42 protein-coding genes, 1 other RNA gene and 1 pseudogene (1 of these 44 running past the window's edge) are annotated in these 57,671 nt (G+C 59.7%); 23 read left to right on the forward strand and 21 right to left on the reverse strand.

The features are described 5' to 3' along the window. Positions 1-687: 687 nt before the first annotated feature. The 3 genes and pseudogenes from ACKVY0_RS20125 to ACKVY0_RS20135 form a co-directional block, all read left to right on the forward strand. Positions 688-840 (forward strand): annotated as a pseudogene (locus ACKVY0_RS20125) (filamentous hemagglutinin N-terminal domain-containing protein); the annotation flags it as partial. A 279-nt stretch (positions 841-1,119) separates the two neighbouring features. Continuing rightward, on the forward strand, positions 1,120-11,706 hold the full coding sequence (locus tag ACKVY0_RS20130) for a filamentous haemagglutinin family protein (protein WP_409216688.1): 10,587 nt from the start codon (positions 1,120-1,122) through the stop codon (positions 11,704-11,706). 18 nt (positions 11,707-11,724) lie between these two features. Next, complete coding sequence (locus tag ACKVY0_RS20135; protein WP_409216637.1) at positions 11,725-13,503, forward strand: tetratricopeptide repeat protein; 1,779 nt, start codon at positions 11,725-11,727, stop codon at positions 13,501-13,503. 3 nt (positions 13,504-13,506) lie between these two features. Here ACKVY0_RS20135 and ACKVY0_RS20140 read toward each other — a convergent pair whose 3' ends face one another. Next, positions 13,507-14,646, reverse strand: coding sequence for an ATP-binding protein (locus ACKVY0_RS20140; protein WP_409216638.1), 1,140 nt, complete (start codon positions 14,644-14,646; stop codon positions 13,507-13,509). Continuing rightward, positions 14,643-15,341 (reverse strand): response regulator transcription factor, encoded by a 699-nt coding sequence (locus ACKVY0_RS20145; RefSeq protein ID WP_409216639.1) that lies wholly within the window; start codon positions 15,339-15,341, stop codon positions 14,643-14,645. Before ACKVY0_RS20145 ends, ACKVY0_RS20140 begins: the two co-directional genes overlap by 4 nt. A 145-nt stretch (positions 15,342-15,486) precedes the next feature. Here ACKVY0_RS20145 and ACKVY0_RS20150 point away from each other — a divergent pair, with 145 nt between their 5' ends. The 4 genes from ACKVY0_RS20150 to cphA (ACKVY0_RS20165) all read left to right on the forward strand — a co-directional run bounded on the left by ACKVY0_RS20150 (position 15,487) and on the right by cphA (ACKVY0_RS20165) (position 20,840). Continuing rightward, complete coding sequence (locus tag ACKVY0_RS20150) at positions 15,487-17,205, forward strand: hypothetical protein (protein ID WP_409216640.1); 1,719 nt, start codon at positions 15,487-15,489, stop codon at positions 17,203-17,205. Positions 17,206-17,277: 72 nt separating this feature from the next. Continuing rightward, positions 17,278-17,496: a hypothetical protein gene (locus tag ACKVY0_RS20155; protein WP_409216641.1), complete on the forward strand. Its 219-nt coding sequence runs from the start codon at positions 17,278-17,280 to the stop codon at positions 17,494-17,496. 133 nt (positions 17,497-17,629) lie between these two features. Beyond that, the gene (locus tag ACKVY0_RS20160; protein ID WP_409216642.1) at positions 17,630-18,481 is read left to right on the forward strand and encodes a UDP-2,3-diacylglucosamine diphosphatase; all 852 of its coding nucleotides are present in this window, start codon (positions 17,630-17,632) and stop codon (positions 18,479-18,481) included. 205 nt (positions 18,482-18,686) lie between these two features. Further along, positions 18,687-20,840: a cyanophycin synthetase gene (gene cphA, locus ACKVY0_RS20165; RefSeq protein WP_409216643.1), complete on the forward strand. Its 2,154-nt coding sequence runs from the start codon at positions 18,687-18,689 to the stop codon at positions 20,838-20,840. A gap of 2 nt (positions 20,841-20,842) precedes the next feature. Here cphA (ACKVY0_RS20165) and ACKVY0_RS20170 read toward each other — a convergent pair whose 3' ends face one another. From ACKVY0_RS20170 to ACKVY0_RS20190, 5 genes are all read right to left on the reverse strand, one after another. Further along, positions 20,843-21,958: an acyltransferase family protein gene (locus ACKVY0_RS20170; RefSeq protein ID WP_409216644.1), complete on the reverse strand. Its 1,116-nt coding sequence runs from the start codon at positions 21,956-21,958 to the stop codon at positions 20,843-20,845. Further along, positions 21,958-22,452: a DUF1854 domain-containing protein gene (locus ACKVY0_RS20175; protein ID WP_409216645.1), complete on the reverse strand. Its 495-nt coding sequence runs from the start codon at positions 22,450-22,452 to the stop codon at positions 21,958-21,960. The genes ACKVY0_RS20170 and ACKVY0_RS20175 overlap by 1 nt, the downstream gene beginning before the upstream one ends. After that, entirely contained in the window at positions 22,449-22,985 is a 537-nt protein-coding gene (locus tag ACKVY0_RS20180; RefSeq protein ID WP_409216646.1) for a DUF4411 family protein, read from the reverse strand. The genes ACKVY0_RS20175 and ACKVY0_RS20180 overlap by 4 nt, the downstream gene beginning before the upstream one ends. Further along, entirely contained in the window at positions 22,985-24,142 is a 1,158-nt protein-coding gene (locus ACKVY0_RS20185) for an ImmA/IrrE family metallo-endopeptidase (protein WP_409216647.1), read from the reverse strand. The genes ACKVY0_RS20180 and ACKVY0_RS20185 overlap by 1 nt, the downstream gene beginning before the upstream one ends. An 85-nt stretch (positions 24,143-24,227) precedes the next feature. Continuing rightward, complete coding sequence (locus ACKVY0_RS20190; RefSeq protein WP_409216648.1) at positions 24,228-26,408, reverse strand: ABC transporter ATP-binding protein; 2,181 nt, start codon at positions 26,406-26,408, stop codon at positions 24,228-24,230. A 148-nt stretch (positions 26,409-26,556) separates the two neighbouring features. Here ACKVY0_RS20190 and cphA (ACKVY0_RS20195) point away from each other — a divergent pair, with 148 nt between their 5' ends. Beyond that, positions 26,557-29,163: a cyanophycin synthetase gene (gene cphA, locus ACKVY0_RS20195; RefSeq protein WP_409216649.1), complete on the forward strand. Its 2,607-nt coding sequence runs from the start codon at positions 26,557-26,559 to the stop codon at positions 29,161-29,163. 104 nt (positions 29,164-29,267) lie between these two features. Here cphA (ACKVY0_RS20195) and ACKVY0_RS20200 read toward each other — a convergent pair whose 3' ends face one another. From ACKVY0_RS20200 to ACKVY0_RS20220, 5 genes are all read right to left on the reverse strand, one after another. Beyond that, a complete protein-coding gene (locus ACKVY0_RS20200) occupies positions 29,268-30,359 on the reverse strand; it encodes a prenyltransferase/squalene oxidase repeat-containing protein (protein WP_409216650.1) in 1,092 nt (363 codons plus the stop codon). A gap of 712 nt (positions 30,360-31,071) precedes the next feature. After that, a complete protein-coding gene (locus ACKVY0_RS20205; RefSeq protein ID WP_409216651.1) occupies positions 31,072-32,481 on the reverse strand; it encodes a M81 family metallopeptidase in 1,410 nt (469 codons plus the stop codon). A gap of 66 nt (positions 32,482-32,547) precedes the next feature. After that, positions 32,548-32,883 (reverse strand): HigA family addiction module antitoxin, encoded by a 336-nt coding sequence (locus ACKVY0_RS20210; protein ID WP_409216652.1) that lies wholly within the window; start codon positions 32,881-32,883, stop codon positions 32,548-32,550. Positions 32,884-32,923: 40 nt separating this feature from the next. After that, entirely contained in the window at positions 32,924-33,220 is a 297-nt protein-coding gene (locus ACKVY0_RS20215) for a type II toxin-antitoxin system RelE/ParE family toxin (RefSeq protein WP_409216653.1), read from the reverse strand. A 69-nt stretch (positions 33,221-33,289) separates the two neighbouring features. Further along, a complete protein-coding gene (locus ACKVY0_RS20220; protein WP_409216654.1) occupies positions 33,290-34,261 on the reverse strand; it encodes a L,D-transpeptidase in 972 nt (323 codons plus the stop codon). A 246-nt stretch (positions 34,262-34,507) separates the two neighbouring features. Here ACKVY0_RS20220 and ACKVY0_RS20225 point away from each other — a divergent pair, with 246 nt between their 5' ends. After that, the gene (locus tag ACKVY0_RS20225) at positions 34,508-35,350 is read left to right on the forward strand and encodes a class I SAM-dependent methyltransferase (protein WP_409216655.1); all 843 of its coding nucleotides are present in this window, start codon (positions 34,508-34,510) and stop codon (positions 35,348-35,350) included. Positions 35,351-35,352: 2 nt separating this feature from the next. Here the strand turns inward: ACKVY0_RS20225 and ACKVY0_RS20230 are convergent, their stop codons facing one another. Genes ACKVY0_RS20230 through ACKVY0_RS20240 form a run of 3 tightly spaced genes read right to left on the reverse strand, consistent with a single transcriptional unit; the run spans position 35,353 to position 38,212 of the window. Then, positions 35,353-37,563, reverse strand: a complete 2,211-nt coding sequence (locus ACKVY0_RS20230) for a trypsin-like peptidase domain-containing protein (RefSeq protein ID WP_409216656.1) — start codon at positions 37,561-37,563, stop codon at positions 35,353-35,355. 22 nt (positions 37,564-37,585) lie between these two features. Continuing rightward, positions 37,586-37,999, reverse strand: a complete 414-nt coding sequence (locus ACKVY0_RS20235; RefSeq protein ID WP_409216657.1) for a type II toxin-antitoxin system VapC family toxin — start codon at positions 37,997-37,999, stop codon at positions 37,586-37,588. 6 nt (positions 38,000-38,005) lie between these two features. Then, the gene (locus ACKVY0_RS20240) at positions 38,006-38,212 is read right to left on the reverse strand and encodes a hypothetical protein (RefSeq protein ID WP_409216658.1); all 207 of its coding nucleotides are present in this window, start codon (positions 38,210-38,212) and stop codon (positions 38,006-38,008) included. A 160-nt stretch (positions 38,213-38,372) separates the two neighbouring features. Here ACKVY0_RS20240 and ACKVY0_RS20245 point away from each other — a divergent pair, with 160 nt between their 5' ends. Beyond that, entirely contained in the window at positions 38,373-41,195 is a 2,823-nt protein-coding gene (locus ACKVY0_RS20245) for a PVC-type heme-binding CxxCH protein (RefSeq protein WP_409216659.1), read from the forward strand. Between the two features lie 93 nt (positions 41,196-41,288). Beyond that, on the forward strand, positions 41,289-42,185 hold the full coding sequence (gene menA / locus ACKVY0_RS20250) for a 1,4-dihydroxy-2-naphthoate octaprenyltransferase (protein ID WP_409216660.1): 897 nt from the start codon (positions 41,289-41,291) through the stop codon (positions 42,183-42,185). A 93-nt stretch (positions 42,186-42,278) separates the two neighbouring features. Here the strand turns inward: menA and ACKVY0_RS20255 are convergent, their stop codons facing one another. Continuing rightward, a complete protein-coding gene (locus tag ACKVY0_RS20255; protein WP_409216661.1) occupies positions 42,279-42,437 on the reverse strand; it encodes a hypothetical protein in 159 nt (52 codons plus the stop codon). On the opposite strand from ACKVY0_RS20255, the gene ACKVY0_RS20260 reads away from it, so the two are divergent. Further along, positions 42,424-43,389 (forward strand): hypothetical protein, encoded by a 966-nt coding sequence (locus ACKVY0_RS20260; protein ID WP_409216662.1) that lies wholly within the window; start codon positions 42,424-42,426, stop codon positions 43,387-43,389. The two genes, ACKVY0_RS20255 and ACKVY0_RS20260, sit on opposite strands and share 14 nt — an antisense overlap. Then, positions 43,371-44,504: an AMP-binding protein gene (locus tag ACKVY0_RS20265; RefSeq protein ID WP_409216663.1), complete on the forward strand. Its 1,134-nt coding sequence runs from the start codon at positions 43,371-43,373 to the stop codon at positions 44,502-44,504. The genes ACKVY0_RS20260 and ACKVY0_RS20265 overlap by 19 nt, the downstream gene beginning before the upstream one ends. A gap of 2 nt (positions 44,505-44,506) precedes the next feature. Here the strand turns inward: ACKVY0_RS20265 and ACKVY0_RS20270 are convergent, their stop codons facing one another. Further along, on the reverse strand, positions 44,507-45,124 hold the full coding sequence (locus ACKVY0_RS20270) for a hypothetical protein (protein WP_409216664.1): 618 nt from the start codon (positions 45,122-45,124) through the stop codon (positions 44,507-44,509). Positions 45,125-45,339: 215 nt separating this feature from the next. On the opposite strand from ACKVY0_RS20270, the gene ACKVY0_RS20275 reads away from it, so the two are divergent. From ACKVY0_RS20275 to ACKVY0_RS20300, 6 genes are all read left to right on the forward strand, one after another. Beyond that, entirely contained in the window at positions 45,340-45,573 is a 234-nt protein-coding gene (locus ACKVY0_RS20275) for a glycine zipper domain-containing protein (RefSeq protein WP_409216665.1), read from the forward strand. A gap of 21 nt (positions 45,574-45,594) precedes the next feature. Continuing rightward, entirely contained in the window at positions 45,595-45,939 is a 345-nt protein-coding gene (locus ACKVY0_RS20280; protein ID WP_409216666.1) for a glycine zipper domain-containing protein, read from the forward strand. 83 nt (positions 45,940-46,022) lie between these two features. Further along, the gene (locus ACKVY0_RS20285; protein WP_409216667.1) at positions 46,023-46,526 is read left to right on the forward strand and encodes a GtrA family protein; all 504 of its coding nucleotides are present in this window, start codon (positions 46,023-46,025) and stop codon (positions 46,524-46,526) included. Between the two features lie 6 nt (positions 46,527-46,532). Beyond that, positions 46,533-46,988 carry a tRNA (cytidine(34)-2'-O)-methyltransferase gene (locus tag ACKVY0_RS20290; RefSeq protein WP_409216668.1) on the forward strand — a complete coding sequence of 152 codons (456 nt, stop codon included), beginning with the start codon at positions 46,533-46,535 and terminating at the stop codon, positions 46,986-46,988. Between the two features lie 41 nt (positions 46,989-47,029). Next, positions 47,030-47,707: an ABC transporter ATP-binding protein gene (locus ACKVY0_RS20295; RefSeq protein ID WP_409216669.1), complete on the forward strand. Its 678-nt coding sequence runs from the start codon at positions 47,030-47,032 to the stop codon at positions 47,705-47,707. Between the two features lie 45 nt (positions 47,708-47,752). Beyond that, on the forward strand, positions 47,753-49,387 hold the full coding sequence (locus ACKVY0_RS20300; protein WP_409216670.1) for a glycoside hydrolase family 75 protein: 1,635 nt from the start codon (positions 47,753-47,755) through the stop codon (positions 49,385-49,387). Positions 49,388-49,404: 17 nt separating this feature from the next. Here the strand turns inward: ACKVY0_RS20300 and hemB are convergent, their stop codons facing one another. The 4 genes from hemB to cysS all read right to left on the reverse strand — a co-directional run bounded on the left by hemB (position 49,405) and on the right by cysS (position 54,294). After that, complete coding sequence (hemB, locus tag ACKVY0_RS20305; protein WP_409216671.1) at positions 49,405-50,382, reverse strand: porphobilinogen synthase; 978 nt, start codon at positions 50,380-50,382, stop codon at positions 49,405-49,407. 107 nt (positions 50,383-50,489) lie between these two features. Further along, on the reverse strand, positions 50,490-51,092 hold the full coding sequence (locus ACKVY0_RS20310; RefSeq protein ID WP_409216672.1) for a DUF1080 domain-containing protein: 603 nt from the start codon (positions 51,090-51,092) through the stop codon (positions 50,490-50,492). Between the two features lie 39 nt (positions 51,093-51,131). Beyond that, the gene (locus ACKVY0_RS20315) at positions 51,132-52,838 is read right to left on the reverse strand and encodes a serine/threonine-protein kinase (protein ID WP_409216673.1); all 1,707 of its coding nucleotides are present in this window, start codon (positions 52,836-52,838) and stop codon (positions 51,132-51,134) included. 52 nt (positions 52,839-52,890) lie between these two features. Continuing rightward, positions 52,891-54,294: a cysteine--tRNA ligase gene (gene cysS, locus ACKVY0_RS20320; RefSeq protein ID WP_409216674.1), complete on the reverse strand. Its 1,404-nt coding sequence runs from the start codon at positions 54,292-54,294 to the stop codon at positions 52,891-52,893. Positions 54,295-54,396: 102 nt separating this feature from the next. On the opposite strand from cysS, the gene ssrA reads away from it, so the two are divergent. From ssrA to ACKVY0_RS20340, 4 genes are all read left to right on the forward strand, one after another. Further along, positions 54,397-54,748, forward strand: a transfer-messenger RNA (tmRNA) gene (gene ssrA, locus ACKVY0_RS20325). 194 nt (positions 54,749-54,942) lie between these two features. Beyond that, the gene (locus tag ACKVY0_RS20330) at positions 54,943-56,217 is read left to right on the forward strand and encodes a glycosyltransferase family 4 protein (protein ID WP_409216675.1); all 1,275 of its coding nucleotides are present in this window, start codon (positions 54,943-54,945) and stop codon (positions 56,215-56,217) included. Between the two features lie 25 nt (positions 56,218-56,242). Then, positions 56,243-56,998, forward strand: coding sequence for a sugar transferase (locus ACKVY0_RS20335; protein WP_409216676.1), 756 nt, complete (start codon positions 56,243-56,245; stop codon positions 56,996-56,998). A gap of 4 nt (positions 56,999-57,002) precedes the next feature. Continuing rightward, positions 57,003-57,671: the 5' portion of a sugar transferase gene (locus ACKVY0_RS20340; RefSeq protein ID WP_409216677.1), read on the forward strand. The gene runs 648 nt beyond the window's last position; only the first 669 of its 1,317 coding nucleotides appear in the window; the start codon lies at positions 57,003-57,005; its stop codon lies beyond the right edge, outside the window.

A 57,671-nucleotide genomic window follows, 5' to 3' on the forward strand; every position in this document is an offset into this window, starting at 1 on the left:
GTGCAACTGGCCCAGCGACTGCGGGCGGAGAAGACTCGCGCGAACATGCAGGCTTACGTGTCGGAAACGTTGCTAAAGCACCCTGTGGCTATCAACGAGGTCGCGCTGTCTAAACTGCTCCTTGGCACGTCATCCCCGAACGCGGCCACGAACCCCTGATTGCTCTCCATGAAGTCTTTTGCACGCCCTGCCAAATCCCGTCGGCTCTCCCCCGCCCATGTGCTGCTGGTGCATGTACTGGTGATTCTCACCGGACTGATGCCCACGCCGCTCGTCGCGGACATGTTAAGCTCAAACCTCGGTCAAGCGGCGGCCGGAGGCGGCACCCCGGCAGACACAGCGGCGGCAAACGCCAACGCGATCAACACCGCCGCCGCCACGGCCGATGCGCGCAATCATGCGCAGGACATGCTGACCCGCAACACACTCGCCCTGCAGGCGGTCACAGCGATGCAGGATGCCGCGCGTGCTGCCGCTGCCGCAGCGAACAATCTCGGCGCGAACCCGAACTTTGCCGGAACCTTGCCCAACGTCCCAAACGGTCTCACCACCGGCGGACTCGAGATCATCGGCGCACCCGTAGGTGCCACCGCTCCAATCCAAGCTGTCAGCGGCGGGCATACCACCGTCACCGTCACGCAGACGCAGCAGCAGGCCATACTGGAGTGGAAAAGCTTCAACATCGGCATGAACACCACGCTGTCGTTTGATCAAAGCGCCGGCGGCACCGATGTGGGAACGTGGATCGCCTTCAACCGCATCACCGATCCTTCGGGCAATCCCACACAGATTCTTGGCTCCATCCAGGCGCAAGGCCAGGTGTATGTGATCAATCAAAACGGCATCATCTTTGGCGGCACCAGCCAGGTGAACACCCACGCGCTGGTGGCCTCCGCCCTGCCGATCAATGACAACCTGATCGCCCGCGGCCTGCTCAACAACCCCGACACGCAGTTCCTCTTCTCCGCCAACTTCCAGCCCTCCGGCAACAAGGGGCCCACACCTTCCTACACGCCACCCTCCCTGCCCAACACCACCGGCAACCGCATTGGCAACGTCACCGTCCAAGCCGGCGCGAGGATCACCGCGCCAACCTCCTCCGCCAACGTGGGCGGACGCGTGGCCCTGATCGGCCCGAACGTCACCAATGAAGGCACCATCAGCACCCCCGACGGCCAGACCATCCTGGCCGCAGGCATGCAGGTGGGGTTTGACGCCCACAGCGCTGATGATCCTTCGCTGCGTGGATTGGACGTGTATGTTGGTGATGTCGGCACCTATGGCGGTACCGCAACGAATAACGGGTTGATTGAATCGCCACGCGGCAGCGTGGTCATCACGGGCAAAGCCGTAAACCAGAACGGATTCATCAACAGTTCGACCTCGGTGTCGCTGAACGGACGTATCGACTTGCTGGCAAATTATGGAGCTGTTCGCAACACGAACTACAATGCAGCCAATGCAGCGTTTGGCGCTCCGTTCCAATATCCCTCAAACACCTCCACCGGCATCGTGCGCACCAAGGAGGGATCCGTGATGCAGATTTTGCCGGAGTGGGCCAGCAGCAGCAAGATCAACGGCACGGAACTCGCCTTGAAATCCGAGGTCAACATCCAGGGGCTGGGAATCTATCTGGGGGAAGACTCAGTGATACTGGCGCCGAATGCCAATGTGGCCATCAGCGCGGGCATCTGGGATTTGGTGGCCGGGAATCCCGCCGTGCAGAATTTTGTGCAATCTTCGGGCCAGGTGTATCTGGACCATGGGGCGGTGATTGACGTGGCAGGTTCGACCGCGATTGATGCAGCCATATCTGAATACATTTTCACCGTGACTTTGCGTGGTGCTGAGCTGGCGGATTCCGCTCTCCAACGCAATGGCAGCCTGCGGGGTGCCACCATCACCGTCGATCTGCGCAAGCAGGGAGTTCGCAGCGACGGCACCGCCTGGGTGGGAACCCCGCTGGCAAACCTGACCGGCTATCTGGGTGTCATTGAGCGCACCGTGGGGCAACTTACCACCGCAGGTGGTGCGGTCTCACTCACCGCCGGAGATTCGGTGGTGATCCAGGATGGAGCGTCTGTGAACGTGTCGGGCGGCTATCAGGACTTTGCTGGCGGCGATGTGGCAACCACCCGATTGGTGGATGATGGCAACCTGATTGACATCGCCGATGCCGACCCGAGCGTGGTTTACGATGGCATCTACACTGGAGCCACCACCGTCGCCGACTCGCGCTGGGGAACGTCCACCACGACCACCGGTCTCTTTGCATCCACCAGCCACTACGAACCAGCGCACAGCTTCGGCGGCAAAGGCGGCAGCCTTGCGATCACTGCCGCATCCATGGCACTTGATGGAGCTTTGAAGGGGAACACCGTTATTGGCCCTCAGCAGCTCGGTGCAGCTCCTCAAATGAGCACTCTTTCCTTAAAATTCCAGGCACAGCAACTTATCCGCACTCCTTTGCTGTTTCCATTATATTCTCCTACACCACCGGTTGTTGAGTTCCAAAACGGAAGCATAGCTCAGGCTGCCGTGGGCTCATTCCCAAGCAACGGCAGCTTGGCTAACCTGCCCACAGCTCGTCGCAGCAATGTATTTCTGTCTCCTGAATTGTTCACCACACAAGGATTTGGTTCATTGCTCATGGACAACAGCGATGGCGATATCCTGGTTCCCGCAAATGTCTCGCTCACCGTCTCCGCTGGTGGCACCATATTGCTGCATGGTGCCAATGTGAACATTCAGGGATCACTGTCTGCGCCAGGCGGTCACCTGGAGCTCATCGCCTACAACGTTTCACCCTACGTAACTGCGAACCTAGAGGCTCGGAAATCACAACTTCAGCGGACAGACGTTCCAGCCGCGAACCCGGCACGCGGGAAAGTGACAGTGGGATCATCCGCGCTTCTGAGCACAGCGGGACTAATCATCAATGATCTGTTGGACGCGCCAGCCCCCCTCTCAGTTCCTCGTTCGGTCACCATCAGCAGCGAAACAGGAGAAGTGGAATACCTCAGCACCACTCAAGGCGGTAGCATCAGCATCCAGGCTTACACAGCAGAACTGGCGGCCGGGAGTCTGGTCGATGTTTCAGGCGGTCTCACCGCAAACAAGAGCATCACCTACGGGAATGGTGGCTCTTTGTCGATTCACACTGGAAACGATCCATTGATCAAATCTTTGCTTGGCGGGCATCTTTCTCTGGGTGCCACGTTGAAGGGGTTCTCCGGGGCAGTTGGCGGGACATTGACACTTCAAGCACCCACAATCCAAGTCGGCGGCTCGACGGTCTACCCCAACACCCTGTTGCTACAGCCTGATTTTTTCGGCAACGGCGGCTTCAGCAAATTCACCCTGACAGGCCTCGGATCAGACATCACTCCACCAGCAGGTGTAACGACTTTTGCTCCTGGCATTCTGATTACATCTGGAACTGTGATCAGACCTCTGGTCAGCAGCCTGCAGGCGAGCAGCCATCTGCAAAATGGGACAAGTTCAATTGCCATCAGCACATTGCTACAGCCGGAAGGATACCGCAGCCCCGCAAGCCTCGATTTTGAAGCTCCCGGCGTGAATAATTTTATCGACAGCCTTCTGCAAGTGCGCGGTGCCATTCTCATGGAATCAGGAACACAAATTGAAACCGATGCTCTCGGCAGCGTTGTCCTGCATGGACAAACAGTGGAGATGCTGGGGAGCATTGATGCGCCGGGTGGTTCGGTCACATTGGCAGGAGCCAGTCATTACCCTGTGGAACTTGACAATCTCACGACAGCGATCGCCACCGTGCATCTCGGCAGCGTCGGTCGCGTCTCGACCGCAGGCAAAACCGTTTTGCTGATGGATGCCTTCAATCGTCGGGTGGGTTCTGTCCATGCCGGCGGCAGCATTCATGTCGAAGGCAACATCGTCGCTGATGCAGGAGCCTTGCTGGACGTTTCTGGGACGAGCAGCATCATGGATTTGCTGCCTGCGGAGGCTGGAGTAGAATTGGCATCGCAAAACTCCATCACCCAACTGACTCAAGCGGCAAGCTCAGTTCCCGTCCGCATCGACAGCAACGGGGGGCTCATATCGCTGAAGGGTGGCGAGTTTCTGTTCAGTAATGCCACCTTGCTGGGCACGGCGGGAGGCAGCACGGCCCAAGGCGGAAATCTTTATATAGGTTCCGGGCGTTTCATCGCACCAGGAGCTGCCAGTGATGACAAGTTTATCAAACTCGTCGTTTCTCAAGACATGTCCTCCTTTCTACAGCCCGTGTTTGTCGTAGGGCAGAGCGTGGTGGGGCAGTCAATCGGCGGCACTATTGTTGGCCAGGGTTATTTCGGTGCCAATTCATTCCAGAATGGAGGCTTCGATTCTCTAACCCTGGCAAACAACGTAGAGTTTCGCGGGGCCGTGGACATCGTCGCAAAAGGCTACCTCAAAGTGGCGGATGGCGGCGTCCTCAGCGCCGATTCCCTGGTGCGTCTTGCAGCCCCTTATGTAGCGCTGGGCAGAACAGTGAGCGCCCCCATGCGCGATGAAGAGCTGATCAATCCTTATCTTATCAACACACCTGGTGTCGGGGTGAGTCCCAGCCTGTTCAGTCCCACTTATGGCACCGGCAGGCTCGAAGTTGTGGCTGATTTGATTGAAACAGGCTTCCTTTCGTTACAAAAAATCGGACAAGCCAGCCTCACCGCCCGGCAGGAATTGCGTGCCAGCGACTATTTCGACATCGCTGGTCATCTAACCATCACAGCGGGCCAGATTGTTCCCATGACGGCTTCCACCTTCACCATCACCGCCTACAACGATAGTGCGGCACCCACGAATGGTTCCGTCACTATCGCATCCACTGGCACCTCGCCTGAGTTTCCACTCTCAGGCGGTGGCAGACTGAGCATTTATGCATCATCTATCACCCAGGGCGGCATACTACGCGCGGCATTGGGATCGATCCGCCTGGGTTGGGATGGCGTCGGCACCGCGCCAAAGGGTCTAGTCACGAATGCCAACGCACCTGTGACACAACAAATCACCCTGACAGGCAGCAGCGTCACATCCGTGTCTGCGATTGATCCACAAACCGGCGCAGGCGTGCGGATTCCCTACGGCCTGATCAAAGACGGCACCAACTGGATTGACCCCACTGGTTTCGACATTACCAGCACTGGCATTGCAGACAAAACCATCCGCTTATCAGCTCTTAACGTCACCACTGAAGCTGGCTCAAACTTGGATATCCGTGGCGGCGGCGAACTCTACGGCTACCGCTGGGTTCAGGGCAATGGCGGCAGCACTGACCTGCTCGACACTGACGAAAAATTTGCCATTGTTCCCGGCTTTTCATCCTTATTCGCGCCATACGCACCCTTTGCCACGGGTGGCATCTTTGTCAGCAATCTTGGGGGTGATACAGGCTACACCACCAGCGGCTTGAAAATAGGGGATCAAATCTACCTCAAGGGCAGTTCACTGACAGCAGCAGGTAACTACACTTTAATGCCAGCACGCTACGCTCTTCAGCCGGGTGCCCTGCTCATCACACCCAGTTCAGGATTGCCGGTGGACTCCCTGGTCAAACCCGGTGGGGCGGTGTTCGTCAGTGGATACCGGTTCAATGGTTTAAACCCCGGCGCAGCGGGTTCCATCCATCAGTTGTTCGAAATCGCCCCCCAGCAGGTCGTCAAAGTTCGCGCCGAATACACGGATTATCTCGCACATGAGTTTATCCCCGCAGCCCAGAATCGCCTGAGCTTACCAGTCACACGAACTTCGTCAGATGCGGGCTACTCACTCCTGAGTGCGCTCCAGAGCATGCAGTTGAGCGGAAATGTGAGCGCTGCTGGAACACCCGCTGGGCGCGGTGGGCGCGTGGACATCAGCAGTCCTCTGGAAATCGTGATTACTGCCCCTGGAGCACCGGCTCAACTCAACAAGCTGGTGCTAAACTCCACACTACTGAGTGGCTGGAATGCCGAGAGTCTGCACATCGGCGGTGAACGCACCACCGGGACCACCAGCACTGTCGTTACTGTGCGCACGGACAAACTGACGGTGGACAATGCCGGAGCGCCTTTGACCGGCACAGAAATCATCCTGGCAGCAAAGCAGACCATAACACTGGCCGCCAATGCAGTCATCACGCAGACCGGAACACAGACCTCTGCTGATTCTCTTGCCCTCAGTGGCAATGGATCGCTGGTTCGTGTGAGTGGCGTGACCTCTGCACAGACATCGCGCACCGGAGTGACCACCTCCGCCCTGCCGCAACTGAATGTCGCCGCCGGAGTGTCTATCAGAGGTGCCAGCATCACCCTGGACTCCAGCAATACCACGTCGCTGGACAACAGCACCAGCCTGACCGGCACGGCCATCAATCTGAACAGCGGCCGTGTCTCACTGCTGCTCACGCCACCTCCGGGATCGCCCAACATACTTCAGACTACAGGCAGTCTGGTGCTCGGCGGCACCGCCTTGGCCAGCCTGCAAAACACCGCCGCGCTGTCGTTGCTGAGCTACACCTCCATCGACCTCTATGGCTCTGGCACCTTCTCCAACACGGGCACACTGGCGCTGCATGCCGCTGAAATTCGCGGCTTCAACAATGCCGGCGGCACAGTCAACCTCACTGCACAGTCCATCCTGCTCGACAACAGTGCCAACGGCACGGCAGGAACCGCGGGCACGTTGTCCAGCAGCACACTCAATGTGACCGCCGACACGATCAGCATCGGGCAGAACGCCTTGGTGGTGAATCAGTTTGCCACGGTGGTGCTGAATGCCGCCAGTGGCATCTTGATGCAGGGCACTGGCTCGTTTGCAGCGCAGGGAGACATCAACGCCGTCACTCCCTTCTTCACCGCTGCCAGCAGTGCGACTCAAAGCCTCATGGCGGGAGGCGCGCTGAATCTGACGAAGCCGTCTGGGACTCAACCACTTCCCGCAGGCCTCGGCCTCGGCGCCCAGGTTTCCTTTGAGGGCAGCAGTATCACCGCCAACACCGACGTCCTGCTACCCAGCGGCCAGATTTCCATGCGAGCACGCACTGGCTCACTCAGCATTGGCGGCAGACTTGACGTCGGGGGCACGGCCAAAAGCTTCTTCGATCAGGTCCGCTACACCGACGCCGGACAGGTCACCCTGACCTCTGACAACGGCAATGTGACTCTCGGCACAACAGGCACGATCAACGTTGCCGCCGCCGCAGCGGGAGGCAACGCAGGCAACTTCATTGTTAATGCGGGGGCGGGTCTGCTGACTCTTGACGGCTCCTTGCTCGGGCAAGGCGGCATTGGTGGCACCAACGCCTCCGCCAAGATCGACATCGTCAGCCTCGCCTCATTCAACACGTTGAATGCCAAACTCAACGCCGGCTCGTTCACCCAGGAACGAAACCTCCGTCTCCGCAGCGGCAGCGTGACCATTGACAGCACCATCTATGCCCATCGTTTCTTCCTCGGCGTGGATCAGGGTTCGATCACGGTTAACGTCGCCGCCAATCCCGCGCTGCCAACCATCGACGCTTCCGGCTCAACCGGAGGGCGCATCGACCTGATCGCCAATGGCGATGTCACACTGAACTCGGGGGCATGGCTCACGGTCAAGGGAACCGACTTCGATAACGCCGGCAAAGGCGGAGAAATCAACCTGGAGTCAGGCGCCCAGCGCAATGGCACGGTAGGGGCTGGCAGCGTGATGATCCAAACCGGCTCCGTCCTGGATCTGTCCGTCACGAACAACGACAAAGTGACTGTCAGCGGCGTCACCACCACGGTTGCAGGATCGAGTGCCTATCAGGGCAAATTCACCGGGAAGCTGCATATCCGCGCGCCACAGACGACAGCAATTAATAACTACATCCAGGTCAGCCCGATCAATGGCACGATCATCAATCCTTCCAGCATCGTGATCGAGGGTTACAAACTTTATGACTTCAACCAGTCCAATGTGGTCATTCAAGGCGGGGTCTCGACTCTGCCCAATCTCACCGGAGTGACCCTCAAGACTGAGGCTGCGAGCGGCCAGAATTTAAAAAGTGACGCCACCAGTTTCATGGCAAACTACTCCGCGATGTTGAGTCGTCTGGTGGGCGGCAACACAGGCATCCAAGCACTGGAAAGCCAGGGGCCTGGCGTGGTTGTCATCGCACCAGGCATCGAGATCAGCAACCGCGGCGGCAACATCACCCTCGGCATCGCCAACGTCGGTTCCGGGCAAGGCTCGGGTGCTGCTTATGACTGGGATCTGGCCGGTTTCCGTTTTGGACCCAAAAATGCCGCCGGCGTATTGACGATGCGGGCTTCCGGCAATCTCGAATTTTACAATACTTTGAGCGATGGTTTTAATACTGCTGCTGCAACCTCCACCAACGCGCTCGAAAAGCAATGGACGGCACCATTGATGAGCCTGCAGACCACACTGCCAACAAACACACAGTCGTGGTCTTATCGTATGGCATCCGGTGCTGATTTTAGGGCGGCAAGCTTCAAGGAAGTCGTCTCACTCAACAGCCTTTCCGCAAACTCAGGCTCAGTTCTCCTGGGGAAAGATGCTGTGCAAGCACGGCCTGTCGGCACAACCTCAGGAGCCAATGCTCAGACATCAACAGCCATCCGCCAGTCCAGCACCGCCACGAATGCCACCACACAGTCCAATCGTTTCCAAGTCATCCGAACTGGGACTGGCAACATAGAAATAGCCGCCGCTCGCGATGTACAGTTGCTCAACCAGTTTGCAACCATCTATAGCGCGGGAGCACAGGTGGCCGATCCTTACAAAGTGGTGACCTCTGGAGATTTTGTCCTGCCTGTCGTGGATGTGCTTGCCGGAGACACTCCCAATCAGGGCACCTTACTCGGCGCTGTTCAGCAGCTCTACCCTGCGCTTTACAGCATGGCAGGCGGCAACATCATGATTTCAGCCCAAGCCTCGATCAAACACTCGACTAGAAACAGCGGCGTGGCAGTCGCAGACTCTTCACGTGAACTGCCAAACAACTGGCTCATGCGGCGCGGCTACATTGATCCACTGACTGGCGAATACGGGGATGTCTCTGTCTTCCAGGATCCTATTGTTCAAGTCAATGCACTGTCTTCTTCAACATCATGGTGGGTGAACTTTAGCAACTTCTTCGACGGCGTTGGCGCTTTGGGCGGTGGCAATGTCCTGCTACAGTCAGGACAAAACATCGAAAACGTCAGCGCTCATGCCCCCACCAATGCCCGTGCTGCCAGCGGAACCCCTGACGCCTCACGATTTATCGAGCTGGGTGGAGGGGACGTCACCGTCCGTGCTGGTGTCAATATCGATGGAGGCATCTACTACGTTGAACGTGGAGTCGGTGTGCTCAATGCCGGATCTCAAATCACCACCAATTTAACTCGTTCCCCCAGCCTGGGACGACTGGGAGCGAACCTTGTGTTAGATGATGAAAGCACATGGCTTCCAACCACACTTTTTGCTGGTAAAACTAGCTTCGATATCAAGGCACGCGGAGATCTCCTGCTAGGCCCCGTTGCAAACACATTCCTGCTCCCTCAAGGCATCAACAACAAGGTATGGAATAAAACCTATTTCAGCACGTTCAGCGCTGAAAGTTCCGTCAAGGTTTCTTCCATCGCTGGCAGTGTGACTCTCCGTGAAGCAGCCACCTTGATCGACGGCTCTGCCCCCCTGCCCATCTTGTCCGCCTGGATGAGAAAAGAGTTGCTGCTGAACAATGCCTCGGCCGCCAATATTCATCCTTGGCTGCGTCTGTTGGAAGTGGACATCACCCCTTTCAATACTTATGCCACCGTCATGCCCGCATCAGTTTCCGCCATTTCTTTTTCAGGCGATGTGAATGTCGTCGGCACGATCAACCTTTTCCCCTCTCCGAAAGGCAGCCTCGAACTCCTTGCCGCAGGAGCTGTTCAAGGTCTGCATAAAACGGGTGCCTCCACAGTCATTTTGTCCGGCTCTAAGAACAATGTATGGGCTTCATCTTCAATCAATGTATCGGACGCGAGCCCCGGTTCGATTCCTGGAATCTACACACCTTACGCATACTATGATTTCCTGAACCGTAACAGCGACTACACTCTTGCAAGGACTACCAACGCCACCTTCCTAAATCAAAAAAACGCTACATTCACAGAAACAGGCTCCACGGCAGGGCGATTTGGGGTTTCTCAGGTCAAGCAGAGCCTTCATGACTCAGAATTACTGCATTTAAACGACGCCAACCCGGCCCGCATCTATGCAGTTGGTGGCGATCTTTCTGGAGTGACCCTCTTTTCGAGCAAATTCGCCACGATCCTCGCGCAACGAGACATTACCGATGTCGGTCTCTACATTCAGAATGTGCGTGAATCTGATGTGACCACCGTTTCAAGCGGGCGCGACATCGTGGCATATAATGCCAACACTAGCCGGCGCACTCAGGCGGCCGCGACAGGAAACCGCACCGCAAACGGCGAAACACCCAAATCTGGCGACATCCAAATCAGCGGCCCTGGAAGCCTGCAAGTGCTCTCCGGTCGGAATCTCAACCTCGGCACCGGCTCCAACAATTCCGACGGCACCGGCGTCGGTATCACCAGCATCGGCAATGGTCGCAATCCTTATCTGCCTTTCGCCGGAGCTGACGTTGTAGTGGCGGCAGGCATGGGGAAGGCCTCCACCGGTCTCAGTGGCAGCAATGCCGACTTTGCCAGTTTCATCACCCAGTTCACCACCAGCCCCGCTGGTGATCGTTATTTGACAGAGCTGGCGGAAATCCTCGGTGTGCCTTCGGTGAATCTGCACGACCCGCTGCTCACCCCGGAACAGCAGAAACAGCTCGCCCTGGCCGTGTACTACCTCGTCTTGCGTGACGCCGGACGCGATCACAATGATCCTGACAGTCCGAATGCCGGCACCTACACTGAAGGCTACGCCGCCATCGCCAGCCTGTTCCCCACCACCAGCACGGGCAGCATCGAAACCCAGGCGCGCGACATCCGCACCAAGAGCGGTGGTGACATCAGCATCCTAGCTCCAGCTGGCGGGCTGCAACTGGCCGCCACCCTCATTGGCGACACCCTGGCACCGCCGGGCGTCATCACGGAGTCAGGCGGCAACGTTTCCATCTTCACCAAAAACGACGTGGACATCGGCATCTCGCGTATCTTCACCCTGCGTGGCGGTGACATCATGATCTGGTCGTCGGAAGGCGACATCGCCGCTGGTTCCTCCTCCAAGACGGTGCAGTCCGCACCGCCCACCCGTGTGTTGATCGACCCGCAAAGCGCCGACATCGCCACCGACCTTGCCGGTCTTGCCACCGGTGGTGGCATCGGCGTTCTCGCGACTGTGGCAGGCGTTCGCCCAGGCAATGTGGACCTCATCGCGCCCATCGGTGCAGTGGATGCGGGTGATGCTGGCATTCGTGCCACCGGCAACTTGAACATCGCCGCGTCGATTGTGTTGAACTCGGCCAACATCTCCGTCGGCGGCACCAGTGCCGGTACGCCGGCGGCACCTTCGGTCGCCTCGCCAAGCCTTGGTGGTCTAGCCAGCGCTGCCTCCAGCGCCGGAGCGGCTTCTACCTCCGCTGCCAGCCAGCCTGGCCAGAACCCGACGCAGCAGCCCACCACCCAGGAGCTGCCCTCGATCATCGACGTGCAAGTCATCGGCTATGGTGGTGGCGACGGCAGCAGTGATGAACGCAAACGGGACCAGCCCGGCGAATAACCCCAACCAACGACAGCCATGGCCTTTGAGTTCAACACCGATTCGCAGCAGGAAATTCCTGACATGGCACCGCCGAAAGAGCGGATCAGCCGGTTCCACATCCTTGTCCTGCTCGCCTTTGGCATACTCGTGATCATCCTGCTCTCCTGGGGATCGATTTCCACTGCGGTGCGAACGGCGCTCGCACGGCGCAATGCCAAGGAGGCGCGTGAAGCGATTGCCACCCAGGACTGGAGCCGCGCCTATCAGTCTCTCGCCCTCGCACGTCAGCGAGCCCCTGAAGACACCGAAGTCATCCGTGCGATGGTGGCGTTTTACCAAGTCACCGGCTCTGATCCCTCTGGACTTGCGCAACAGCTCCGCCTGCTGGCGGCACAGCAGCCGCTGACCGAGGAGGAGGATCTGCTGCTCGGACGTTCGCTCATTGCCAGTGGAAAGACGGCGGAAGCTCGTGGGGTGTATGAAAAGCTGCCCCTCGGCAACAGCACTCACAAACCAGGGCTGGAACTGCTCTCCAGCATCTTGACAGCGGAAGGACACACCAAGGAAGCGGCGGAGATCACACGACGCGCCTCGTCTCAAACCACGGACTCTCCCGAAACCCATCTCGAGGCAGCTTTGGAAGACCGCAAAAGCACCTTCGTCGAAGTGCGCCAACACGCCCGCAAACAGCTTTGGCAGCTCGCCGATCTTAACACCAAAGTTGCCTTGGAAGCCATTGCCAAACTGGCTTCAGACCCTGCGTTAACTCTCGCCGAAGCCAAACGCCTGCTGGATCAGGTCGGTCGGCATCCGCTGGAAAACTTGCCAGCACGTCTCGGCGTCATTTCAGCCCTCCTGCGTTTGCAGCCGGAGCTTCGAACTCAGATCGTCGCGGAGGAAATCGCACGCTTTCAAGCCCGCAACAAGGGAGGGCTGGAGGAGATGACGTACTGGCTGATGACCGAAAAGCAGAATGAAGCGATCTTCAAACTCATCCCCAGACATCTGGCCATGAATTCGCGTGAGCTGTATCCCATTCTCATGCAGGCGCTCGCCCAGGAAAAACGCTGGGAGGAACTCAAGGAGCTGCTGATGACGCCCCGGCCGCCAGTGCCAAAAAGCCTGGTCAACCTCGCCTTGGCGGAGGTACAGAGCCAGCTTCAGCCCGATATGCGGGAAACGCGCCTGCTGCTTCAGGGCACCCTTGAATCAGCCAGGCTCGAAAACAACGACGCCACCCTTTATACGGTGGCGTCACTGGCAGAAAAACTCAATCTCACCGACATCGCGGTCATCGCCTACAAGGATGCCGGCGACAAAGCCGCCGCCGCTGGAAAACTGGAAGCCGCCGTTCTGCATCTGCAAAAAGCCGTTGAAATGGCACAGCGGGCCAAAGACAGCACAGCGCTGCTCGCGGTTTCCCGTACGCTGCATGAATTGCGTCCCAGCAGCGCCGTTTTTTCCGACCGGCTCATTTATTTGCGCCTCATTCTCGGCGTGGAGATGGAGACCATCGATTTGTCGAAGCTGCGGAATGCCAGCAGCCTCCACGAGGCATTCACGATCACTTTGGAACGCATTCCACCGCCCTTGTTGCTCGCACTTGCCGCCTACCGCCTTGGCGACCCGGGCTCCGTGCCAAAACATCTGACCGACCTCACGGATGCAGCGGGTCTCCCCGCAGGACAGCGTGCCGTTGCTGCCGGACTTCTCTCTCTCGCCGGCAGGCAAGACCGCGCCTACCAGATCGCCGAAAAAGTTCCCGCAACGCTGCTCCTGAACGAAGAGCGGGTCTTTTTACAGCGTGCGCGCTGAGTTTCAGCCGGGCAATGGCACGCGTATGGTGAACACCGTGCGCACACCCGGACGGCTCTCCAGTTCGATGCTGCCGCCATGCGCTTCGACGGCATGCCTGACGATGCAGAGTCCGAGACCAGTGCCTTTGATCTCCTGCGAATGATCTTTCGCGCAGCGATAGAAGCGCTTGAACACAAACGGCACGTCCTCCGCGCTGATGCCAACACCGTCATCCTCCACGTTGAAGATGCATTCGTTGCGCGTCCAGTGACCGCTGATCTTCAGCCGCAGGCCGTTGCGCGGGTTTTCCTTCAGCGCGTTCTCGATGAGATTGGTGAAAATTTGATCCCAGTAAAAGCGGTCGCCATGCAGCAGGCCGCCATCATCAGGAAAATCCAGCGTGACGACCGGCTGGCGTGCTTCCACCAGCGGCATGAGATGCTCCAGCACATCCTCCACACAGCCGCGCACGAGAAAGGGGGCGATCTTCAACTGCGCGGCGTCGCCCTCCAGGCGTGAGATGGTGAGCATGTCGTCAATGATGCGCATCATGCGCCGGCTGTGCTTGTCCATCACCTCCAAACAGCGCTGCAATGAGGCGGGGTTCTTGATCATGCCGTTGCGCAGCGTTTCGATGTAGCCGTGAATGAGGGACAGCGGCGTGCGCAGCTCATGGCCCGCGTTGGTGACGAAGTCCTTGCGGATTTGCTCGGTCATCACGCGCCCGGTGGCATCCTCCACCATCACCCACACGCCATGTCTGCCAGCCTCTTGCCAGGGTGATGCTGACGCATGATAGAAGCGCTCGCCATGCAGTACCGCGCCCGCTGGGGCCGGAAAAACCAGATCCGTCTCCACGCGGCAGCGCTTACCTGCCGCATCGTTCACCAGCTGCGCGATGAACTCCAGCCCTCCCAGTCCAGCAAGTGTTTCACCCACGATCACTTGGAACGGCAAGAACAATACGCTCATCGCCAGATTGGCATGGGTGATGATGCCATCCTCATCCACGACGAGGATGCCCTGCGGCGTCTCATCCAGCAGCGCGGCAAAGAGCCGGCACTCGTCCAGCATGCACATCGGCGGTGACAAGTTCAGTCGTGAACCAACTTCAGCCTCCCGCAGTGAACGCACGGGTTCTTTCAATGCCGCCGCTGTCATGCCTTCACCTTCTGATCAACCTGACTTTGGAAAAAATAACCCTGACGGCGCAGCGTGCCGACGTGTGCTCCATGTGTACCCAACTTGTCACGCAGACGTTTGATATGCGTGTCCAGTGTGCGCGATTGCGTGTCATCAGCGTAGCCCCATACGGCGTTGAGCAGCTCTGCACGCGAGTGTATCACGTCGGGGTTCGCCATCAGCGTGGTGATGAGTTTCAACTCCGTGATGGTCAGCTCAATCTGCTGACCATTGATTGAGAGGGACATGTTCTTGCGGTCCAGCATGAAGTCCCCGATGCACTGCTCCGCCAGCATCACCACCTTTTGCGAGCGCCGCAGCACCGCACCGATGCGCAACATCAGCTCACGCGGGCTGAACGGCTTCGTCAGATAATCATCCGCGCCGCTCTCCAGCCCCGCGATGCGATCATTTGTCTGCGATCGCGCCGTGAGCATGATCACTGGAATATGGCGTGTCCGCGAATCCGCACGCAGCCGCCGATGCACCTGCACGCCGTCGATGCCTGGCAGCATAATGTCGAGCACGATCAGGTCGGGCGACGATTTGGTCGCTTCCGGCAGCACCGCCAGACCGTTGCCCACGGACACCACCTCGTGGCCTTCGCGTTGCAGGTGAAGGCTCACAAGATCGACAATATCTTTTTCGTCATCGACTACCAAGATTCTGCTCATGATTCGGGAGAAGCTGATTGTGACGGCATAACGGCATGACTGCCAAAGACTCCGATGTTACGATCTCGTCGCACAACAGCGGGTTGTGATGCCATGTGACGATTTCGTTGCTCATGATCTGCCAAAAAGCTCGCTAGTCTCCGCCGTGCCCACGCCTCTTCACCTCATCGACGCCATCGGTCCGTTTTTTCGTGGCCTGCAACGCCGCACCATCAACTGGTCGAAGATTCCCTTCGATCATCTCCAGCTCCACGAGCCGGAACGCACGCCGCAATGGACGCAAATTCGCGCCGATCTCGCCACCTTCGCCAGCAGGGTCAAAGACATCGGCTTCAACGCCGTTTCTCTCGATGATGTCACCCATCTGGCCGACCACGAGTGGTATGAGCCAGAAATCCGCGCCAAGATCACCGCTTATCGTGAAGAATTCTCCCGCTGTTTCGAAACCCTGCAGCAGCACGGCCTCGCCATCTATCTCACGATGGATTTCTTCTCGTCCACACCGGCCATCCGTGCCCGTGGCGTGCAGCCCGATGTCTTTGTGCGTGATCTACTGGACCGATTTCTCGCCGAGCTCCCGCAGGTTGCCGGAGTCATCATCCGCATCGGCGAATCCGACGGCCGTGATGTGAAGGATGATTTCCACAGTGAACTTCTCATCAAACAGCCATCTCAGGCAAATGCCTTTCTCAAACTGCTGCTGCCCGTCTTTGAGAAACATCACCGCGTGCTGGTCTTCCGCACCTGGACCGTCGGCGCCTATGCCATCGGCGATCTGATGTGGCATCGCGACACGTTCACGCAAGTGCTCGACGGCCTGACGAGCGATGCGCTGATCGTCTCGATGAAATACGGCGAGAGCGATTTCTTCCGCTACCTGCCGCTCAACCGGAACTTTTTCCGCACCAAGGTCGCCAAGATCATCGAGCTGCAAACACGGCGCGAGTATGAAGGCTGCGGCGAGTATCCATCCTTCGTCGGCTGGGAATATGAGCGCTATGCGCAGGAACTGCGGCACGCGGAAAACGTGGTGGGCTGCATGGTGTGGTGCCAGACCGGCGGCTGGGTGCCCTTTCGCCGATTGGCCTTCATCAACGACAGCGCCGTGTGGACGGAGTTGAACACCTTCGTCACGCTGCGGCTGTTCAAGGATGAAGCGCACGTCGAGGATGCCGTGCGCGAGTTTGCACAACGTCGCCACTGTCCTGATGATCGTGCCTTACTGGAACTGCTCCGCCTGTCTGATGAAGTCATTCGTGAGCTGCTTTACGTCGAGGACTTCGCCCGGCAGAAGCTGTTTTTCCGGCGCGTGCGCATCCCGCCGCTGCTCCAGGTGTACTGGCACAACATCTTCATCAGCCACAGCGTGCGCCGGGTGCTGCGCTTCTTCGTGCAAGACCCCGAAGGCTGCCTGCGGGCCGCCACCCGCTCACTCGAACGCATCACGCAGATGCAAACGCTCGCAGCGCAAGCTGGCATGCCGGTCGCAGACATCGAGTTCATGTATGACACCTTTTATCTCCTCGCCATGGCACGCGAGTACTGCTTTGGCAGCGATGATGAATCCCTGATCGAGCGTATTCGCACTGCCAAGAAGGCCTACAAAGCCAAGTATCCCAAAAACGGCCCGCGCTACCGCTACCGTGTGAAGCTGGACTTCAAACCACTGCTGCTACAGCCACGTTATCTTGCCTGGGGCATCAAACTGCTGTTCCGTCGCCAACGCGGCTACCGCATCGTGGACCGCCTCATCACGCTGCACCTCCTCTCGATGATCTACCGTGTGATCGCCAAGCGCCGACCGCGCTGGATTCCCGAGTTCGCCCGCGACAGCGCCATGGGAGTGGATGCGGTGTTTCGCTGAGCAAGTGCAGCAGTCACATACTTGTCACCCGATCCTGTTTGAAGCGCGCGCCGCTGCACTCAAGCAATGCGCATGTTCAACCCCCAGCAAGACGATCTTTACCAATTCCTCTCATGGCGCAAAAAAACGCGCTTTCTACGCCGCTATGGCGGCCCATTGCTGGCACTGCTGGTCTTCATCGCCTGCATCCATCTTATCTGGCAGGCGTATGGCCATCGCACCCAGAAGGGTAAAGACAACAAGCCAGAATCCAGGCAGGCCTGGCAGGTAAAAATCCCTGCGAAACGCTAAACGTCCACCCATGACGGAATCGAGGCTGGGATTCACCTTCACCAGCCACATGTGTGACGAAAAGGTTTCACTGGCACCCTTTGGTTCCAGCAAATGTCGGTGATTTTGAAGTTATTCACAATCCTGCCCGCCCATGAAAACCAAGCTCCGCATCAAGACGCTCTTCATGTCCGACGTCCACCTCGGCATGGCTGATTCCAAAGCCGTGCAAGCGGCGCATCTCATTCGCCACTGCAAGTGTGAAAAACTCGTGCTCAATGGCGACATCGTGGACGTTTGGGCGCTGAAAAGCTCGGGCCGTTGGACTCAGGAACACACGCACTTCGTGCGCACCGTGCTCAAGAAAATGGAAAAGGAAGGCACCGAGGTCATCTACCTGCGCGGGAATCACGACGACATCCTGGAGCAGTTCCTGCCCTTCAAAATCGGCGGCCTCTCGCTTGTTGATGAACACATTCATGCATCACCCCACGGCAATTACCTCGTGGTTCATGGCGATGGCTTCGATCATCTGACGACGAATCATGTCTGGCTCGCGAAAGTAGGGGCCGTCGGCTATGATCTGCTGGTGCGCCTCAACCGCGCCTACAACACCTGGCGGCGCTGGCGCGGCAAGGAATGCTTCTCCCTCAGCCGCTGGGTGAAATTGAAGGTCAAGCAGGCCGTCAGCTTCGTCGGTCGCTATGAGGAACAGCTTCAGAACCTCGCCCGCTGGAAAAAATGCCATGGCATCATCTGCGGCCACATCCACACCCCCGCCAACAAGCTGATCGACGACATTCATTACCTGAACTCAGGCGACTGGGTCGAAAGCATGACCGTCGTCGTTGAACATCTGGACCGCACTTTTGAAGTGCTCAGCTATCACGACTTCTGCCGCCTCACCGGCCGCCAGCCCAAAGGCACCACTCCGAGCATGGATGTCAGCAGCATCAGCGAAAAGCCGCTGGCGCTTCCGGCTCCGCAGGAACTGATGGCGGCATAGAACCACCACGTCCGCCTGGGGGTGTTGCATGGCGTTTTTTGCGCAGAGCGCCCTCTTCCGTGGCAGCAATTTCATACCGCTTGCCTGCGAGTGAGCGTTGTGGCGGGCCAGACCTCCCTGGTGTCGAAATCTGCCGGCAGTTTCCCCTGCATTTGCAAACCACGAATCCTTGCCTGTCACACGCGGACGCGTAATCTCGCCGCGCATGCCTGACCTCGACATCCGCGAAATCCACCTGCTCCGTGGCCCGAACATCTGGGCGAATTATCCTGTGCTGGAGGCGTGGGTGGATCTCGGCAGCCTGAAGGATGCTTCGTCGGAGGAGATTCCCGGTTTCAACGAACGATTGAAGTCCTGGCTGCCCGGCATGATCGAGCACCGGTGTAGTGTGGGCGAACGCGGCGGTTTTTTTCAGCGGCTGGATCGCGGCACCTATCCCGCACACATCCTGGAGCATGTCACGCTGGAGTTGCAGACGCTTGCCGGGCATCCGCTGGGCTTTGGCAAAGCGCGTGAGACCTGCATCGAGGGTTTGTACAAAGTCATCGCCCGTTATCTTGATGAAGTCGTGGTGCAGGAGTGCCTGCGCACGGCGCGTGAGCTGCTGCTGGCGGCCTACACCGGCGGCACATTCGATGTGGCGGCGGCAGTGACGCGCTTGCAGGACGTGGTGGATCGCAACGCACTCGGTCCGAGCACGAAGGCCATCGTGGATGCAGCAAAGGAGCGCGGCATCCCATGGCGCAGACTCCAGGAAGGCCGCAGCCTCATTCAACTCGGTCAAGGCGCGAAGCAGCGCCGCATCTGGACGGCGGAAACTGATCGCACCGGAGCGATTGCCGAATACATCGCGCAGGACAAAGACCTGACGCGCACTTTCCTGCGCCAGTCCGGCGTGCCGGTGCCGGAAGGCCGCATCGTGAGCAGCCCGGAAGATGCGTGGGAAGCTGCTGAGGACATCGGCATTCCTGTCGTGGTGAAACCAACGGATGCGAATCATGGCCGTGGCGTGTTCATTGACCTCAACACCCGCGAACAAGTCATCGAAGCCTATCCGCAGGCGCTCAAAGAAGGCACCGGCGTGATGGTCGAGCGCTTTATTCCCGGCGTGGATCATCGGTTGCTCGTCGTCGGCAGTAGTTTGATCGCCGCTAGTCGTGGCGATCCCGCAATTGTCATCGGCGACGGCAAAGGCACGATCATTGAGCTGATTGAAGACCAGTTGAACTCCGATCCACGCCGTGGCGAACTCGAAACCTGCCCATGGGACAAGATCGACACGGTTAAATGGGATCCAGTGATCCTGACCGATCTGCAAAACCAAGGCTACCAGCCCGACTCGGTGCCGCATGATGGCGAACGCGTTCTAGTCGCCCGATTCGCGAACTGGGCCATCGACATCACCGACGACGTGCATCCCAGCGTGCGTGAGCACGTCATCATCGCCGCCAAGGCCGCCGGTCTCGACATCTGCGGCGTCGATGTCGTGTGCGAGGACATTTCTCAGCCGCTCGAAAAACAGGGCGGTGCCATCGTTGAAATCAACGCCAGCCCCGGCCTGCTGATGCATTTGAAGCCTGCTGTCGGCAAAGTGCGGCCCGTTGGCGAAGCGATCATCGACATGCTGTTCCCCGCAGGTGATGACGGCCGCATTCCTGTCATCGGCATCACCGGCACGCATGGCAAAACGACCACCACGAAGCTGCTCGCCCATCTGCTGCATGCCACTGGCAAGTTCCTCGGCGTCTGCCACAGCGATGGCCTGCAGTTTGGCACACGCCACGCGGTCTCGAAGCAGGGCGACCGCATTTTCGGCGCGCAGGGCGTCCTGCTGCATCCATGGACCGAACTGGCGATCTGTGAGACGAGCGCCGAGTCCATCATTCTCGAAGGCATTGGCTACGACCGCTGCCAGATCGGCGTGGTGCTCAATGTCGGCACCGAGCACCTCGGCCTCGGCTATCTCGACACGCTGGAGCAGATGACGAAGGTGAAGCGCTGCGTCGTCGATGTCGTGCTGCCCGGCGGCACCGCCGTGCTGAATGCCGATGACGCCCACGTCGCCAGCATGGCGGAGTATTGCAAAGGCAGTGTCATGTTCTTCTCCCGCGACGCGGCAAATTCAATCCTCACCGCGCATCAGGAGCAAGGCGGCCGCGCTGTCTTCGTGCAACAGGACGCGATTCACCTCGCCGAAGGCGAGAACGAGCGCCGTTTATGCCCGCTCAGAGATGTTTCACTGCCGCTCACCGGCCATTTTGCCTTCCACATCGAGAATGTCCTCGCCGCCGTCGGCGCGGCCTGGGCGCAGGGAGTCAGTGATGCAGCCATCGCCGCAGGGTTACGTAGCTTTGAATGATCTCATACGCGCAGGAAAATCTTCCTTCGATGCAGCCACAGCAGGATGAGCCAGAGAATGAGCAGGCTGCATGCGCCGATCATGGCAGGCTGCAATTCGGGCCCAAAGATTTGAAACGGGCGCGTCCCCAGATGCCGTTGCAGGCTCTCAGCGAGAAAGTCTTCGAGAAAGTGGCGCATGAGATACATGGCAAGGGAGTTCATGCCGATGACGATGAAGACAAAGGCCCAGCGTTGATGTTTTTTCACATCCACGAGCTGATACAGCGCCGCCAGGATGAGGAAGCATACGCCACCACTGAGAAACACCCAGGCGGGCGTCCACAGGCGCTTCACGATGGGACAGATGCCGCCGCAATGCAGCACGAGGCTGAACGCGATGCATGCCAGCCCGGCAATGAGGAGCCGTTTCGTGGCTGTGCCGGCCTGTTGGAGCCACGTTCCGGCCATCAGGCCGAGAATCATGGTGCCGATCGTCGGAATGAAGTTCAGCGTGGTGTAGCCGCCGAGCCAGCCGGTGTAGGTGACGCGCCGTGGGAACTGATTGAGCAGCCAGACATCGAACGAGTGGCCAGCATTGCTGTTGCGGTTCCAATGCGCGAAAAAGCCGCTGAATGGCTCACCACCCGTGATCGGTGCCAAAACATAAAACAGCCAGTAACCGAGCAAAATGGCCACGAAGGCGCTCCAGCGCACTTTGGTGCCAGCAAAGGCCAAAACGAAGACCACCATGTAGCCAAGGCCGGTTTGCGTGAGCGTTTCATCAAAGGTCCAGTTCGTCATCGGGCGGTCGATGCTGCGAATGAAGATGCCGAGCACGATGAGCACCAACGCCCGCCACAACGCATGCAACGTCATGCTGCGCAGCGTCTGACCTTTGGCCGTGCGTGAGGTCACGGAAAACACCAGCGATACGCCGGTTAGAAACGCGAAAGAGGGATGAATGAGATCATTCAGCGAACAGCCGACCCATGGAATGTGCGATGAATGAAAGCCGATGAAGCGCCACCCGACACTGTCCGGAAAATGCAGCGCTACTTCATCCAGTTCCAGCAAGCGCATGCCCACGAGGAACATGACGATGCCGCGATACACATCGAGTGAAGACAGGCGTTGCATCAGTAATAGCGTTCGAGCTTGCGGCGGCTGTCGCGGTCCAGTTCGGCGGCGTTTGGCACCAGGTAACGTGTCCCCAGTTTATCGATGATGACGAGGCGGCCGCCGCCCAGGCTTTGAATGCTTTCATCCGTCTCGATGCGGAAGGTGGTGGTGCCGCGATCGGTTTCTACGAACCAGTCGTGCCCATCCGTGGCGCGGGTGATGGTGATGATGCGGCGGATCACCGGCACAAAATGACGTTTGGCGAGTGCCGCCTCCAATGCGGCACGTTGTGTCGCGTCGAGAGTCGCCGGGTCTTCGATGCAGGCAATTTCCTGACCGCGTTCGTCGAGGATCGCGATCCAGTGCGCGGGATCGGTGAGCGGGAAGAGGCGCAACGGACGCACATTGGCGTTTTGGAGCATGGAGATGAGATCGGTCATGCCGCGTTCACCTCCACCATGGTCATCGACGAGGATCGGGCTTTCGAGGCCTTTTTCGGACGTGTCAGTCATAGCCAATCTTCTCCATCCTTTTGTTTCTCCATCACAAACCTTGCCTTTAGCTCCCGCAGCATGGCAAAGGTGTCGATCCACGGCACACCAAACTGCTTGCAGACGTTCGGAAGAGGCACCCGCTTCTTGGCATCAGGAGAAAGCTCCTCATGCGTCACTACTACATGATTGGGATGTGCCAGCGCGTAGGCGGGTAGCCAACCGTCCGCAACGCTGGCAAACTCAGCTTTCGCCTCCGTTTTGAACTGCTGATGCTCCTGCACCCACTGCATCATCGAGGCAAAGTTTCCCACGACCTCCGGGGTCTCCGTACTTTCAAACAGGGTCTTGGGCGTCTTCGCGGCCACCCATTGCTCCAGTTCATCCCCAGCAAGGATTTCTTTCCTCACCCGGTCGATGCTTACCACACGTCCTTGAGCGTGCATGATGAGCAGTAAGTCCCAGAACCCCGGATGGAAGGAAAACGCATACCAGCGCCGGTGTGCCTGCACGAGTACATTGGCATCTAGGACATAGACGGTGCCTTGTTTCATCATCGCATCGGGTAGCCGAGCGTCTCAGCGTATTTGGTGAAGGTTTCACCGTGCATTCCTGTTAGGTGGTAGGCCTCGCGGTAGAGCAGCTTGCCCTCCCTCGCCGCACGCACCACGGCTTGGCCGAAGCGCTGACCCACGCGCACGTTTTGATTGTTCCAGAAGCTCCCGCCAGAAGCATGAGCGGCCTCCTTCCGGCGTTCGTCGTCGAGGTAGGCGTTGTAGAAGTCAAAGAAAGCCTTCTTCTCGATCAGACCCAGGTCTAGCACACGCCGCGCCGCCACGATGGCGCTCACCTTGAAGCGCCGCGCCAGCGCTTGAAACGGTTCTTCCGCACGTATGGCCTGCTCCCAGCAGCCATGCACTTCTGTCACGGGCATGAGAAACTCCGCCGCCACCTGATTACACCATATCTCGACATCCACGGGAGGTGCTTGCAACGCTTCAAAGTTGGAGACGCCGTCTTTGCCGATCCATAAATGCGCCATCTCATGGGCAAAGGTAAACATTTGCGCCGACTTGAAGTCCGCCCCGTTGATGAAGATTAGCGGCGCATAGCTATCACACAGCGCAAAGCCGCGAAACTCATCCGGGTTGAGCTTCCGGGAAGTATTGTTCCCCACCACTCCGTTGATCACAATGAGGATGCCCGCTGTCTCGATCTTCTGGCGGAGGTGCGTCAGCGCGTCCGCCCAGGACTTCTCCTGGCTCGCCCAGCCATCCATGAAGCCCAACGTCCGCCGCATATCCGCCGCCACCTCGACCGGATCACTGTGCAGCGTCGCCCGCCCGACAAAGGCCAGCGGCTCATCACCTTCCTCGATCAAAAAGTCGCGCATCCAGGCTTGGCGCACCTGCATCGTCTGCACTGTCTCCAGCAAATCCGGGCTGGGACGCTTCACAGGAGCATCCTTGAGCGTGCGGAAGTCCGGGATGGGCAGTTTGTCTTCCGGCGGCTTTTGCAGGAAAAAGTAACCCTCAGGCGTGTGCGTCACATGCGCCAAATCCTGCATCTTGGCGAAGGTGATCTTACCGTCCTGCTCCCACGCTGTCACCCTGTCCTCCGTGGTGTGCAGCTTCTTCGCCAGGACAGTCTCTCCCAAGCTCGCTCGTTCGCGAGCCCATTGCAGGACTTTGGGCTGGAGGGTCAGTTGCATCTGGTGGTGCAATAGAACGGTTTTGGGGTCTGCAAGTCAACCCGTGACGGGCAGAAACTTCTTTGGAGCATGGCAACGAGATCGGTCATGCCGCGTTCACCTCCACCATCGCTTGATGCAGCCGCGCATAGGTGCCGCTGCGGTTCATGAGATCCGCATGCGTGCCGGTTTCACTGATGACGCCATTTTCGATGACCACCAGCCGATTGGCCTTCCGCAAGGTGCCGAGACGATGCGCGATGGCGATGGTGGTGCGGCCTTTAACGAGATGGTCGAGCGCCGCCTGGATTTCACGTTCCGTTTCGGTGTCCACGGAAGAAGTCGCTTCATCCAGAATCAAAATCGCCGGATCAACGAGCAAGGCACGCGCGATGCTGATGCGCTGCCGTTCACCACCCGAAAGCTGCTGTCCGCGCTCGCCGACCATCGAATCGTAAGCGTCGGCCAGCTTCATGATGAAATCATGCGCACGTGCGGCCTTCGCGGCGGCGATGATCTCCGCCCGTGTGGCCGCCGGCTTCCCATAGGCGATGTTTTCGGCGATGGTGCCGAAGAACAGATACGGTTCCTGCAACACGAGGCCCAGATTGCGGCGGTAGTCGATCACATCGATCTCCCGCAGGTCATGGCCATCCACCAGCACCGCGCCTTCGCTCACATCAAAGAAGCGGCAGGCCAGATTGACCAGCGTGGTCTTCCCTGCCCCGCTGGGGCCGACGAGGCCGATCATTTCGCCGGGTGCAATCTTGAGATTGATGCCACGAATGATCTGTCGTGAGCCATGGCGGAATTTGATGTCGCGGAACTCAATTTCACCGCTCAATCTGCCGACTTTGCGCATGCCTGAGGTAATCGGCATGTCGGGTTTTACATCAAGGATTTCAAAGATGCGGTGCGCGCTGGCCGCCGCACGCTGCGCCGAGGCGACGAAGCGGCTCATGGAGTCCAGCCTGCCGTAAAATTTCCCGACATAGAGCACAAAACCCGTCAGCACACCGACCGTGGTTTGACCGTGCGCCACAGCCCACGCTCCAGCAGACCACACGACGAGCAGACCGATGTCGGTGAGCAGGTAGATCGTCGGTTCAAAGAAGGACCAGGTGCGGTTCACGCGGTCGTTGGTGTCGAAGATGTGCTGGTCCTGGGCACGGAAGCGTTCGATCTCACGCTGCTCCTGCGCAAAGGCCTTCACCACGCGCACACCGGGGATCGTGTCTGACAGCACGCTGTTCATCGCACTCCACGCCCGGCTGGCCGCCGCAAAGCCACCGCGCAGGTTGCCGCGCACCCATTGCACCAGCCACGCCACGATGGGCAGCGGCCCCAGCGCGGCAAAGGCGAGCATGGGATTAATGGTGAACAGGATCGCCGCCGTGAAGATGATGGTCAGCACATCGCAGGCGAAGTCGATGAAGTTGATCGAGATGAACAGCGAGATGTTGTCTGTGTCCGAGCCGATGCGGGAAATGAGGTCGCCAGTGCGCTTCTTATTAAAGTAGGTGAGCGAGAGCTTCTGCAAATGCTCGAACGTCGCCCGGCGCATGTGACTGGTGACGCGTTCGGCCACGCGCGAAACTACATACGTCGTCGCCCACTTCAGCAGCCAGGTCAGCAGTGCAGCGCCGGCCAGTCCGGCCACAAACTGATACAGATGCTTCACATGCACCTCGTGCGTGGCGCTTTGCAGCGGAATGAGCACATCATCCACCAGCGACATCGTCAGCCACGGCCCGATCAGACCTGCGCCGGTGCTGGCGACGGTCAGCGCAAACCCCATCGCCATGAGCTGGTACCATGGGCGCGAGAACTTGAACAGGCGCACCAGCGGTTTGCCGGTGCTGGTCACGGTTTCCGGCTCGTCCGTGGAAAACACGTCTTCTTCATCATCTGGCGCGTCTGTTTCGGCGATGACTAGGCCGCGCTGCTCTTTGAAGCGTGCCAGGAAGGCCTCCACCTCGCGCAAATGGCCGGCGGTGAGCCGCCAGTGCCAGATGCTCGCCTCCGCCTGCATCAGGTGAATCGCCGCCGTGGCGCCCATCTCCTCCAGTTTCAAATCCTGCACGTCAGCAAGGTTCCACGCCTGCGACAAAGCCTGCTCCACGTGCAGCAACCGCGTGTTGGTGAGCACGATCAGGCCGCCATGAAAATGCAGGCTTGCATCCAGATCGATCAGCAACCGGGCCACCATGCGCTCTCCCGTGACCAGTTGCGCTTCCGCAAGCTGGATCAGGGTTTCGTGGGCTGCGCTGGGAGGTTTGAGGGACAAGGAGTTCGAAAACGACTGCCGACAGTCCGGTGAATGCCGGTGTTGTCAAACAGGTGCAAGATCGTCATCGCGTTCTCGTTTCCCGCCGATCTTTCCCTTGACCCTGCGCCCGACAACGGGCAATTCGCCTCACGCGCTCCCCCTCTGCTTGTCCACGCCCGTCACATCCTGCGAGCTTCGCTCCACCACTGTCCGCAAAATCCACGCCCTGCGTGGACCGAATCTTTGGGCGCGTGAGACCGTTCTGGAATGCCGGGTGGAATTTCCGGCGCTGACCGAGGTCGTCCCCAACTGGCAGGCTTGGCTTGTCTCCTGGCTGCCCGCACTTGAAACCACCATTACTGAGATCGGCAAGCCGCCGGATGAGCAGACGCTCGCCACACTTCTCCAGCACATCACGCTGCATCTGCAAAGCCGCACCGACCTCCAGGCCACTTTTGGCAAAGTGCTGCCGACGGCGCAACCCGGCGTGCTGCGCATCATCACGCAGTTCGATGAGGAGGCCGTGGCCCGCGCTGCATTCCAACTCGCCCGCCGATTGATCGACGCCGCACTCTGGGGCCAGACCTTCGATGTGAATTCCGCCATCACTGAGCTGCGCGAACTCGCGCAGGATGTCTGCCTCGGCCCCAGCACGAGGGCGATGGTGGATGCCGCACGCCTGCGTGGCATTCCGGTGAAACGCCTCACCGCAGGCAGCCTGGTCCAGCTCGGCTGGGGCGTGAAGCAAAAGAAAATTCTCGCCGCCGCCACCAGTCAGACCAGCGCCATCGCCGAAGACATCGTGCAGGACAAAGACCTCACACGCCGCCTTTTGCTTGAAGTCGGCCTGCCCGTGCCGCAGGGCCGTCCGGTCAAATCTGCCGACGACGCCTGGGCCGCTGCGAATGAAATCGGCCTGCCCGTTGTGGTAAAGCCGCTCGATGGCAATCAGGGCCGTGGCGTTGCTTTGAATCTCTACACCCGCGAACAAATCGCCACCGCCTACGATGCCGCGTTCGCAGAGAGCGATTCGGTGCTCGTCGAGCAGTTTGCCGAAGGCGAGGACTATCGCGTGCTCGTCATCGGGCGCGAACTCATCGCCGCCTCGCGTCGTCATCCCGCTCATGTCATTGGCGATGGCGAACACACCATCCAGGAACTCATCGCCGAGAAAAATCGTGACCCGCGTCGTGCCGCCGATCATGCTGCGGCCTTGAGCAAGATCCGCATTGATGCCGTCGCGCTGGCCGTTCTCGCCGAGCAGGATGTCACACCTGATTCGATCCCCGAAACGGGCCGCATGATCCTCATCCGCCGCAATGCCAACCTCAGCACCGGCGGCACGGCGGTCGATTGCACCGCCGAGGTGCATCCCACCATCTGCGCCGCCGCCGTCGAAGCCGCGCAGACCGTCGGCCTCGACATCTGCGGCATCGACATGATCGCGCCCAACATCAGTCAGCCGCTCAGCCCGCGTAACGGCGTCATCATCGAGCTGAACGCCCGCCCTGGCCTGCGCATGCATTTGTATCCCTCCGAAGGCGAACCGCGTTCTGTCGGCAAGGCGGTGATCGACACGATGTTTGCCGCCGATTGCAATGGCCGTATCCCCATCGTCGCCGTGACCGGCGTGAACGGCAAAACGACCACCACCCGCTTCATCGCGCATCTCCTGAGCCAAACCGGCTGGCGTGTCGGACTTACCAGCACGGATGGCGTCTTCGTCGGCAATCGCATGATCGACAGCGGTGATTGCAGTGGCCCAAAAAGCGCCCGCAGCATCCTGTCTTATCCGCTCAGCGACGCCGCCGTGCTCGAAACCGCCCGTGGCGGCATTTTGCGCGAAGGACTCGCCTTTGATCACTGTGATGTCGCCGTCGTCACCAACATCGGTGCTGGTGATCACCTCGGCATCAACGAAATCGACACCGCCGAGCAGCTTGCCGAAGTGAAGCAGTGCATCGTCGCCGCCGTGCCTGCCACCGGCACCGCCGTGCTCAACGCCGCCGATCCGCTCGTCGTGAAAATGGCCGAGACCTATCCGCGTCGCACGATCTTCTTCGCCCTCGACGGTGAAAACGCCGTCATCGTGCGACATCGCATCAAAGGCGAACGTGCCATCTTCACCCGCGACGGCCACATCATCCGCGCCGAAGGCCCGCGTGAGGATGTCTTCATGCCGTTGAGTGAAATTCCTCTCACCCACGGCGGCAAAATCGGTTTCCAAGTCGAAAACACCCTCGCCTCCGTCGCCGCCGCCTGGGCGCTGAGCATCGACGATGATCTCATTCGTCAGGGCGCACGCAGTTTCATCCCCAGCCTCGATCAAAACGCCGGACGCTTCAATGTTCTCGACCTCAACGGCATCACCGTCATCGTCGATTACGGCCACAACGTCGATGCCCTTCGCGCCCTGCTCGACGGCCTGCGTCAGTTCACCAACCCGCGCCGCCTCGTCGTCTATACCTCCGCCGGAGATCGTCGTGACAGTGACATCATCGAGCAAGGCCGCATGCTCGGCACCGAATTCGACGAAGCCTGGCTTTTTGAAGGCGATTACGTCCGTGGTCGTGAATCCGGCGAAATCATGCAGCTCCTCGCTCGTGGCCTCGAAAACGCCTCACGCACCAAACGCATCGAGCAAATCCTCGGCCACCTCAAAGCCGTCGATCTCGCTCTGGAATCCGCCCAACCTGGCGATCTCGTCATGATCCAGGCCGACACCGCCGACGAAACCGTGCAGCACCTCAAGGACAAGCACGGCGCAAAATAAGGAGGATAGGCTTCCTGCCTGTCAGCGGATCGAGGCGTCCCGCCTTTGAGTGGACAAGGCGGGACGCCTCAGTCCATCGACAGGCCAGAGGCCTATCCTCCGAGTCACCGCTCAAACACCGACTCCTCCGCGCGATCTGCGACCTTGAGATAGCGGTAATAGACTTCGAGTTGCAACGTGCAGAGGCACTGGCGGTAGATCGCATCCGCAGCATCGCCCGCAGGCCAGTTCGGCCGGCCATGCTTGAAGGAGCCATCCGCCTGCTGCGCACCGAGCACCTGCGGCAGAAATTGCGCGTTGTAGAACTTCCAATCGTCCCCGCCCTGCTGGAAGAACGCCTGTGTGTAGTAATACCAGCAGTAGAGATTGCAGTTGCGCTCCCAGTCGAGCGGTTCGGCGGTGAGGAACTCGCGCAGGAAGTGAATGCCCTTCTTCACGTTCGTCGCTTTGTTCTTCGCCAGCGTTTGCAGACCCAGCACGCCGCAGCCCGTGAGACTCCATTGGTTGTAGTGCTCATCACGGTTCGTTTTGCCGAAGCCGCCATCTTTCGTCTGCTTCGTTTCCAGATAGTCACAGCAATGTTTGATCGCCTCATCCAGTCCCGCGATCTTCAAACCCGAGTGCTTCGCGGCCTTGAGCGCCTGAAACTGCCAGCCCGTAACGGACAGATCCTCCCCCCTGCTGTCTTTGTCATAGGCGTGCAGTTTGCCACCGTAGGACCAAGCGCCACGCTCATTCTGATGCGCGATGATCGTCTGCACGCCCTGCTCAAACGTGTCGCGCAGCCCCGGCAGGCTGTTCTTGCCAAGACGATAGAACGAATACATCTCGCCCAACGCATACGTCGCGATGCCGTGCTCATACGTCGCCGCATTCACCAGTGGCGTCTCCGACAGGATGCCATGTGGATTCTTCCGCGCGAGTTCGACGAGGTAGAGCATGCCATTGCGCACATTGTCGCCATAGAACGGCGATTCCGGCGTCTCGCAGCGTCCCAGAAAGCACAGCAGCGACAATCCCGTCATCGCCGCCTTGTTCGCACGCCCCCACGAGCCATCCGGGTTCTGCTGCGACTTCAACCACTCCAGCGAACGCGACACCGCCAGCTCACACTCCGGCGTGCCGCCATTCTGCCGCAGTTTCTCCAGCCGGCTTTGAGTGGAACAACGCGCACCCAACAGGTGTGGCAGGTCCATCACTCGATTGGCAGGACCACTGCCACGAAGCCCGATCGTGCCTCTCTGCACTGCGTCCGATGACAGTTTCACACCTGCCACCCCCATCCCTGATTCTGGAAGCACAAGCGGCTCCACATCAGCCACTGGGATCCCGCAACCACCCTCTACGGCCAGACGTGACTTGGGCTGCTTTCTCGCCAATGAAGCATGGTTCTTCATGGTCACTCGATGTTCCAGATCACGAGAAGCCTTCTCTCCGGCTTCAGTGGTTCCCGCAGGAAGAAAATCCGGTGGTGGGCGCAACACCTGGCTGCTGATGATGATCGCTCCGGCGAGCAACAAGATAACTGCATGCACGATGATGCTGAGCATGAGTGATCCGCCTCCGAGTTGACACCAGAAGCGCAACAAGCGCGATTGCCGTGGCTGCACAGGAACGGGAACAGGTTCAGGCAGTGTCTCCTCGACCGCCGTGGCCACCGGAATGGGAACTACCATCACTGGCGGTTGAAAGCGTTCCCAGCCCGGTGGGATTTGATAGTTCGGCGGCAGTGGCTGGCGAAGATCGTGTGTGTTCATGGCGGCGTGAAGTTCACGCGGCATGACGCAGCACGACGAATCCTCTTGGGATGAGTTTTGGAGGATAGGCTGCCAGCCTGTCAGCGGATCGAGGCGTCCCGCCTTTGATCGGAAAAGGCGAGACGCCTCAGTCCATCGACAGGCCGGAGGCCTATCCTCCAGAGCGGCGCTTGCCCAAATGGCTGCTGCACGGCCCTGGCGTGTCCACCCAGAGCATGCGGGCGGCAATTTTATCGTAAGCACGGCGATGCGCGACGGCGGCCTTGACGCCGACGATGGCGAGATTCTCCACCGCGATGCCCTGGCTGTGCCATTGGCCGAGATCAAAGGGCGGTGTCTTGATGCTGGTGATGAGAATCGTGATGCCGGCGCGTTTCACTACCGCACAGCGGCCCATGTCGAAAACATCGCCGCACATGCTGGCGAGGTGGCTGTTTTTGTCTTCGAGTTCAAAACGACCGTCGTTGAGAGCGATGAGTTCGACATCGAGTTCGAGCGGCCCGGCATCGAGGCGGCTGCCTTTGCCACCGATGCTGATGCGGCGTTTGCCAGCTTCGAGTTCGCGCACGGCGGCGGGATCGCAGAGGCAGACGACGGCGTTCTCAATGCCATGGCGGAGCAAGGCACGCAGCAGGCCGGTGCAGTCGCCAGGAGCACCACCACCGATGTTGTCGGAAGGCTCCACGAGCACGGTGAGGCCCGCAGGCAACGGCTTGAGTAAGGCGAGCACGTCATCGACAGGAGGATCGACGACATCACCGAGGTGTCGCAGCTCATGCGCACGTTTGGCGAGCGCTTCAAGCTGCGGTGTGGCATCGGCGCTGGTGCAGGCGACGAAGCTAACGCCGGTATCAGGCGTGTCGGCGAAACTGAAGCCCGCGACGATGCTCATGGACCAGAGCGCGTCGTTTTCGCCCTCAAACTGTCGCGCCATCGCTTCGAGCGAGCGCATCGGATCATTGGCTGTGCCAGTTCCCGTGGGCGGCCAGACGATGCCGGGCTGTTGGAGCTGCATGCGCGGACGTTGGCCAGTCGTGAGACAACGGTTCAGCAGTCGAGCAGCGATCAGGCCGGCATCGCGTGCATCGGTGTGCGGATTTTCGCGATAACCGACGAGACAATCCGCCAGTGCTGCCATTCTTGGCGAGAAATTGGCATGAAGGTCGAAAACGCCGAAGATGGGGACGTTCGTGATCGAGCGCAGGCGCTGCAGTACTTCGCCTTCCACATCAGGAAAGCTCTGCGTGACCATCGCGCCATGCAGCACGAGGTAGATGGCATCGTAGCCGCCCTGCTGCGCAACAGGGGCAACATCGCTCCAGAAACACTCGATGACTTCATCCGTGACGATGGCGGAAGGTTGCGCGCGGTAATCGGCGGCGGGCACCATTTCCCAGCCGAACTCATCGGCGAGTTCGAGCACACCGCCGAGCGGTGAGCTGTCGCCTTTGCAGGCGAGCATGTCATCGCCAAGGCGGATTTGGAAATCACTCAATGGCGTAACGCCATCAAGGAAGGTGTGGGTTTCGTGGAAGAGACCGGCGATGAGGATGCGTGGCATGGCGGCTGGCTGCGCGATGAAAGGTTCGAGGAATGCTGCGTGCAAAGGCGGTCCATGGCCCAAACGTCACGCGGCGGCAAGCTCTGGCAATTTCACGATGGCGGCATACTCCGCGCCCTTCTCGGCACGAGCGAGACGCATGTCATAATCGTGCTGGAGATTGAGCCACAGCTCGGGGCCAGTGCCGAAGGCGTTCCCGAGGCGGATGGCGGTGTCTGGCGTGATGCCACGGCGGCCTTTGATGAGGTCGTTGATGCGGCTGACACTGATGCCCGTGGCTTGCGCGAGGCGATACTGGCTGATGCCAGCCGGTTCGAGAAACTCCAGCAGCAGGAGTTCGCCAGGATGGGCGGGGCGAAGCGTGCCTGGCTTAGTTTTGGCTTTGGTTTTGGTGGTGCTCATTGTCTGGGTGTTGTGCAGTGTTTGAATGGCCCCTCATGGGCTAATGGTAGTCGGTGAAATCAACGTTGCGAAGTTCTAGCGGCAGCTCGGTGCAGGTGAAGGTGATGCGCCATTGGTTGTTCACGCGGACGCTCCACAGCTCGGGCTGATTCTTGCGCTGGCCGCCGAGCTTTTTGCAATGCAGTCCCGGCACGGCCTGCAAGACGGCGATGGCCGAAGCGGCATCCAGCAACTGAAGCTTGCGCAACGCCTGTTCTTGAACTGCCACCGGCACGCGCTTGATGGGCTTGCCGCTGAAGATGTCAGCGGTGGCTTGAGTGGCGAAGTGAACAATCACGGGTGCAGCATACCATTGCCGGAACAGGCGCAAGCCTTTCTTTCTGTTTTCGCGTATTTTTGACGAGTTTTAACGCACAATGACCCGCGATCCTGGCCGGATAAGCAGCGGCAGGCGGATGGCATCCCAATTCGCAAAACGCACGCAACCGGCGCTGCGGGCACGCCCGATGGTGCGTGGCAGTGCGGTGCCGTGCAGGCCGATGCCCGATTTGCTGATGCCGCACCAGATGATGCCCACGGGGCTGTTCGGTCCCGGTGGAAGCTGATGCGCTTCATCGCCACGCACGCCTTCTTCGAGGAACTGCTTGTCGTAACGGAAGCTCGGTGTGTTCATGATGGTTTTCACACTCCACTGGCCCACGGGAATGAACTGCGGCTTGCCGGGCGTGATGGGAAACGCGGCGAGCATCATCTCCTTGGCGCTGTAAACCGCCGCCATGCGTTCGACCGTATCCACGACGATGGTGTGTGTGCTGAGCGTGGCATCCTCTTTGTAGCTCTGCATCGGTTTCACGTCTTCGATGCGGAAGGATTTCACGTTCGGCACGACGACGATGTCGCCGGGCTTCAGCGCGGCCAAGTTCTTCTTCGGATTGATGGTGGCGATGAAGGTTTCGTCCGTGTGAAAGCGCTCGGCGATGAGTTCGACGAGGCTGCGGTAGGCCATGAACGGAAATTTGGCCTGTTCCTCGGGATCCTCGGGCAGGTCGGGATTCACATACCTGAGCAGGATGGGTTGAATCTTGAAGGCGGCATAAGCAATGGGCACCTCCTGTGCCGCCGCCGCCAGCACCATGTCCCAGTTGTAGAGGTCACGCTGGCCGTGGGCATAGTTGTAGTTCACCACGGCCTTGTACGTGAACTCGCCGAGCGCGCCATCGAGCTTGCCGGGGCCGAAGAAGTTTTTATCGAGGAAAATCTGAATGCGCAGGATCGTGTCGCGTTCCTTCGGCACCGAAGGATCATCTTTGGCCGGACCGGTGTCCTGGGCGGAGGCCGTGAGCGCGAGTGCGCAGATCAAGAGGAGGTGTTTCAGCATCGCGGCATGCTAGATCACCGTCAGAAATGAGCAAGCCGCCGCAACAATGTAGGATGGGTGTGGCGACAGCCCGCCCGTCTGGTTTGCCATCACGAAGACGCCATAACACGCCCAAGCCGTCGGGCGGTGCTGCGAAGCTGGTCACAGAGCTGGCGAAACGACAGGTCGCAGCACACACCCTACCTACCTGCCGCAAACAGCGCGAGTTCTTGCCTGAAACGACTCCGACGCTTAGCTTTGCCGCATATGCCCATCACCGTCACTGAAGCCCGCACTCCAGAGCAACTCCGCCAGCATTACGAGGTGGAACGCGAACTCGCCGACCGGCTGCGACGGGCAGCGAGGGAGGAACGCCGCACGCTTTACTCCGAGGTCTATGACGAGCTGTTCAAACGTGTGCCATTGCACCCACAGCACACGAACAAGTCTTCGCCAGAGCGCCTTGCCGCCGATGTGCGCGAGAAAATGGCAATCCTCGCCCCCTTTCTGAATGAAGACGCTGTCTTCCTCGAAGTTGGTCCCGGCGACTGCGAACTGGCCAAGACCGTCGCGGAAAAAGTCGCGCGCGTGCTGGCCGTGGACGTTTCAGATGAAATCACCCGAAAGCGCGAACTTCCGGCGAATTTGCGGCTGGTGATCTCGGACGGCAGTTCGATTCCCGTGCCGCCGGAGAGCGTGAACGTGGCCTACAGCAACCAGTTGATGGAACATCTGCATCCTGACGATGCGCTGGAGCAACTGCGGCATCTGCACACCGCCCTGAAAAGCGGTGGTGTTTACATCTGCATCACGCCGAGCCGCCTGACCGGCCCCCATGACATCAGTTGCTATTTTGACCGCGAGGCGACGGGGTTTCACCTCAAGGAATACACCGTGGGCGATCTGGCGGCGTTGTTTCGCGCCGTGGGCTTCACGAAGGTCCGCATCATCTTCGGCGGGCACGGCAAATTCATGCTGCTGCCGACCTGGCCGGTGGCGATCTGCGAGAAACTGCTCGCGCTGCTGCCCATCGGCCTGCGCAAGGCCATCGCCCTGAAACCGCCGTTCCGCTGGCTGTTTGGCGTGCGGCTGGCGGGATTCAAAGACTGATCTCAGCGCAGTGATTGCAGCCAGACATCGAGCTGCTGAATGAGTTCAGGCGGGCCGTCGTTGGGAAAGTTGTCGATGAGCCAGCGGATGTCCTCGCGAGCGCCGGCTTTTTCCCCGAGACGCTGGCGCATTTGGGCGCGGGTGAGGCGTTCAGCGGCGGACGTTGGGTCGATGGCGAGAACGAGATTCAAGTAGGGCAGTGATTCACGCACGGAGCGCGTGTCATCGACAGCGGCTCCCATGAGATTACGCAGCATGCGCAGCACGATGGTTTGTTTCGTGGTGGGTTCGAGCGAACCTTCGGGGAACTGGCCGTTGTCAGTGAGATCGAGTGCGGCCTGCGCGACGGTGAGAAGTTTGCCGCGTTCAAAGACATCAACGAGCTGAAGCTCGCCTTCGGGACCGTCGCGATAGCCTACCATGAATTTACCGGGCAGCGGCACGCCGAACACGCCCTGCACGCCGAGAGCGGAGGCCAGTTCGACGTAGAGCACACTCAGCGTGATGGGCAGGCCTTCACGGTCGTCGATCAATTCGTTGAGGTAGCTGTTGGAGCGGCTGCTGTAGTCGTGGCGGCTGCCGTGGAAGCCGTTTTCTTCGAAGAGATAGCGATTGAGGCGCTTCACGGCGGGAATGGTGCCTTTTTTGATCTCGGGATCGTCTTTGAGATCGGCGACCATGGCTTTGAAACTCGCGAGGTAGGAGGCGATCTCGATTTCCGGGTTGTCGTGGCGGGCGAGCAGGAGCGAACAGCGCATGAGATCGATTTCCGGCTCCGGTTTGGCGAGTTCGGCGAGGATTTCCTTCGTCATCGCACGGCGATGCAGTTCGCGTTCGAGTTCGCGCAGCTTGGCGGCTTCTTCTTCGAGTTTGCGGCGCTGCTCGACGAGCACACGACGGGCGGCGGCGGGATTGTCGAGCAGGTTGTCGAGCGTCTGGTTGGTAGTGGCGGCGGCGGCGATGAATTCTTCGACTTTGGAGCGCAGCTTGGAGGCGACTTCGGGCTGGAGCGGTTTTTCGGCGAGATCGGTGCCGATGCGGAAGCTACGGAACTCAGCGACGGTGGTTCTGAATTTGCACAGGCCGGCGACACCGCCGCGCAGGCCGGTGTCGTCGCTTTCGATGACTTGTTTGCCGTTCACGAAGCAGACGATGCGTTCGGGTTCGACGCGGACGCGGAGGGTGTTCCAGTCGTTGGGTTGGTAGGCGTCGTTCGGCACATCGGCGAGGATGGTCCAGGAATAGACATCGGGGCCGTCGAAGCGGGTGAGGCGCAGTTTGCCGCCGGAAGGATAGAAGCCGTAATGCTTGTCGCCGCCATCGGCGCAGAAGGCAAGGCCGGCGGCGCCGGATTCGTCATCAAGTCGCACGGTGGTAGTGATCTCGAAGGTGTCTGCGGGGACTGTTTGCGTGGAAAGGCAGAGGGCACGACCGCCGAAGCCGGAACCGGGGAACTCGGATTTGATGACGCCAGCGTGCTGGGTCCACTGCGCGCCGAGATGGGTCTTCCACAGCTTGGCATTGATCACGCCGATGGTGAGCCAGCGTGACATGGGAACGGGATTGGGTTTTTCGATGAGTGTTTTGAGCAAGTTCACCGGCATGGCGAAGCCGAGGTTGTCGGTCTTCAAGGATTTGAGCGTGAGGATGCCGAGCACGCGGCCCTGCATGTCGAGCATGGGGCCGCCGCTGTTGCCTTTCTCGATGGGGACGGCGACTTGCAGCATGTCCTGGCCGTCGATGTCGCGCGTGGCAGAGAGGACGCCCTGCACGATGCTGAAGCCGAGGCCTTCCGGTGCGCCCATGGCGACGATGGGATCGCCCTGACGCACTTTGGCGGAATCGCCGAGCGGCAGCGGCTTGAGGCCCTTGGCGTCGATCTTGAGCAGGGCGAGGTCGAGATGGGTGTCGCTGGCGTGGATGGCGGTGACGACGTGCGTTTTGCCATCATGCATCTCGATCTGAAGGCGACGCGCTTCGCCGATGACATGCAGGTTGGTGGCGATGAGGCCGTCTTCACTCACGATAAAGCCCGAGCCAATGCCATCGGTGCCTTCACGTCCGAGTTGGGTGATCTTGACGAGCGAGGGGCGGATGGTTTCGGCGAGATCGGCGGCGGTGTGTGCGGCAGGGGCCTTGGGTTTGGCGGCGGCGACCAGGTGGCCTACGGAACACACGGAATACACGGAAAGGAGCAAAAGGAATGGCTTCATGGTGGGTTTTGAAGAGCGGATTTCAGTCCAGCCAGTTCTCATAATGGAGTCCTGGGATTATTTCAAAGTCGGCACGGTTGCGGGTCAGCAGGATGGCGTCGTATTCCAGCGTGATGCAGGCGATTTTGAGGTCCATGGTGCCGACGCGGATGCCTTGCTGGCGAAACACCCGGAATCTCGAGGCGGCCTCATCATCCCAAGGAAGTCTCACCAAGCCCGACGTTACCATGAACAGTTTTTCCAGCTCGCCATACGCCCAGACCTGCTGACTGGGGTCGCGATAGGAGGCGATCTTCGCCAGCCAGCCTCGACAAGCCTCCTCCACCGTGACGATTGTGGCCACCACGGCCCCGTTTTCCATTCGCGATCTCAAACGACGGCCCACAGGAGAGTCGTAACAGAGCTCCCGCAGATGATTCGTGTCGAGAACGAACATGCCGGTTTACGGAGAGGTTTGTGCTTTCCGCCAGGCTTCTCCCAGCGCCCAGGCTTCACGGGCGTCAGGGGTGTCCTGCATGGTCCCAAATGCCTGACGTCCGTTTCTGCCTGTCTTGCGGATCAGGTCGATCACGGCAGCTTTTTTCCGGCGGGCGCGGACGAGATCCTCGTCCACGGCTGCCGTTTCGGTGGATGATTCGATGGATTGCATGAGGCGGAGTGTATTCGTGGCGATGATTTTGCCAACCGTCATTTGTGCGCTGGTTTGCGGGCCAGACTTTTGAACCGCTGATTGGACGCTGTTGATGAAATGCATTTATCAGCGCCAGATTAGCGTCTAATCAGCGGTTTAAACCCGTTTTTCTCCCACCATGAGCATCCCTCGCGCCATCCTGCTGTTTCTTCTCGCCCTGCCGGCTTTCGCCGCCGACTTCCCGGCCATCTACGACACCGAAAAAGGCGCGCCCATGTCCGCTGAGGAAGCCGCAGCCAGCATGGAACTGCCGCCGGGCTTCAAGTGCGTGGTCTTCGCCGCTGAGCCGGATGTGCGGCAGCCGATTGCGATGAGTTGGGATGCCAAGGGCCGCTTGTGGGTGGCGGAGAACTACACCTACGCGGAGAATCCCATCCGCTGGGACACGAAGCTGCGGGATCGCGTGATCATCCTCGAAGACAAGGATGGCGATGGCAAACACGATGGCCGCAAGGTCTTCTGGGAAGGCGGCAGTTACCTCACAAGTGTGGAGATCGGCTACGGCGGCGTGTGGGTGCTGCACAATGGCACGCTGAGCTTCATCGCCGATAAAAACGGCGACGATGTGCCTGATGGCGAGCCCGAGGTGCTGCTCGATGGCTTCAACGTGAAGACCATCGGCCACACCATCGTCAACGGCCTGCGCTGGGGACCTGACGGCTGGCTCTACGGCCGCCACGGCATCAGCGATACCTCCGCCGTCGGCGCACCGGGCACGCCGCAGGACAAGCGCACGAAGCTGAACTGCGCGATGTGGCGCTTTCATCCCACGCGGAAAGTTTTCGAAGTCGTCGCCCATGGCGGCACCAACCCCTGGGGACACGATTGGAACGCAGAAGGTGAGTTGTTCATGATCAACACCGTCATCGGCCATCTCTGGCACGTCATCCCCGGCGCGTATTACCGCCGCATGTTCGGCACGCACCTGAATCCTCATGTGTATGAAGTCATCGAGCAAACCGCCGATCATTTCCACTGGGACACCGGCGCCGAAAGCTGGAGCGACATCCGCAAGCTCGGCGTCACTGGCAAGACGAACGAACTCGGCGGCGGCCACGCCCACGTCGGCATGCTCATCTATCAAGGCGGCCTCTGGCCCAAGGAATACCACGGTGCCGTCCTCACCTGCAACCTGCACGGCAACCGCATCAACATGGACACCCTCCATCGCGAAGGCTGCGGCTACGTCGGCAAGCACGCGCCCGACTTCATGAAGGCCAAAGACAAATGGTTCCGCGGCATCGACCTCCTCACCGGCCCCGACGGCAACGTCTTCGTCTCCGACTGGAGCGACAGCGGCGAATGCCACGACAACGACGGCGTGCATCGCAGCAGCGGGCGGATTTACAAGATCGTGTATGGGGAGCCGAAGAAAGCGGAGCCGTTCGATGTGGCGGCGATGAAGGATGAGGAATTGGCCAAGTTTTACGAAGGAAAAAACAATTGGTGGAAGAGAATGGCAGACCAACAACTCTTTGAACGTGGCTATCAAGAAAAAGGACGCCGCTCTAGCATCGCTGAGGATGCTCAATGTAAAGATGGTCTTGTCCGCCTCCACCTCGCCTCCGCGCTCCAGCGCCTCCCGCTCGCCGCCCGCTGGCCCATCGCCACGGCGCTCGCAAAACGCGCAGAAGACGCCAACGACCGGCAGCAACCGCTCATGATCTGGTATGGCATCGAGCCAGCGGTGGCGGCGGAGCCGATGAAGGGCGTGGAGCTCATCCGCGAGGCGAAAATCCCCACCGTGCGCCGCCTCGTCGCGCGGCGCATCGCCGAGATGATCGAGGACAAGCCCGGGGCCGTCGATGCGCTCGTCGCGTTGATGACGGAGCGTGCGGACGTGCGTGGCGATGTGCTCAGCGGCATGGCGGCGGGGTTGGATGGGTTTAGCAGCGCGAAGAAGCCGAAAGGCTGGGATGCCTTGAGTAGCCAAGCTCGCCAGAGCTTGGAAGCGCGTGGCAAGGACGCCAAAGATCCAAGCTCTGGCGAGCTTGGCCACATCACCACGCTCTCTGTCGTCTTCGGCAGCGGTCGTGCGGCGGAGGAATTGATCGTGATCGTCAAAAACGCCGAGGGCGATGCCAATGCGCGGCTCAATGCCTTCGTGAGCCTCACGCGCAGCGCGAAGCCGGAGCTGCTGGCGGTGATTCGCGGCCTCATCAACGACAAGGTGCTCGGCTCGGTGGTGCGCAAGGCGTTGGCGGCTTACGATGATCCGAACATCCCAAAGGCGCTGCTCCAGCCGTGGCCGGAGCGCAGCCAGGAGATGCAGGCGGCGACGGTGGCGACGCTGTCCTCACGCCCGTCGTATGCGAAGGCACTGCTCGAAGCGGTGAAGACAAAAAAGTTGCCTGCCACGGCGATTTCGCCTTTCCAGGCACGACAGATTCGCAATCTGGACGATGCATCGGTCACGAAGCTGCTGACGGAGGTCTGGGGCGAGATTCGTGAGACGCCGGAGGCGAAGAAGGCGGAATTTGCGAAGTGGGAGGGCGTGTTGAAGCCGGAGACGCTGGCGAAAGCGGACAAGTCGAAGGGCCGCATGATCTTCATGACGGCGTGCAGCGCGTGTCACAAGATGTATGGCCAGGGCGGCGCCATCGGGCCGGAATTGACGGGCAGTGATCGGCGGAACCTGAAGTACCTGCTGGAGAACATTCTCGATCCCAACGCGGTGGTGCCAGCGGATTTCCGCGTGAGCGTGTTTCAGCTCAAGGATGGCCGCACGCTGACCGGCGTGATCCCGGAGCAGACGGAACGCACGCTGACGGTGCAGACTCCCGCCGAGCGGCTGACGATTGAGCGCACGCAGATCGTGAAGCAGGAGCAGCAACCGGTGTCGCTGATGCCGGAGGGGCTGCTGGCGGCACTGGGGGAGGAGAATGTGATGAACTTGATCGCTTACCTGATGTCGAACGGGCAGGTGGAGATGCCGAAATGAATTTCACCACAGAGGACACGGAGGAACACAGAGGTTTGAGATTCTGAACTCTGTGCTTCTCTGTGACCTCGGTGGTTTAATTTTTCTCTCCGCATGGCTTCTCTTTTCGACTGGATCGCTGCCGCACGCCCGAAAACACTCGGGGCCGCCATCGCGCCTGTCGCCGTCGGCTGTGCGCTGGCAGAGAAGATTTCGGGGAAACTCGATTGGACACTGGCGCTTTGCACACTGGGAAGCTGCGGGGCGTTGCAGATCGCGACGAATTTTTTCAATGATGCGCTGGATTCGATCAAAGGCGCGGACACGCAGGCGCGGATCGGGCCGCGACGCATCACGGCGGCTGGACGTGCGAATGCGGGCACGGTGAAGATCGCGGCGTGGTTAATGCTGCTGGTGGCGACGTTGCTCGCAGTGCCGTTGTTTGAAGCACGCGGCTGGCCAATTTTACTCATCGGCCTGCCGTCGCTGTATTTTTGCTTTGGCTACACCGGCGGGCCGGTGCCGCTGGCGTATCGCGGGCTGGGAGAGCTGTTTGTGATTTTGTTCTTCGGTCTCGTGGCGGTGACAGGCACGGCGTTTGTGCAGACGGGCGAGTGGTATGAGGCGGCGGTGATCGCAGGCTTTCAAATCGGCTGCCTGAGCACGGTCTTGATCGCGATCAACAACCTGCGCGATGTGGATGAGGACCGGCAGACGGGCAAGAAGACGCTGGCGGTGCGGCTGGGTGTGGGATTTGCGCGGGCGGAGATCGTGCTGCTGATCGTGGCGGCGCATGCGGCGGGATTTTACTGGTTCACGCAGGGCTGGGAGCGCGCCTTCACGCTGCCACTGGTGACGCTGCCGATCGGGTTGTTCGTGGCCTGGCGTGTGCTTGTGGAGCCACCGAGCCGGGGGCACAACCGGCTGCTGGCGCTGAGCGGCATGCAGTTGCTGGCCTTTGCGGCGATGATGTGCTGGGGGATTGTCAAAGCCCGAGAAGTGATGCCGTGAGCGACGGTATCGTCCTCGTCCTCCTACTCGAACTCGTCCTCGATGCTGCCGCTTCACCTCGCGTTGAAACCTCCGAGCCAGCGTAAAGCATGCTCATTTGAAGCACGCACCTTGTGATCTCAAACATTCGCCATGATCGAGTTCGAGTTCGAGTTCGAGTTCGAGGACGAGGACGAGTTCGAGTTCGAGGACGAGAAGGAAGCGTTGAAGGAGTTGCGAGATGATGGGAGTGTCGAAGATGGAAAGGCCCATCTATGTTCACGAATACCTGCTGCGCAGCGGCGTGGCGCTGAATGCGGCGTCGCAGCGCCGGGTGTTTGCAGGGGCGCTGATCCGGGTGAATGACGGGTTCGGCTGCGTGCATCCGTGGCCGGAGTTTGGCGACGCGCCGGTGGAGGAGCAGCTTCGGCTACTGAGCGAAGGCGTGACGACACCGGTGACGGCGATGGCGCTGCGGTGTGCTGAGATAGATGGTGAAGCGCGGCGTGCGGGCGTGAGCTTGTTTGAGGGGCTGAAAATCCCGCGCAGTCATTATTCGTGGAGCTTTGCGAGTGAAACGGAGCCGCAGCAGCAACGCGTGATGGCGGAAGGCTGGCCGGCAATCAAGGCGAAGGGTTATGCGAACTTCGGCGAGACGACTCGCTTTCTGGAAGGCTGTGCGCGGGTGTTTGAGGCGGAGGACGTGCGGCTGCGGGTGGATTTCAATGGTGTGCTGGACCGACTGACGTTTGAGAAGTTCGTCGAGTTCATGCCGCTGCGGGTCTATCGTGCGCTGGATTTCATCGAAGATCCGTTTCCGTATGAGGCCGGGGCGTGGGAGGCGGTGCGGCTGCGCTGGGACGTGAAACTGGCCTTGGACAAGGGCTGGAAGAACGGGACGCATGGTTTTGATGCAGTCGTAGTGAAGCCAGCGCGGCGTGACTGGCGGGTGGTGGCGGCGCAGCATCCCGAACAGCCGCTGGTGATGACTTCGGCCATGGATCATGCGCTGGGGCAGATGTTTGCGGCGTATGAAGCAGCGGTGGCGGTGGCGGAAGGACAAGCGCTGGATTTCTGCGGGCTGTGTACGGAGCATCTGTTCGAGAAGGATGATTTTTTTGAGCGGGTGAAGTCGAATGGCGGATTTTTGACCGCAGACCGCAGTGGCGGCGGTCTTGGTTTTGGCGATGTGTTGGAACAACTGCCATGGCGACGGCTCATTTGATTTCATCCGGCTTCTGGAACGATGCGGGCAATCACATTGCGCTGCCGTCGGAGCGTGGCCATGAGGCGGCGGGGCTGGAGAAATTCGCGCAGGATGAACTCGGGGCCGCAGGCTGGTGTTTTTTTCAGACGAGCGGCTCAGAAGGACGGCAGAAGTGGGTGGGGCTAGCGAAAGCGGCGATGTTGACTTCAGCACGGGCGGTGAACGCGCATTTTGATGTCACGCAGCGCGATCACTGGCTGCTGGCGCTGCCGATTCATCATGTGGGTGGGTTTGGGATTCTGGCGCGGGCGTTTGTGAGCGGGAGCGCGGTGACGCGGATGGAAGGAAAGTGGGATGCGGCGGCATTTGCGCGGAGATGTGGCGAGGTCGGAGCCACACTGGCCTCCCTGGTGCCGACGCAGGTGTTTGATCTGGTGGCAGCAAAACTGAGTGCGCCGAAGTCACTGCGGGTGGTGCTGGTCGGCGGTGGCGCCATGAGCCGTGAGTTGGAGGAGGCCGCACGCACACTTGGGTGGCCGGTATGTCGAACGTATGGGATGACGGAAACGGCCTCCCAGGTGGCTGCGCAGGCAATGAACGGCCACGGCGAGATGGAGGTGCTGCCGATCTGGGATGTGCGCACAGATGATGAAGGCGTGCTCACGGTGCGGGGCGAAGCACTGGCGAAGGGCTATGCCGTGCTGGAGGCCGGAACGTGGCGCTGGGAGCCGATTTCCACCGGAACGGGGCTGAGTACCAGGGATCGTGTGAGTTTGTGGACGCATGGCACGCAGCGGTTCCTGCGCTTCTCGGGCCGCGAAACGAACACGGTGAAGATTTTGGGCGAACTCGTGGCCTTGGAGCCGATTCAAGAGCGCATCGAGGCGTTGCGGCTCAAACTGGGCCTTCGCGAAGGCGCGGCGGTCATCTGCGATGTGCCGGATGAGCGCAAGGAGGCCAGACTGGTGCTGGTGAGCACCGGGGTCGGTACTGTCGATGCGGAACGCTTGCGCGAGGCCCTGAACCGCGAACTGCGGCCGTTTGAGCAAGTGGAGCAGATCATCTGCCTGCCGACGATTCCACGCAGTGAGCTGGACAAGGTGCGACTGGCCGAACTGCGGGCGCTGCTGTGAGCTTACTTGCTCTTGGCGTCTTCCTTCGGCGCGGCACCATCGAGCGGCGTAATGACCGGGCGATCCTTCATCTCGGGCGAGATGAGGTAGCCCTTTGGATCAGTGGGATCAGGAACGAAGGAGATGAGGAACAGCTCCTCGATCTTGTCCGTGAGCGTTTCCTGCGACGTGCGCACAGTGGCGTGGACATAACCCTTGTCTTTTTCTTCGACGAGGCCGAGCACGATGATTTTGAGGGTCTCCTGTTTACGCTTCGTGGCTTCAGGCGTGAGCTTGAGCTTTTTGTGCCAGGCCTCACGGTCCGCCTGATAAAACTCCTGCGGCGTCATTTTTTCCAACTCGGCCACGCCTTTGACGTTGTAGCCGGCGAGCATCGTTTCCTCATCGGTCATGGTGGGCGCGGTTTTGATAATCTGCACCGTCTCGCGCTGACGACGCTCCAACGAGGCCGACACAAGCAGATTTGAAGCGGTCTTCCAATCCTGCTGGACCACAGCGGCAAGGTATTTTTTCACCAATGCGGCACAGGGATGGTCGAGCGGCAACTGCTCCGCTTTGACCGTTGAGGCGGCGAGGCTGAGGAGGGCGGCGGTAAAAGAGCAACGGAGAAAGGAACGCACATGCATAGAAAGTTATGGCGGAAGGAGGGGCTGAGTTCCTAACCGCTGGCTGAATGCGCGTCAATTAAAGAAACCCATGCTCAGCAGGCATCCAAAAACACTTCGGCCCGCGAAAGATGAGCGGAGGGACTTCAGCGCAGGATTTTTCTTTTCTTTGTGAACAAACCACGCCTATTCTCCGACAAAGCTGACCGCTTTGCTAAACTCATAATCATATGAAACACATCATCCTCACCATCCTCACCGCCGCCTCCCTGTCTTCCTGCGCCACCGGCCCTGCCGCTCAACAAGGAGCCGTCATTGGCGGCCTCGGCGGTGCTGCCGTCGGCGGCATCATTGGTTCTCAGAGCGGCCGTGGCCTCGAAGGCGCGCTGATCGGCGGCGCACTCGGTGCCGCAGGCGGGAATGCCATCGGCAATTCCAAGGACCGCCAGCGCCGCTACTATTAATACGACGCCATTCAAACCTTCATGAAAACCACCCTTCTCGCTCTTCTCTCTACGGTGTCGCTGGTTTCCTGCGCCACGGGTCCTAATGCTCAAACGGGCTCCGTGCTCGGTGCCCTTGGCGGTGCCGCTGTCGGCGGCATCATTGGCAATCAGAGTGGCCGCGGCCTGGAAGGTGCGGCGATCGGTGCGGGTCTGGGAGCGCTCGGGGGCAATGCCCTCGGCAACTCCAGAGACCAGCAGAACAGCCGTTACCAGCAAGGCCAGCAGCAGGGCTACTATGACAATCAAGGCCGCTGGCACCCTGCCCCGCAGCAGCAGCAACAGCAGGGCTATTACGACCGTAACGGCAACTACCGTTACTACTAGGCGGCCGCTGCAAGCCTCACCCGAAAGCCTGTCTGACGAAGTCTTCGTTAGACAGGCTTTCTTTTTTGAGGGTAGGTTTCCGCATGCTTCAAACCCTTGCAGAAACACGCCAATTCTTCCGCGAAAACGACTGGCACACCATCCTCGCACGCATGAACGCGCGTGACACGCATCCGGTGATCCAGTTTATGAAATACGGCATCTGCGGCGTGGGGTCACTGATCGTGGGCCAGAGCATCTGGCTGGCGCTCTCCATCTGGGTCTGGCCAGCGCTAGATTCCGACCTGCCGAAAGAGGTGCGCGCTCTGCACAGCACCTACAACAACCTCATCTCCTTCTTTTTTGGCAACCTGTTCGCCTACTTCACCAATTCAAAATGGGTCTTCACACCGGGGCGGCACCACCGCCTGCTGGAGTTTTTCTACTTCACGCTCATCAGCACGGTGGCGTTTGTGATCGGCCTTTCAACCGGGCCGATGCTGATCCAGATGTACGGCATCTCCACCCTGTTGGCGCAGCTTTTGATGCTGACCTCCTCGGTGCTGGTGAACTTCGTGTGCCGGAAGTTTTTTGTCTTTAAAAACTGACGTGGCATGCTGCACGTCGTCCTGTTCCAGCCGGAGATTCCGCACAACACCGGAGCCATCGGTCGATTGTGCCTCGCTACCGGTGCGCGGCTGCATTTGGTCAAACCGCTGGGCTTCAGCCTGGATGACCGTCATTTGAAACGGGCCGGACTGGACTACTGGCAGGAGGTGGACGTGCGGGTCTGGGAGTCGTGGGAAGAGTTGCGTGATGCTGCGAATGCGGACGCCGCCATTTTTTTCATCGAGTGTCAGGGGGGAATGAACCATTGGGATGCCGATCTTACACCCGCGGAGGTCTATCTGGTCTTCGGCCCGGAAACACGGGGGATTCCTCCCTCAGTGCTTGATCCCGCCAGGTGCCTGCGCATCCCGATGCAGGGCACACGCAGCCTGAACCTCGCCACCGCTGCTGGCATCGTGATGTATGAGGCGCTTCGGCAGCGCGGTGGCATCACACCTTGACGCCGGGTGGCATCTGCGGAGCGTAGCCGCACTTTATTTTCATGAGCCAGGAAGCCGCCCCACTCGCCGCACACGATGTGCATCGCACCTATCATCTCGCCGGTCACGATCTGCCCGTGCTGCGCGGGGTGAACGTCGAAGTCGCCGCCGGTGAGAAAGTTTTCCTCTGCGGCCAGTCCGGCGCAGGCAAAACCACGCTGCTCTATGTGCTCGGTGGTCTCGAACAACCCACCTCTGGCGATGTGATGGTGCATGGCCGCTCGTTGTACAAGGCCGCCGCCGCCGAACGCGCGCGCACGCGCAACCAAGTCATGGGCTTCGTCTTCCAGCACTACTTTCTGCTGCCAGAGCTGACCGCGCTCGAAAACGTCGTCCTCCCCGCCATGATCGGCGGCAAAAAAGCCGAGACACGTGCCCGTGAACTGCTCGACAAGGTAGGCCTCAGCGAACGTCTCCAGCATCTGCCCACCGAGTTGTCCGGTGGCGAGCAGCAACGCGTCGCCATCGCCCGGGCGCTCATCAACAACCCCGGCATCATCTACGCCGACGAACCCACCGGTAATCTCGACGCCACCACCGGTTCTGGCGTCATCGACATGCTCATGAGCGTCGTCGATGAGGCCAAGAAGACTCTCATCGTCGTCACGCACGATCAAACCCTCGCGAAACGCGGCGACCGCCGTCTCATTCTCAAGGAAGGCCGGCTGGAGGAAGGATGATACGCCCGCCTTACCGCTGAAACGCCGTTAAACTCCTACACGCGCATGTCCTCGGAACCTCCCTCATCTTCCACGGCAACGAACAACGATCCAGCGGCACCCCAATGGCGGCAGCAGCCAAAACGTGGCTGCTTCAGCTCCTTCACACGCCTGCTGTTCCTGGTCATCCTCCTTACCGGACTGCTGCTGCCGTTCACGCCCTTTGCCGGGAAAATCAAAAAAGGCATCCAGGACATCGTCGAATCCGCCCGCAGCACCAAGGAACGCATCATCACGCGTGATGTGATGCGTGACGTGATCAAAGAGGTGCCCGTAGTCAAAGAAGTGACCAAAGAGGTCATCCGCGAGGTCCAGCCGCCGCTCCCTGACAAATACATCGCACGCAAGGACATCGACGTCGCTTCGCTGTTCAACGGCATCACCGTCAAAACCAACCTCCTCACCGAGCAGGGCAGCTTTGCCAGCCTCGAACGGCTCGATCCTGAATCCTACAAGGCCGAATTCCAACTCAGCATCCGTGTGCCCAAGGCGAATCAGACCATGGTCGAACTCAGCCGCATCAACAAACACCTCCCCGCCCTCCTGCCCGAACTCAATGCCATGCTGCCCGCCGCAAAGGTCTCCGGGTTCTACCACAAGCTTTACGAGAACAAAACCAGCCGTGTGCAGAACGATCTCACCCGTCTCAATCGCATTCTCGACCGTCACAACTACTACGACACCGAGACCATCCTCGAACTCACCCATCCCACCACGCAACGCCGCACGCTCCTGATCCAGTCCGAAATGGATGTCGTCGCCGACGGCTCTGACGGCGACCGCATGCCCACGCTCTCCGAATACATCTACCTCTCCGACTACTACCAGCCCTTCACCAGCTACGCCTGGGCCAAGACCACCAAGAACCCCAATCCACTGCTCGCCAAATGGGAAGAGCGCTTGAAAAAGGCGCAGGACGAATTCGCACAAAAGGGCCTGGGGGCAGCACGCAATCGCGAACTCAACGCCATCATCAGCACACTCAAGATCGAAATCAGCGAGATGAAGGCCCGCAGCAGCCTCATCGCCGAAAAAGATCCCTTCGTCGTCATTTCGCTGCTGTTCCGCGGCTACGGCGATCAGAACAAGTTCACCCCGCAGATCGGCGACTACGCCGCCGTCATCCACGAAGGCAAAATCTACCCCGCCATCTGCGGCGACTACGGCCCCAGCTTCAAGATGGGCGAAGCTTCGCTCCTCATGGCCAAAACCGTCAACCCCAAGGCCACGCCCTACATCCGTCCTGAAAGCGATCTCAAAGTCACCTACCTCATCTTCCCTGGCACCGCCGAAAAAGAGCGCTCCGCTCCCGATCTCGCCAAATGGCGTGAAAAATGCCAGACCTTGCTCGGTGAAATCGGCGGCATCGGATCCGGCTATGTGCTGCACACTTGGGACGAGCCTTTCAAGAAGCCCGAGACGCCTCCTGCGACGAGTGCTCCTTCGCCTGCAGCGACTGCCGACGGTACGCCACCTCCCACCACACCGCCTGCGATCACTCCTCCAGCCATCGTTCCTGCCCCAACTCCGACCGTAACACCCGTTGCGCCAAGTACGCCGAAAAAATCCAGTTCCGCCAAGGCCACACCTTCCAAATCAGGCAGTACCAAGTCGAAGAGCACTCAGAAAAAGGGAGCGTGACACAGACCGCCGGTCTGTTACCCACGATGTAGTGTCGCCCACTGCTTGGCAAAATAAGTGAGAATCATGTCGGCCCCTGCCCTGCGAATGCCGATGAGTGATTCGTTCACAATCTTCGCTTCATCGAGCCAGCCTGCGGCGGAAGCCGATTTGATCATTAAATACTCCCCGCTGACCTGATACGCCGCGATGGGCAGCGTGGTGGCGGCACGAATCTTGGCGATGATGTCGAGATACGGTCCTGCTGGCTTCACCATCAGGATGTCCGCGCCTTCAGCTTCATCGAGCGCAGCTTCGCGCAAGGCTTCACGCGCATTCGCTGGGTCCATTTGATACGTCTTCTTGTCTCCGGCCTTCGGTGCCGAGTCAAGAGCCCCGCGAAACGGCCCGTAGTAGGCGCTGGCATACTTCGCCGTGTAACTCATGATCGAGACGGCCTGGAAACCAGCGGCATCGAGCGCGGCACGAATCGCGGCGACACGGCCATCCATCATGTCACTCGGAGCCACGATGTCTGCACCGGCACGAGCATGGCAAAGTGCCTGCTGACACAGCACGGCCACGGTTTCGTCATTCAAGATGCGTCCATCATCCGCCACCAGGCCGTCATGCCCGTCGCTGTTGTAAGGATCGAGCGCCACATCAGTGATGACCGTCAGCGTCGGATGTGCGGCCTTCAATGCAAGGATCGCACGCGGCACCAAGCCGTCATCCGCAAAACATGCCGCCGCATCGCGAGTTTTGAGTTCATCCGGGATGCGCGGAAACAGCACCACCGCCGGAACCCCCAGCGCATGCGCCTCACTGGCTTCCTTGACGAGTCCATCCAAGCTCCAACGCGTGCAGCCGGGCATCGACGCGATCGGCGTGTTCTCGCCGCCTTCCTGAAGAAAGAGCGGGTAGATGAGGTGGCCGGGGTTCAGCTCTGTCTCGCGCACGAGATCGCGCATGGCCGGAGACTGACGATTGCGGCGAGGACGAATGGGGAGATTCATTGCGGGGGAAGGTTTACAGTGGTTGACGGTCGTTGCGGCTGTCGCGTTGACAATGGCTTGGTCAAACCATCGTCAACAACGTAAACAACCGTAAACTCCGCCTTCACTCACGGCAGCTCTTTGAGCTGAATGTGGCGATATTCCATCACACCACGATCACCTTCAAGGCCGATGGGGCCGGTGGCGGGCAGTGCGAGCGCGGCATCGAGTACCTCGCCATTGCAGGTGCAATGCGCCACGCCGTCCTTCACCTCGACGATCATCTGGTTCCACTCCTGCGGCTTGTACTGCTTCAACTTGGTGTAAGGGCCGGCGACGAGATAATCACGGCATTGAAGCTGGGGTTTGCGGATGAAGACGCCGCTGTCGGCGTTCACGCTGGCGCGGAATTCGAGCTTGAGGACGAAGTTCTTCGGAAACTCGGCCACGGTGTACATCTGGCCTGTAAGCTTGTCCGCCTCGGTTGGGAAAGTAACCGCGATGGCACCATCCTTGACGATGTAACGACCTGCATCCGCCGCCTCGGTCTTGCCATCGTGCTTCTCCAAAATTTTGCCGGGATTCGGGTCGTCTTTCTTCGTCTTCTCACGGAAGCACCAGCCGGTGAGGTCTTTGCCGTTGAAGAGCGAGGTGAAGCCGGCTTCCGGTGTCCAGTCTTCGGCGTGGAGTGTGGAAAGCGTGAGGGCGAGGAGGAGGGCGATGTGTTTCATGGTTGGGTGGGGTGATTAGTACTCGGCGGTGAAGACGAATCAATCGGAGGTCTTCAATGCTTTCAAAGGATGAATGAACTCGTTGGCCTGAGGTTCGGCGACGCCATCGAGATTCACATACTGAACCGTGTCCACCGACACCTCGGCAGTCGCGTAGAGGTCCAGGGCAAATCTCCCTGGCACTGGATTGGCGTCTGCCTCCTCATGCAGCACCGCCCCATCCACCAGCACGCGCAAGCGTCCGCCCGAGCGGGCCAGAATGATCTCATGCAGTTGTCCGTCGGTGCCTGTGGGGCCGGGCATGCTGAAGGTGTTGCGTTCATCCTTGCCAGGCCTGCCGTAGCTCATCACCCACTCCTTTTGCTGCGGCCGAAAACGAAAGCGGTACACGTTGCCGTCATCGAGAAAGAGGCAGAGCGAGGCGAAGTGAACGGGCGAACTCGTCGCACGCACCCGCAGGGCGCCTGAGCGCATGGATTGCGGCGGGATGTACCAGTGATTGTTGTCCGGTAGCCGATAGCCATGCGCGCTGTGCGGTGTTGTCGCGATCACTTCTTTGAGCGGCAGTTCAACAAAGGCATCCTGCCAGGACGGGAGTGGCGTGGTCTGGGACAAAGATGTTTTCTGCTGCGAGGAATCGGCCTGGCTCCACCACAAACCACCCATGACGAGCATCACAGTGATTCCTGCCACGCTGGTCCAGAGCGTCGTCCTGCGCGGGGCTGGTGCCGTCACCTTCGGCATGCTGCCCGGCACGGCTGCGATCTCCATCTGGGCCATCGAGACGCCGAGAACGCGGTCCACGTCCAGCCTCATCTCCTGCGCTGACTTGTAGCGCTTGTCACGGTCCGCCTGCATCGCTTTGTCGATGATCCGGTCCACTCTGCGGTCGATGCCGCGTATCTCGCCGGAGGGAGCATCAAAGCGGCCACGGGGCAGATGGCCTGTGATCATCTTGTAGAGCATCACACCCAGCGAATAGATGTCGGCGCGTTCATCCATCTCAATACCCTGGATGAACGCCTCCGGCGATGCGTAGTCGGGTGTGCCCACGGCCGCCATGCTCTGCGTGAAACAGCCGTCGGCGGCGATGACTTTTGCCAGGCCAAAATCCGCCACTTTGACCGTGCCCTGCTCGTTGATCAGCACGTTCGAGGGCTTGATGTCGCGGTGGATGATACCGCGGGCGTGCGCGCATTGCAGCGCGGCGCACACCGCGTCGGCGATGCGCAGCGCCTCTTTCGGCGGCAGCCGGCCTTGCTGCGTCAGCATCTCGGCCACATCCGTGCCAGCGACGTGCTCCATGGTGAAGTACAGCAGTCCGTCAGCCGTTTCGCCTGCCTCATGCACCGTCACGATGTTGGGGTGGGAGAGCGCGGCCATGGCCTGCGCCTCGCGGTGAAAGCGCCCCACAAAGTGCAGGTCCTCCTTCATCATGCCGGCGGGCAGGATCTTGATCGCGACCGTGCGGTTGAGCGTCTTCTGCACGCCCTTATACACTGCGCCCATGCCACCACGGGCCAGGAAGCTGATGTTCTCATACTGCGGCAGCGCCTTTTGAAGCTCGGATGCCGGCGGCGGCTCCCATTGCTGCAACGCCTGCGTGACGCCACTGGTGCCCGCACGCGGCAATCCATGCAAAACCGAAGGGGAGTAGCGCAATGTTTGCGCCTCCGGGCTGCTGTCCGCCTGCTGATGGTTCACGCCCTCATCCATGCGGCAGCACCATGGCGCGGCATGACTCATCCTGGCAAGGGCGAAGGTTATATCGTCACCGTAGAAAAAATCGCCAACGGTCTCACTTCGCCAGCACAACGAAGCCATCCTTGCTGTCCTTGATGATCCAGCCGGCGGCATCGAGTTCCTTGCGCAAGATGTCGGCTTTCGCCCAGTCTTTCGCTTGTTTGGCATCCCAGCGTTGTTGCGCTAGCGCCTGGATGTCGGCAGGAACTTCCGTGGTGGAATCTTCAGCGACAGGCGGAAGGGTGACACCAAGGGCTAACAGCATGAAGTGGAGACCGCCGCGAGTAGAGGCTGCTTCATCAGATGTGAGTGCCGCAGGCTTGAGTTTGTTCAGGGTGCCGAAAATGGCACCGAGGGCACCAGGAACGTTCAGATCCTTCAACAACGTCTCCCACGCTTCGGCAAACGGCCCAGGGTTTGTTGGCAACAGGGCTGAACCACGATCAAGCGCCTTGTCGGCTTTCGCCAGCTTCTGCAATGCCTGCCTTGCCGAATCGAGGCTGTGCATGGTGAAGTTCAGCGGAGTGCTGTAGTGACCGGAAATGAGCACGTAACGGACTTCAGCGGCGGAATAGCCCCGTTTGGCGAGATCTTCGAGTGTGTAGAGGTTGCCGATGCTCTTGCTCATCTTGCCGCCATCGACCATGAGATGCGCCACGTGCATCCAGTGATGCGCAAATTTGCCATGCGTGCTGCAGCAGCTCTGCGCGATCTCGTTTTCGTGATGCGGAAAGATCAAATCCACTCCGCCGCTGTGCAGATCGAAGTCCTCACCGAGGTATTCGAGAATCATCGCGCTGCATTCGAGATGCCAGCCGGGACGGCCCTCGCCCCACGGGCTGGGCCAGAAATTGTCGCCGTCCTCGGGCTTGCGGGCCTTCCACAGCGCGAAGTCAGTGAGCGAATCCTTCGTGTACTCGTCGCTGTCGGTCGCGCTGGACGCCTCGCTGGCCCCGAGGCGCAGCTCGCGGTCTTCGAGGTGGCTGAGCTTGCCGTAGTCCTTGAATGATGCGACGCGGAAATACACGCTGCCGTCCGCAGCTGCGTAAGCGTGGCCATTGGCGATGAGTTTCTCAATCATCGCGATCTGCTGCGGAATATGCGCGACCGCACTCGGCTCAATGTGCGGACGCTGGAGATTTAGAGCATCGCAATCCGCATGAAACTTCGCCGTCCAGCCCTGGGTGAAATCAATGAGGCTCTGCCCGGCCTTCAGTGAGTCGCGAATCGTTTTGTCATCCACATCGGTGATGTTGCGCACATGCAGCGTCGGGGTGCCGGAGGCCTCGACGACACGCCGCATCACATCCTGGGCCACGAAGGTGCGGAAATTGCCAATGTGCGCCGGACCATAGACCGTGGGGCCGCAGCAGTAGAAACGCAGCGTCTTGCCGTCGAGCGGCGTCACTTCGCGGTCGGTACGGGTCAGCGTGTCGTGGAGGGTCAGATGGGCAGGCATGAGGGCCGCGAAGATGGCAGGCTGAAGGCGTGGAGCAAGAGACAAGGCGAAGCATCGCTTGCGCTTTCCACCGCCGCCCTTACTCTCCGCCCTCTCCAAAACGGGGGCGTACTGGTTTCGACGGGTAGCCTGAGTTCGGAGCTGCATGCCGAGGATGATTCGTTGGCCTCGTTAATAACCGGATCAAAAACATAAATGCAAACTCTAACGAGCTAGCACTCGCGGCTTAAGCCCCGCGACATCCTTCAGGCAATGTCTGGTAGCCTGAATGATGCCACTACCAGGCTGGTTTGTTGGCCGGGCGACCGGGTCACAAACGAGATACAACAGGACGCTGGGTGAAGAGTAGGCTGTCTCAAGCCGCCTCCCGCCGAGACCAAACATGAGACTGAGCATGGAGACGCTACGGGCAACGGTTATTCGGACAGGGGTTCAACTCCCCTCGCCTCCACTTTCTTGATCTACAAGGAAGCGCATTCGATGCACCGGCGTTATTCCAACAATTTATTTGGGTAGTGCGTTGCGTGTCGCCAAGCATGGCACTTCCCGCAACTGAGGGGGGTGACCGAATACAAATAAATGGGAGGGTGCAGTAATCCGCACCAAGGCAAATTTGAAATGCCTTTAAACCACGCACCTCCACTTTGAATGAACATCCTCTATGTCCATGAACGCTTCGGCTCACTCGCCGGCGCTGAAGCCAATGCTTTCATCACCGCGACGGAACTTGCCGGACGTGGGCATCATATTGGCATCTTGCACGGGCCTGGAACGGGCAAAAATGAAGACGGCTGGAGTCGCACGTTCGTGGAACGCTTTGCGCTCAATGGTGACGCCATCAGCCGCACACGCGAGGCGCTGGCGAAATTTCAGCCGGATGTCGTCTATGTTCACAAGATGGCCGATCTCGACGTGATTCAGACGCTGGTGGACAGCGGTGTGCCGCTCGCGCGCATGGTGCATGACCACGACATCTACTGCATGCGCAGCTACAAGTATCACTACTTCTCACGCCAGATTTGCACGCGTGCCGCCTCGCTGTACTGCGTGCTGGGCTGCGGCGCATGCGTGGTAAAAAACAACAGCGGTGGCTTTCCGCTCAAATGGGTCAGCTATCGCGCCAAGCAGCGTGAGATCGCTCTCAACCGCCGCTTTCACCGCATGGTCGTCGTCACGCGTTACATGCGCGATGAACTGCTAAAGAACGGCTTCGACGCGAATCGCATCGAGATTCATGCCCCGGTGCCGCGCATGGGCGATCCTGAACTGCGCAGCAGTTTCAGTGACCGCAATCTCATCCTCTATGCGGGTCAGATCATCCGTGGCAAGGGTGTCGATGTGCTGCTCGAATCACTTGCGAAGGTGAAATCGAAGTTTGAGTGCATCATCCTCGGCGACGGCAATCACAAGGCGTACTGCGAAGAACTCAGCCGCAAGCTCGGTCTCGCTGATCGTGTTCACTTCAAAGGCTTCATCCCGCAGGAGGAATTGAAGGCCTACTACCGCGAGTGCAGCGTCGTCGCGCTCAGCAGCGTGTGGCCCGAGCCCATCGCCACCATCGGCCTCGAAGTCATGCGCTATGCGTTGCCAGTCGTTGCGTTCGATGCCGGTGGCATCAAGGACTGGCTCATTGACGGTCACAACGGCCATCTCGTGCCATGGATGGATCGCGCTGCCTTCGCGTCACGTCTCGATGATCTGCTGCAAGACAAGGCAAAAGCAAAAGAGCTTGGCGAGAACGGTTTGAAACTCGTGAGTGAACGCTACGATTTTCCTACCTACATCGCCGATCTCGAAAGCATGTTTGAGCGCACCCAAGTAGCTTGCCTCTCCAGAGGCGAGACCGGGGGCGTCACGGACACGCAAAACTCGGCTCTGGAGAGCCAAGCAACTCGCCCCCAGTTGCGGGGAGTTACAGCTTGAGCGAGGCAGTTAGACTGCGTGTGTAATGACTAACGCACTTCACATCGCCGAACGCCACGCGCTCCGCCTCATCAAGGCACAGAGCTTTTTGGGCAGCCGTCGTTTGCGGGCGCTCATGCAATTGAAGCGCTGGAGCTGGCTCGTTGTTTTGCACGGCACACAAGCGGTGAAGCGCTTTTTCGACATCGCCGTCAGTCTCGTCGCCATTCTGCTCGCCGCGCCGATGATGCTCATCATCGCGTTGCTCGTGCGTCGAGATGGCGGGCCGGTGTTTTTCAAGCAGAAGCGCGTTGGTCTGCTCGGTCGTGAGTTTGAGATGCTCAAGTTCCGCTCCATGTGCGTCGATGCGGAGGCGAAACTCCAGGCGCTCCTCGCGCAAAATGAAAAATCGCAGGGTGTGACTTTCAAGATGAAGCATGATCCGCGCATCACCGCCATCGGTCGCTTCATCCGCAAGGCCTCCATCGACGAACTGCCGCAGTTCTTCAATGTCCTGCGTGGTGACATGTCCATCGTCGGTCCGCGTCCCTCACTGCCGCGTGAAGTTGCGCTTTACTCCGTGAACGACCGCCGCCGCCTGCAGGTGAAGCCAGGCATCACCTGCCTCTGGCAGGTGGGTGAACGCAGCGGTGGCTTCTGGGAGATCGGCGACCGGAACAACATCGACTTCGACGAGCAGGTCTCGCTCGATGTCCGCTACATCGAAAGCCACTCACTGCGGCGCGACTTGTGGATCCTCATCAAAACCGTCCCCGCCATCCTGCTGGGCAAAGGCATGTAGCTTTATGAAAGCACTCATCATCTGTCCTGATCATCGCCATGCCGCCGCCTTCGCCCGCCGCAGGCAACCACTCGCACTGCTGCCCGTGCTGGGCCGCACGCTCCTCGATCTCTGGCTCGAACATCTTGCCACCACCGGTGAGAAACACGTCACCATCCTCGCCGCTGATCGCCCGGAGGAAATCCGTCATGCTATCGAGCAGGGCGACCAGCATGGCCTCGCCATCAGCGTCATTCCGGTCAAACAAGAGCCTGCTGCCGACGCAGCACGCGCACAATTCATCACTGGCGATCAAGCCGCATGGCATCCGCTCATCATCACACTCGATACTCTGCCAAATTCACCTTCCCAGCCGCTCTGGGCCGGCGGTGCGACGTTGTTTGATACCTTGCTGCGGCAGCTCAGGGACGTGGACGATGACACGCGGCTCACCATGCGCGAGATCGCCCCGGCGGTGCATGTCAGCACCCGCGCACGCATCGCCATGACCGCCCGCATCGACGGCCCGGCCTGGATCGGCCCTGACGTCGTCGTGGCTGATCATGCGCAGATTCTTGCTGGCTCCATCATCGAGAGCGCTGCCTGCATCGATCATCATGCGTGCGTCAGCGGCAGTTGGATCGGCCCGGACACTTATGTGGGCGCGATGACCGAGGTCTCGCATTCCTTCGCT

Source organism: Prosthecobacter sp. (assembly GCF_046154365.1).
Classification (GTDB): domain Bacteria; phylum Verrucomicrobiota; class Verrucomicrobiia; order Verrucomicrobiales; family Verrucomicrobiaceae; genus Prosthecobacter.

Excerpts from the sequence above, each read along its gene's own strand:
- ACKVY0_RS20135 (WP_409216637.1), top strand. The coding sequence starts at position 11,725 with ATGGCCTTTGAGTTCAACACCGATTCGCAGCAGGAAATTCCTGACATG.
- ACKVY0_RS20140 (WP_409216638.1), bottom strand. The coding sequence starts at position 14,646 with ATGACAGCGGCGGCATTGAAAGAACCCGTGCGTTCACTGCGGGAGGCT.
- ACKVY0_RS20145 (WP_409216639.1), bottom strand. The coding sequence starts at position 15,341 with ATGAGCAGAATCTTGGTAGTCGATGACGAAAAAGATATTGTCGATCTT.
- ACKVY0_RS20155 (WP_409216641.1), top strand. The coding sequence starts at position 17,278 with ATGTTCAACCCCCAGCAAGACGATCTTTACCAATTCCTCTCATGGCGC.
- ACKVY0_RS20160 (WP_409216642.1), top strand. The coding sequence starts at position 17,630 with ATGAAAACCAAGCTCCGCATCAAGACGCTCTTCATGTCCGACGTCCAC.
- cphA (WP_409216643.1), top strand. The coding sequence starts at position 18,687 with ATGCCTGACCTCGACATCCGCGAAATCCACCTGCTCCGTGGCCCGAAC.
- ACKVY0_RS20170 (WP_409216644.1), bottom strand. The coding sequence starts at position 21,958 with ATGCAACGCCTGTCTTCACTCGATGTGTATCGCGGCATCGTCATGTTC.
- ACKVY0_RS20175 (WP_409216645.1), bottom strand. The coding sequence starts at position 22,452 with ATGACTGACACGTCCGAAAAAGGCCTCGAAAGCCCGATCCTCGTCGAT.
- ACKVY0_RS20180 (WP_409216646.1), bottom strand. The coding sequence starts at position 22,985 with ATGAAACAAGGCACCGTCTATGTCCTAGATGCCAATGTACTCGTGCAG.
- ACKVY0_RS20185 (WP_409216647.1), bottom strand. The coding sequence starts at position 24,142 with ATGCAACTGACCCTCCAGCCCAAAGTCCTGCAATGGGCTCGCGAACGA.
- ACKVY0_RS20200 (WP_409216650.1), bottom strand. The coding sequence starts at position 30,359 with ATGGACCTGCCACACCTGTTGGGTGCGCGTTGTTCCACTCAAAGCCGG.
- ACKVY0_RS20205 (WP_409216651.1), bottom strand. The coding sequence starts at position 32,481 with ATGCCACGCATCCTCATCGCCGGTCTCTTCCACGAAACCCACACCTTC.
- ACKVY0_RS20210 (WP_409216652.1), bottom strand. The coding sequence starts at position 32,883 with ATGAGCACCACCAAAACCAAAGCCAAAACTAAGCCAGGCACGCTTCGC.
- ACKVY0_RS20220 (WP_409216654.1), bottom strand. The coding sequence starts at position 34,261 with ATGCTGAAACACCTCCTCTTGATCTGCGCACTCGCGCTCACGGCCTCC.
- ACKVY0_RS20225 (WP_409216655.1), top strand. The coding sequence starts at position 34,508 with ATGCCCATCACCGTCACTGAAGCCCGCACTCCAGAGCAACTCCGCCAG.
- ACKVY0_RS20230 (WP_409216656.1), bottom strand. The coding sequence starts at position 37,563 with ATGAAGCCATTCCTTTTGCTCCTTTCCGTGTATTCCGTGTGTTCCGTA.
- ACKVY0_RS20235 (WP_409216657.1), bottom strand. The coding sequence starts at position 37,999 with ATGTTCGTTCTCGACACGAATCATCTGCGGGAGCTCTGTTACGACTCT.
- ACKVY0_RS20240 (WP_409216658.1), bottom strand. The coding sequence starts at position 38,212 with ATGCAATCCATCGAATCATCCACCGAAACGGCAGCCGTGGACGAGGAT.
- ACKVY0_RS20245 (WP_409216659.1), top strand. The coding sequence starts at position 38,373 with ATGAGCATCCCTCGCGCCATCCTGCTGTTTCTTCTCGCCCTGCCGGCT.
- menA (WP_409216660.1), top strand. The coding sequence starts at position 41,289 with ATGGCTTCTCTTTTCGACTGGATCGCTGCCGCACGCCCGAAAACACTC.
- ACKVY0_RS20260 (WP_409216662.1), top strand. The coding sequence starts at position 42,424 with ATGGAAAGGCCCATCTATGTTCACGAATACCTGCTGCGCAGCGGCGTG.
- ACKVY0_RS20255 (WP_409216661.1), bottom strand. The coding sequence starts at position 42,437 with ATGGGCCTTTCCATCTTCGACACTCCCATCATCTCGCAACTCCTTCAA.
- ACKVY0_RS20265 (WP_409216663.1), top strand. The coding sequence starts at position 43,371 with ATGGCGACGGCTCATTTGATTTCATCCGGCTTCTGGAACGATGCGGGC.
- ACKVY0_RS20275 (WP_409216665.1), top strand. The coding sequence starts at position 45,340 with ATGAAACACATCATCCTCACCATCCTCACCGCCGCCTCCCTGTCTTCC.
- ACKVY0_RS20280 (WP_409216666.1), top strand. The coding sequence starts at position 45,595 with ATGAAAACCACCCTTCTCGCTCTTCTCTCTACGGTGTCGCTGGTTTCC.
- ACKVY0_RS20285 (WP_409216667.1), top strand. The coding sequence starts at position 46,023 with ATGCTTCAAACCCTTGCAGAAACACGCCAATTCTTCCGCGAAAACGAC.
- ACKVY0_RS20290 (WP_409216668.1), top strand. The coding sequence starts at position 46,533 with ATGCTGCACGTCGTCCTGTTCCAGCCGGAGATTCCGCACAACACCGGA.
- ACKVY0_RS20295 (WP_409216669.1), top strand. The coding sequence starts at position 47,030 with ATGAGCCAGGAAGCCGCCCCACTCGCCGCACACGATGTGCATCGCACC.
- ACKVY0_RS20300 (WP_409216670.1), top strand. The coding sequence starts at position 47,753 with ATGTCCTCGGAACCTCCCTCATCTTCCACGGCAACGAACAACGATCCA.
- hemB (WP_409216671.1), bottom strand. The coding sequence starts at position 50,382 with ATGAATCTCCCCATTCGTCCTCGCCGCAATCGTCAGTCTCCGGCCATG.
- ACKVY0_RS20310 (WP_409216672.1), bottom strand. The coding sequence starts at position 51,092 with ATGAAACACATCGCCCTCCTCCTCGCCCTCACGCTTTCCACACTCCAC.
- ACKVY0_RS20315 (WP_409216673.1), bottom strand. The coding sequence starts at position 52,838 with ATGAGTCATGCCGCGCCATGGTGCTGCCGCATGGATGAGGGCGTGAAC.
- cysS (WP_409216674.1), bottom strand. The coding sequence starts at position 54,294 with ATGCCTGCCCATCTGACCCTCCACGACACGCTGACCCGTACCGACCGC.
- ACKVY0_RS20330 (WP_409216675.1), top strand. The coding sequence starts at position 54,943 with ATGAACATCCTCTATGTCCATGAACGCTTCGGCTCACTCGCCGGCGCT.
- ACKVY0_RS20335 (WP_409216676.1), top strand. The coding sequence starts at position 56,243 with ATGACTAACGCACTTCACATCGCCGAACGCCACGCGCTCCGCCTCATC.